The organism is Thermostichus sp. MS-CIW-34 (genome assembly GCF_054060435.1).
The window spans coordinates 1-54594 of the sequence record NZ_JBSSDE010000009.1; the positions used below are offsets into that span (position 1 = coordinate 1).

Below are 54594 nucleotides of genomic sequence, written 5' to 3' on the forward strand. Positions count from 1 at the left end.
AAACAGAAAGATCAACTGGTAGTAATCCGTACTGAACATATTATACATTATTTTCAGTATAGTTGAGCTTATTATTGACTAGAGTCATGCTCCCCCAGCTACGCCCTGGATGATGGGGTGGTGGACTACTATTACCAGGCAGCTCACCAAGCGGGGGCTCAATTTGCCCCCCGTTCTTTTCTCACCGGCAAGCTCAACTTGCCCATCGAAGACGACTTTCGCGTGGTGACCAAGCCCATGGTTCTGGTCTGGGGAGAACAGAACCGCCTCACCGGCCCAGAACAGGCAGAGCGGTATCGCGCTTTGCGCCCGGAGGTGCCGATATACCGGTTGCCAGGGGCTGCTTTTCCGCACATTGAAGCGCCGCAGACCTTTTTGTCGGTGGCTTTGCGCTTCTTGGCCGAAGCCGATCCTGCTCTACCGGGATGACGGACAGGGGATCCCTTTGCCCCTTGGCAGAAAAAAGTGGAAGATTGGCGCAAGAAGCAGCCCTAGCGCCAGGGGTAAGGGCCGTGCTCTCGGTTGACGTGACCATCCCGAGCGCAGAGGGGAGTTGATACAAGCCCGGCAACTCAAGTGGGCTCCCCGGCCTTATCTTCCCAGGGATCACCATCCACAGGAGTGGAGCTGGAAGGAGGAGGGGCAGGCTCAGAAGGAGGGGCCTCTTCTTTGGCATACTCCTGTTCCCAAGCCGGTTGTTCGGGGGCGGGTGCGGGCTCAGGCGGGCGTGGACGCACAGGCTGCGGCTCAGGTTCAGGCTCTTCTTCTGCGTAAACGTCTTCTTCTTCGGCCTCGTATTCCTCGTCGTATTCTTCTTCGTAATCCTCCTCAACGGCGGGACTCTCGACAGCACTGGGCAGGGCAGGAGCCGGGCTAACTCCGGCTTCCCAAGGGGGCTTACCGATTCCCAGGGTTTCCAAAATCCCCTTGGCCAGTTGGGTTAGGCGGGTCTCAGCGCCATCGGCAACAATAAGGCGATCCCCGCCCACAGAGACAATCTCATCGGTGGAGAGCAGATAGGTGCTGAGGATAAAGCCGGGTAAAAAGGTGAGGCCAAGGTTGGAGAGCACCAAGCCCGTGATGATGCCGGAGACGGAGTTGAACTCAAAATCTTTAACTTTGCCAAGGCGGATCCCTTCTTCGGTTACCACCTCGCTGCCAACCACGCGACTCAGGCCCTCCAAATCCAAGTTATCGTCCAAGTTATCGAAAACTTCTTCGCTGGGGACAAGAACTGCATCCTGACCCAACGCTGTTACTTGCCGCAGCTCCATCAAACGGGGGGATCCGGCAAGGGCTTTTTCCAGCACCCCCAGCACCAGAACCTGCTTGGCTTCCAGATCCGCCCAAACTTCGCTGACTACCCCAAGCCGGGCTGCGTTGCCCTGGCTGATCACCTGCGTTCCCAGAACCTGTGACCGCCGACGAACCTCTGATCGCACCAGCGCAACAGATCCTTTCCCAGTCGTCATGATGGTTTCCCCGTCGTAAGTCAAAACGTTCCCGTTGTTGGGCTGCGTGTCTGACACAGTTCGCCAGAATTAAGTAAGTTAATAGTACCACTGCCTGTCTCCTCCCTCGCGGGCTGCCCAGGTGGGATCCCGGCCAATCTGCCTGCTCCAGGCCAGAAACTGCTCTGCCATCGCGCCCAGGGAATAGTGCTCTTCTGCCCGTTGCCGACAGCGGCTCCTGTCGATGTGATCTAGGCGCTCTACAGCCTCTGCCAAAGCTGCCACGTTGTCCGGCTCGACGATCCAGCCGGTTTCTCCATCGCTGACAATTTCCGCGGGCCCACCCCGGCGGTAGGTAATCACCGGCACGCCACAGGCCAAAGCTTCCACCGCCACCAAGCCAAAGGCCTCCACCCACTTGGGGGTCATGATCAAGGCTGAGCATTGCCCCAAGATCCGCTGCATTTGCGGGGTGGGCAAAAACCCTCGGTAATCCAATTGGGCATGCGGGTACTGCTCTTGGATCTGCTGCCAGTAGCCTGGCTCTTGCAGGTGGCCTAGGATCACCACCGGCCTTCCCGTCTTCTCGGCTAGGGCAGCACAGTCTTCCAGGCCCTTTTCGGAGGCAATGCGCCCAATCCAACACAGGGATCCATTCCCTTGGGGCACAAAGTCGTAGAGGCGCAGATCCACCCCGCAGGGCAGATAGACAAAGGGATCCCGACCTGCCGCCATCTCGGCTCGGGCAAAGGCAAAGGTCTGGGCTTGCGCCCGCGAATGCACCGCCAGCCGACCAGGGTAGCGATGGGCAATGTGCTCTAGAGCCTGATCGACGGCATCGCTGAGGGATCCCATGCTGACGATGTGGGCCACCGGGGTGCGGAAAAAATCCGTCAAATAAAACGAGAGCCAATCGTAGCTCCAGTTCACGATTAGATCGAACTGATCTTGCAGGTGGGCAGCCCGCTGCCACAGGTTGGCCAGCAGAGAGGGGGTGTGGATCAGAACCGGCTGATCGCGGCGCTGGGTTTGCGCATAGGCCGGGGGAAGGCCCGCCACCGGCTCGATCACCTCCTCCGGCAACTCCGCCATTCGGGATCCCACAGGGGCCAACACCCGCACTTGGGATCCCATCTGGAGTAAGACACGCGTCAGGTTGGCAAGATTGAGCTCCACACCACCACCGGCCCCGGATCCCAGAGGTCCAACAGGGGTGGAGAGGAACAGATAGCGGTAGGGACGAGCCATAGGGAGAGCCTCGGTAGCTCAGCCCATTGTCTTCTCAATCCGGATACCCGACTCCTTTTGCCTGGCCTCAAAGCCCACAGCCTGCCCAGAACTTTATGAGGCTTTGGCTACAAAAATTTCTCCCTTCTCCACCTTGACCTTGTAGATGGCCAGGTCTGCCTTGGCCGGGCCACGGGTACGGCTGCCATCGGCAGCAAAAGCCGAGCCATGACAGGGGCAGACAAAGTTCTCCCCCCGCCAGTTCACATCACACCCCGCATGGGGACAGGCGGCATCCAAAGCCAGCAGAGAATCTTCTTTTTGCGGATCCCCGACCAGCCAGAGGGTGGCGGTGTTTTTCCCAAAGGCGTTTTCCACCTTGAAGGGGCCATCTTTGAGATCGGCCAGAGTGGCAACTTTCACAAACTCCGGCTCAGAAGCCTTAGAGCCAGAAGCAGTTCCCTGGGCCAGGGCAAAACGGCGCCGGGTAAACCCAGGTAACCAACCCACCAACGAGCCAAAACCGAGAGCCAGCCAGCGAAGAAAACCACGACGATTGTTGTACATGGCTATGTGTCCTTGGAGGTGTGCGAAATGTAGGTCATGAGCCAGCAAAAGACCGGCCCCTTCAGAAGGGATCCCCGTACAAATGCTGCCCTTAACATTTTGTTACACCGGAACAGTTTCGGCCAGGGCCAAGCCGCACTTTTTCCGGCTAGAGTACGCAGTAGCCCTCTTCGTTGCTTGAGTACCGGGGATGGGCTCTTGCACTGCTGGAGCTTAGGATCGAGAGGTAAACAGCTCAGCAACCGCGCAGGCAAAGCCGGGCAACAGGGGAGAAGACAACGCATCCTGAGCCAACAGCGTTTCTACCAAGACCAACTGGGCCTGTTGTCTGCGATACACCCCTACTCTCTGAGCCAGCCGATCGACGATCCAGTACTCTTGCACCCCATGCACAGAGTAGAGTTTCCGTTTTGCCAAGCGGTCTCGATCCTTATGAACTTTTCCAGGTGATAGGACTTCAACCACCAGCTCAGGGGCACCCCGAAAATGTCCTGCTTCATCTTGAATCTGTGATAGCCGCTCATAACTAACCCAAACAACATCGGGAGACACATTATCAAATTCGGAAAAGAGGATCCCTGGCATGATTGAGGGTTCTCCCAATCCTGTTTCTAGCGACCACCGATGCAGTGCGGAGAACAAACACCCGATAATGTGCTGATGTTTGTGATGAGGAGAGCGAGTCACCAGCAGTTCTCCGTCGATGATCTCGTAGCGGATCCATTCATTCTCTGGAAGAGCCTCGATATCCCGAGTGGTCCAGCGTACTTCTGTAGCAGTCATTAGCTATCCCTATAGCAATAAATGGTGCTATGCCCAGGGCACCCTGCTGCTGTACCTACGACACTGGGCCGACAACTGCAACGCTGTCGCAACAGCGGGAACCGCACTTGGCGTAGCCAAATCTTAGCCCAGGATCCCGTTCACAGAAGCGAGACGGAGTCCTTCCTCTCTAACCACGACGGCTCAATGGATAGAGGTTCTCTAGAGCTGGACTATTGGCTGCGCTATCGTGTGGGGCTAGTTGGGATAGATGCGCAAGCGGCGGTTGGGCTCTTCGCCAAAGCTTTGGGCCCGCAGGTGGTAATGTTCCACCAACTGGTGTTGGAGCTTGCGGATCAGAGGCGAACGGGGCAAAAGTTCCACCGGCTGAGACTTGGGAATGACAATTTGCTCCACCGCCAGGCGGGCTTCTTCCAGAGCTTCGGTTTCATCGCCTGAGCTGGCGCGAATGAACAGCTCCAGGTCGGAATCGGATCCATCTTCGCTTTCGATGTTGAGGATGTGGCGCAGGGCGCGGGCCAGGGCAATCAGAGTATTGGCCTTAACGGTGTGAATCGGGATCTGGCGGGAGTGGGCCATCTGCTGGATCTTGGAACGGCTGCGCACCTGGGATCGCAAGGCCAAGACAATGTCCGCCCCATCCAGGTCTTTGGTGACATCCGCCGGCAGTTTCAGGGTTTGGATCACCTGCTCCAGGTAGAAGCGGCTCACTCCGTAGGGGTAGATCATCAGCGGCCCATCCGGATTCTGCTGCCGTCCTGTCGGGGCTAGGGCGGATCCCTCCCAGTCCAAATCTTCTTCTTCGTCAGAGCCGGATTCCGCTTTGGATTCGGCCACCACCTGAGGGGCAGGACGGGATCCCGCTGGCGTTAGCGGGACGGAGTCCTCTCGCCTCTCCAGGAGCAAACCCGATTCTCCTTGCTGCTGCGAGCGACTTTCAAGCGGCTCTGAAGGCAGAGCTTCCATCCGTCCAGAGCGTTGCCATCCTCCCCGCTCCCGTGCTGCGGAGATTGTGCTGCCGGCGGGGGGCCATTGGGGGCCAGATAGGGCCGGGCGCTCATTCGTGACTATCACCACCTGGCCGCGTTCGTCTAAACTGCGGGTTTGGGTCAGCGGCTCGCGGTTGCGCAAGAGACGATCCACAGTGGCGGCCACATCTTCGTGGATGACCCAGCGGGATCGCTCCAGCATCTCTATGGCAATCTCAAACGTAGGGGGAGCTTTGCGCTCCAACACACTCTTTTGAGAGCCGCGCCGCCGCGCCTCTTCATCTCCCAGGGTGACGGATTGGATCCCGCCTACCAAGTCGGAGAGGGTGGGATTTTTGATCAGGTTGTCGATGCGGTTGCCATGGGCGGTGGCCACCAGTTGTACCCCCCGCTCGGCAATGGTACGAGAGGCCAAAGCTTCCAGTTCAGTGCCGATCTCGTCGATAACTACCACTTCGGGCATGTGGTTTTCCACTGCCTCAATCATCACCTTGTGCTGCAGCTCTGGGCTGGCCACCTGCATCCGTCTGGCCCGGCCAATGCCCGGGTGGGGCACATCGCCATCGCCGGCAATCTCGTTGGAAGTGTCGATAATAACCACTCGTTTGCCCAGCTCATCCGCCAGCACACGGGCAATCTCCCGCAAGGCCGTGGTTTTGCCCACCCCTGGTCGGCCCAGCAACAGCATGGAGCGCCCCTGTTCCACCAAGTCGCGGATCATGCTGATCACGCCGATAACGCAGCGACCCACCCGACAGGTAAGGCCAATGATTGTGCCTTGGCGGTTGCGAATGGCACTGATCCGGTGCAGGGTAGAGGCAATGCCTGCGCGGTTGTCACTGCTGAACTCTCCAACCCGGCTGATCACCTGATCCAAGTCGGCCCGGGTGATCACGTCCTCGGAGAGGTAATCGGCAAAGCCGGGGAAGCGGGCTTCGGGACGGCGGCCCAAATCCAGCACCACCTCCACCAATCGATCCAGGTGAGGATGCTGTTCTAGGCGCTCGCGAATTGGAGCCGGCAGGATATCCAAAAGCTTGCTCAGGTCGTCGCTGTATTGAACCTGGCCGGGAAAGCCGGTACGTTCACGTAAGCGGTGCGGAGCACTTTCCGGATCCATCGACGGACTTGGGGTTGAGGGCTGTACGGGGAAACTCATGGCTGAGCAACGTCGTTAAACGCAGGAAAAACAGGTTTGCCTAAAAGCAACGGATCGCCGCTTTACTTGCTGCACCAACTGCTTTGCCAACGGGATCCCTGCCACCAATCCAGGATTCCATCCTGACTCCGATGAGCTGTGAGCTGGCTCTTCCAGATAGGCTGACACCAACTGTCGCGCATAGCTGCCGAAGGCCACCCCCGCCACCGGCCACCGGGGATCCAACAGCGGCACCGTTTGGGCGTTGGTTCCTCCTGCCAATTGCACATAGCCGGGCAGGCCCATGTTCAGCACCTTCTCGGCCAACTTTAGGGCAGCTTTGCCGGTGCCAGCTCCAATATCGCCACTCATAGGCCGGCCATCCACCTGCCAGATCAACACTTCCGGCAAGGGATCCATAAGAGCCAGCAAATCCCTCAAGTAAGCCTCTAGGCCCGGGCCATCGTTAAAGCTAATTGAGATTGCCTGGAGCTGAGGTAGCCAGGGCTTCAGGGATCCCCACAATTGCTCGAATGACCTCTGGCGACCAATGCAGGTGTGAATCTCCACCGCTTGAATGCCCAGCTCGACCAAAGGCGGCAAAACTTCTGACAAAGCGACCTGGTAGCCGAAGGTGGCAATGCGCCGGTGGGGGCAAACCGGCTCACAGCGCCCACAGCCGTAGCACAGCTCTGTCTGGATGTGGACTTGAGCAGGAAGGGCTGCCTGTGTCAAGGCATGGGGAGGACAGACTGCCAAACAAGGCTGAGGACAGTCGGCAGGACAGACGGGAGCCGTCAGCACCGCCTTGCGGAAATGGACGTCTTCGCCGTCATTGACGCTGACCATCAACCAAGGGAACCCCGCCTGGGGATCTTCGGCTTGTGCCCGTTGGATCCCTTCTTGAGCGGCCCGCACTATGGCCGGATCGGCAGCAACATCAATGCAATCTGCCCCGGCCAGCGTGTAAAGGAAAGCCAGCTCCCGAACCGAGGGCAAGTGGTGGAAACTTGCGCCGCAGATCAGCTTAAACCAGGTACCCTGTTGCAGCGAGGCGGTTGGCAAGGTCACAGGCACAAGAAGCCGCTAGCAGGATGGGAATCTGAGCCGCAGGCCATCTATTTGAGATGGTAGCAAAGAAATTTCCAGGATCCTGAAGAGAGCATGACTCTAGTCAATAATAAGCTCAACTATACTGAAAATAATGTATAATATGTTCAGTACGGATTACTACCAGTTGATCTTTCTGTTTACTTTCGAGTCTGCCAACATGGTAGCCAAAGCAAAGCAGAAAATTGGTAGTAAGACGACACGGAAACTGCGCTTTGGGTATTCTACTCAAAGCTTTGCGGGATACCGCCATTCTGTTTGGACTTCGTCCCGCTAACGCGAATGGAAACAAACAGAATGCTATCGCTGCATAGTTGAACAGTGATGTTCAGCAGTGTTCAGCGTAAATGTATCAGGTTCAGGCGCTCTGCAGAGGTTGCCAACGAATTGACCGTTCTCGGCCCAGTTCCACCACAAACTTCACTCCCTTGTCTTCCCGACTCAGCTTCACCAGGTAGGAGAGTTCCTGTTGGCTGAACACATGCCCCTCGTAAAACCAAAACACCAACCCCTTTGCTTTCGGGGGCAAGGTGGCCCGATACTGCTCGATCAACGCGGGAAAGAAATAGGTGCGCCGCTCCGATTTGCCCAGCGTGGCAGGCCGTACCCCATGAATGCGCGTCAAATAGCTGGCCAGATCCCCGATTCCCTTACTGGAGAGGGTGACCACCTCATACCCAGCTCCGCGCAGCCGCCGCAGGTAGTGCCCTTCGGATCCCCCCTCTGGGGTTACAAAGATGGCCAAAGCCCCAGATTGCTCCAGTTGCTGTACAAACTTTGCACCTGAGCCGACCAGCAGCATAGGAAGAACTCCATGACTCGTCTAGGGTTGGACAAGCAGCCCACCTGCGCTCATTGTAACGGGATGGCGCCTGAAGCTGGGGATAGAAGCTGCCAATGGAACCCATAGAATACTGGCTATCTCCCTGTTTTGCAGAAGGGAGCGTAAAGAAGGGTTAAGATACGGGTAACCTGCTTGCAGGTCTCAACCCACAGGTGGCGGACAAAGGCGGATGGATCCCCCTAGTAGGGATGGCCTCCCCGCCACTTACACAGCGACAACAGATGAACCTCATCATGCGACGACGCGAGCTGTTGACCTTGGCGGTGGCCGGGTTGATTACAGCACCACTCAGCTTAGCAGGAGAGCAAAGAGCAATGGCCCAACAGACTTATCCCTTCACCAAAACCGACGCCGAGTGGCGGCAACTGCTCACCGAAGAGCAATACTATGTGCTGCGCCAAGAGGGCACTGAGCCCCCCTTCCGCAACGCTTACTACGACAACAAGGCCCCAGGTATCTATGTCTGTGCCGGCTGTGGGCAGGAGCTGTTTTCCTCAGCGGCCAAGTACGACAGTGGCACCGGTTGGCCCAGCTTTTGGGAGCCGATTGCTCCACATGTGATCGGCACCAAGACGGACTGGAAATTGTTTGTGCCCCGCACGGAAGTCCACTGCTCTAACTGCGGTGGGCATCTGGGGCATGTGTTTCGGGATGGCCCCCCACCCACGGGTTTGCGCTACTGCATCAATTCTGCTGCCCTCAAGTTCATCCCAGCCACCACTTAGAAATCCTCTTGGCTCCAGCTAAAACTGAGCCGCCTGTCTGGGTGAGCCTATGTCGGACTACACGTTCCTGGATGCTGCTTCGATTCTGCTGCGGGAGGGCCTGGAAGCTCTCTTGGTGCTGGTGGCACTGCTGGCCCTTATGAGCAAGAGCGGGCAATCGGCTCAGAAGCGCTGGGTGTGGATAGGGGGATCCGCGGGCTTGCTGGCAGCGGTGATGCTCGGCCTGCTGGTGAAGCTGTTTTTCCAGCAGATGCTCACCCACACGCGACAAGAGGTGCTGGAAGGGATCACCGGGCTGGTGGCAGCAGGTTTGTTGTTCTCGGTCAGCCTTTGGTTGCACCGCCGGGCTGCAGTGGCTTGTTGGCAAACCTTTGTGCGGGAACAGGCGCAGGCGGCACTGGCCACGGGTCAGGTTTTTTCCTTGGCTTTTCTGGCCTTTGTGGCGGTGTTTCGCGAGGGGGCGGAAACGGTGCTGTTTTATGTGGGGTTGGCCCCTTCCCTCTCGGCAAAAGATTTTTGGCTGGGGATCGGCCTGGGATCCCTGGTGTTGGTGGCGGTGGCGATCTTGCTGCTGCAGGTGGGGCTGAAATTGCCGCTGGGAGTTTTTTTCCGGGGCCTGAGTCTGCTGGTTTTCTATTTGGGCTTTAAGTTTTTGGGCAGTGGCTTGCACGCTCTACAGGTGGCGGACTGGCTGCCCATCACTCCTCTTGTTGGGATCCCAAAGCTGCGCTGGCTGGGCATATATCCCACTTGGCAGACGCTGCTCCCCCAACTGGTGCTGCTGGGAATAGCTTTCGCCTTGTGGGTGGGGCAATGGCTGCGAGCTGATCCGGCTCGAAAGCTTTCTTCGTGAAAAACGTTCTCCACGAGCCCTGTGGATTCCACCAGCCTTGAGCTTGATGAGTCCTGGTTTTGGTTTCGATGGATGGCAACCAAAAGGCTGCACCCAGTCAAGCCTTCCAGTCCAAGAAAGCAAAGCCTACCGGCAGGGATCCGGCAGGCCGCTGGATTTTGTCGGAGATCCCCAGTAGGAAACCCTGTCGATCGCTACGGAATCGACAGAGAGCATCCACTCTGTGGGGTTCCCGAGAATCAGGTATCGTAGACCCGGCATTCAACAGCATCTGGGTTTTCAGCGCAGTGCTTCTCTAGGCTGCTGGGAGTCCTCGGCTGGTGGCTGCGAGCTGCCAGCACTTCTTCAACCGCATCCCAGGCCGCACGGCAGTGGGGATCCCCTTCGCCGTACTCAGAGCAGACGTTGCGAGCATTTTCCAGCTCTTTGGCGATCACTTCAGACAGTCCCATGTTCTCAAGCTCCTTTAGACTAGATGGGGCCGGTGGCCCGCTGATGTAACCGGCTGACGCAGAACCTGTAGGGATTCGGTGTAACCGAGGATCAACAGGTAAAAACCAGCCGATCCAGACGGGGAATAAGTTCAGGATAATGACCTTGTGCCAACCGAATTGATCAACCGGATATATTACCCATTCTAAACAGTGACGACAGGGGGGTGCAGCTGCACTTTCGCGATCTCTTTGGGATCAGGATGCGCAGGGATCCCTCAGGCCCCAAACAGTTGTTCAATCCGTTGCCGCACCTGCTCTGGGGATCCCTGTTGACGCACTTGACCTTCCGAGAGCAAAATCGCCCCGTCTGCCCATTCCAGTTCCGCCAGCCGATGGGTTACCCAAAGGGCGGTGATGCCTTCTTGATCCACCAATTGACGGATGCACCGCAGCAAATCCGCCTGGCTGTCGGGATCCAACAGAGCTGTCGGCTCGTCCAAAAGCAGCACCTCGCTGCGCCGGGCCAAAGCCCCTGCCACTGCCACCCGTTGCTTCTGTCCGCCGCTGAGGCCGTGGATGGGCCGACGGATCAGGTGCTTTAATCCGACTTGCTCCAAGGCTGTTTCCACCCGCCGGTGAATTTCCGCCAAGGTCAGAGCCTCTGCTCCCAAGCCAAAGGCCACATCGGCTCCCACCGTGGGCATGAACAGTTGGTGATCCGGGTTTTGAAACACATAGCCCAGCCGACCGCGAATCTCCAGGTGGCCCGAAAGGGGCTGGGGATGGGTCAGGGATCCGGACAACAGTTGCAACAGGGTGGACTTGCCGCTGCCATTGGGCCCCAAGAGCATCCACAACTGGCCCTTGGGAATGACAAAACTGCACGCCTGCAAAACCGGCGGACGTTCCGGCCAAGCAAAGGTCAGGCTCTCCACCCGAATGGCCACCTCAGACATGGGGATCCCTTAGCGGCAGAGAGAAAAGGGCTGTCCTCAGCTTTGCAACTGGGCCAAAAAACCGGGACGGGCTCCCATGGGGCTGGCGCCGCCCGACTTGGAAGTCATTTGCACGCCACATAGCTCACCGGTGAGCAGGAACACCTTTTTGCCGGTGCGGTCGCAGGTCAGCTCCAAACTCTGAGGGGATCCACTCTGCAGAGCATTGACGATGCTTTGGTAGGCCCGGTTGGCCGCTTCTTCCTCTTTTTGGTGGACAACGATGGGGGCAGGGTTCCCTTTCAGGAGCAGTTCCAGAGTGTACATGGCTGACCGTTGCGTAGTGGGCCGTGGGACAAAAGAGAGGCACCCAGAGGACGCCGTTGGCGACAGCAGGACGAAGTCCTTTTCCAGTATCGCAGGTTGGGCCAGGGTACCGGCAGGCTCAACAAATGACGGGGGAGTTTCTCTCGCCAGATTAGGCCAGGCCGGTGCCGAGAAAAGGCAGCAGGCTAATCAGCAACAGGCCCAACGTGGCCAGGGATCCCGCCAAGAAGGAGAGGGAGCGCCCAATGGGAATATCGGCAATGTAGAAAAAGTTGTAGAGCAGCCGCGCCAGCAGAAACACCCCACACAGCACAGCTACCCCTTCATCTCCGCTGAGGCCAAAATACCAGGGATCCGAGTGAGGGCCGGTGATGTAGGCAATCAACGCTGCTGCCGCAAACATCCCAAAGGTCTCAAACCCGTTGGCGTGGGCCCAGGTGGCCCGTTGCCCGTAGGGAGGTAGCCTATCAAACATAGCCCGAGGGGCATGCAGGTCGTAGCCGACGCGGGCACGGGCATAGCCCACCACCCCCATGGGCAGATAGACCAAGAGCATGGCTGCCGCGATGGAGAACAGGGGGATGGCTACGAGAGGAGGATTTGGCAACATAAGATAGGCAAAAGGGCGGTGCACAATGACAGAGGAGAGAAAAGAGCCCAGCTTGGGTGGGAGCTATTGCCGGGAAAATCAACACCAGAACCATTATCCATCTATCGGGCTGTCTATCCAGGCAGATGCTTGCGTCAGGAAATCTTGCGGATTTGCCGGCGGCGCTCCTCATATTCAGCGCGGGTGATCAAGCCCTGTTTCAACTGGCTTTCCAACTGCTGTTCGGGATCCCGGGCTTCTCGCCCTTCCACACTGGTCCACTCCAGCTCGATCAACTCTCGGTTGAATCGAAAATCGAAATCGGCATTGCTCATGGTCAGGATCCACAGCCCTTCCAGCAAACAAAGGGCGCGTACCCCGTAGCTGAGGATCTGCAGCGGGATGGAAGGAACGAACACCATCAGCCCCGCCACCAAGTAGCCCCAGCCCCAGCGTTGGTGCCCCATATAGAAGCGCTGCAACCCTGGAATGAACACCCCCAGCATCGCCAGCCAGCCGGCCACCTCGCGGACCAACCGCCGACGTTCCTGTGGGGGCATATCAGGGCCCCTGCTCTCGGCCATAGACTGCACCAGCTAGATGTGCCATTAAGCTAGCTCAGTTTTGGCCGCACAGGGCTCAGGAACTTGGATCCAACCTCAGAAGATTTTTGAGCAGCATCCCGCCGCCTATACTTGATGGGGGCAGTTCGGGGAAGGAACATGGCAGAGCGGGAGCTATCGGTAGCGATCTTGGCAGCGGGCAAGGGCACCCGGATGCGATCACGGCTGCCCAAGGTGCTGCACAAACTGGGATCCCTGTCTTTGATCGAGCGGCTGCTGCGCACGGTGCTAACCTTGAAACCCCACCGCTGTCTGGTGATTGTGGGTTATGAACAGGAGCAGGTGCGCCAAGCCCTGCGGGAGTACCCGGTTGAATTTGTGGAGCAGGCCCAGCAATTGGGCACCGGACACGCCGTTCAACAGCTGTTGCCCGTCCTGGGCGGTTTTCAGGGGGATCTGCTGGTGATCAACGGGGATGTGCCCCTGCTGCGGGCAGAAACCCTGCAAGCTCTGGTGGAGCGCCACCGCCAGATGAACCCAGAGGTAACCTTGCTCTCGGCTCAGGTGGCGGATCCCTATGGCTATGGGCGGGTATTTTGCGATGCCCAACAGCGGGTGCTGGAACTGGTGGAAGAGCGAGACTGCACCCCGGCCCAACGGCAAAATCGCCGCATCAACAGTGGGGTGTATTGTTTCCACTGGCCGGCTCTGGCTCAGGTTTTGCCCCATCTCAACAGCAACAACGCGCAGCAGGAGTACTACCTAACGGATGCCGTCAAGCGGGTGGGCAAAGCCATCGCTCTGGATGTTGCCGATCCGCAAGAAATTGTGGGCATCAACGACCGCCGCCAACTGGCCCAGGCGTACCAGATTTTGCAGGATCGCCTCAAGGAAGCCTGGATGGAAGCCGGGGTCACCTTTGTGGATCCCGACAGCAGCAGCCTCGAGGAAACGGTGGAATTGGCCCCCGATGTGGTGATCGAGCCCCAAACCCATCTGCGAGGGGTGTGCCGCATTGGCTCGGGAACCCGCCTGGGGCCGGGCAGTTGGATCGAGTCCAGCGAGATTGGATCTGGGTGTCACATTCTCTACTCGGTGGTCAGCCACAGCCGCATCGGCAACCAGGTTTGGATAGGCCCCTACGCCCACGTGCGCCCCCACAGCCAGATCGGGGATCACTGCCGCATCGGCAACTTTGTGGAAACCAAAAATGCCCAGATCGGATCCCACAGCAACGCCGCCCACTTGGCCTACCTGGGCGATGCCAAGCTGGGATCCCAGGTCAACATCGGGGCGGGCACCATCATCGCCAACTACGACGGCCAGCAAAAGCACTTTACCGAAATTGGGGATCGCAGCAAAACAGGCGCCAACTCGGTTCTGGTGGCTCCTTTGCAGGTGGGATCCGATGTCACCATTGCTGCCGGCTCCACCATCCCTGCCCGCTACCCCCTGCCGGATGACTGCTTGGTGATCGCTCGCTCCCGCCCGGTGGTCAAGCCCGGTTGGCGACTTGGGATCCGCTCTTCCCGCCCCCAGGAGCCCCAGCCCATGCCGCCGGGATCCCTCAAGATTTATCCCTTGCGCCTTTTCCCCGGCCAAGATCTCAAGCAGGAACTAGAGCGATTGGCCCGGCAGCAGCCCTTGCAAGCGGGGTTTGTCCTCAGCGCTGTCGGCAGCCTCAGCCAAGCCACCCTGCGCCTGGCCGACCAAACGGGGGATCACCTGTTGTCGGAACGCCTGGAGATCCTGGCCCTGAGTGGATCCCTGTGCCCTGACGGAGTCCATCTCCATCTCACCGTTGCCGATGCCCGAGGCCAAACCTGGGGGGGACACCTGCGCCCCGGCTGCCTCATCTACACCACCGCCGAAATTGTCCTCGCCGACAGCCCGGAGTATCGCTTCTCCCGTCAACCGGATCCGGCCACCGGCTACCTGGAGTTGCACATCCAACCCGTGGCAGGGGATCCCTGCTGGCCGTCCCCACCCCCCCAACCCCAGCAAAACCAGCAGACAAAACCAGAGGCTGACAACAGCAGGCCGAAAAGCCTACAGTAGTCAACACGAGTTACCTAAAGCTAAAGGGGGCTTGTGAGCGCCAAGCCGAAAGCTTCACGGAACTCATGGACGCTTTGCGGTGTGGCGGGCATGTTACTGGGTTTTCGGACGCAACTCATTCTTAACCGCAAGCAAACAACTCTAGCCGCCCAACACGCTGGGGTAGCCCGCCACGCCTATAACTGGGGCTTAGAAGTCTGTCGGCAAGCCCTGGAGAACCAGCAAAAACTTCCCACCGCCATTGACCTGCACAAGCGCCTAGTGGCCGAGGTGAAGAAAGAACATCGCTGGTACTACCAGGTCTCCAAATGCGCCCCTCAGCAGGCATTACGCAACTTGGAGCAAGCCCTTAAGCGCTGGCGGGGTGGGTTGGGGAAGTTTCCCCGCTTCAAACGCAAGGGAGTGCGAGACAGCTTTTACCTGGAAGGGAGTATTCGCACTTCTGGCAACCGCATCAAGGTACCTATCTTCGGTTGGCTGCGCTGTGCAGAGCTGCTCCCGGTGACCACACCCAAGAACGTGGTTGTTAGCTTGAGAGCATGACTCTAGTCAATAATAAGCTCAACTATACTGAAAATAATGTATAATATGTTCAGTACGGATTACTACCAGTTGATCTTTCTGTTTACTTTCGAGTCTGCCAACATGGTAGCCAAAGCAAAGCAGAAAATTGGTAGTAAGACGACACGGAAACTGCGCTTTGGGTATTCTACTCAAAGCTTTGCGGGATACCGCCATTCTGTTTGGACTCCGTCCCGCTAACGCGAATGGAAACAAACAGAATGCTATCGCTGCATAGTTGAACAGTGATGTTCAGCAGTGTTCAGCGTAAATGTATCAGACGCGACAGGCACTGAACACTCTGGAAGTGTTTGTTAGCGTTTCGTAGGTCTTTCGGAGCGGTCATCAGTACCCCGTTGAGCAGCCAGAAATTGTTAAGCTTAACGCACGGATGGCAGTATCCGGCCATGCCCCGAGTGACAACTGCTGACGATCTGCTGACAGAATATGCCTCTGGCGAGCGCAACTTTCAAGAATCCAACCTGGTGGGGGTGGACTTGGTGCGCTCCAACCTGCAAGGGGTGAATCTGAGAGGGGCCAACCTCTCCTTTGGCAAGCTGAGTGGCATTAACCTGCAGGAAGCCGATTTGCGCGGCGCCGATCTCAGCTCGGCCAACTTGATGGGGGCCAACCTCCGCGGGGCCAATCTTTGGGAAGCCAACTTGATCGGCGCGGATCTCAGCTTTGCCGACTTGCGGGAAGCCAACTTGCACGGTGCCTACCTTTGGGAAGCCAAGCTAACCCGTGCACAACTGCAGGGAGCCGATCTGAGCGGGGCAAAAATCGGCGGAGCAGTGCTGACCGGCGCTGACCTCAGGGGGGCCATCCTACCTGACGGGAGTGTGCTGGCTTGAGCCACCCCCCAGCAGACAAGGCAGAATGGAACTGTTGCGACGGGATCCCTGATGTTACTGCTGTTCAACTTGGTCTTGACACTGCTGCTGGCTTTGGGAGTGGCAGTCCTGGCCGGGCAAAACCCCACCACCCTGACCGTACATTTCTTAATGTGGCGCTCGGTGGAGCTGCCTTTGGGATTTCTCATCGCCGCGGCTGTCGGCTTGGGCCTGTTGACGGTGGGGCTGGGCTCTCTCCTCTGGCCTGGGCGCAGCTTTTCTGCCACCGCCCGCCAATTACAAGAGCGGGTGCGCCAACTGGAAATGCAGGATCAACCGCCCCAATAACGGCCAATTCCCAAAGGGATCCCTCTGCTTTCTGGCTTTGGCTCAACGGCTTCGATCCCCTGCAATTCTACCTGCAATTCTATAGTTGACTTGACAATCTTGTCGCTGGCCCTAGGGAAAGCATGCTGGAATGGCCCACCGATGCGAGACTGGGCGTAAGCTGAGATCAGGATCCCTTCGCCGTCTGCTTGAGCAGTGCGTATCTCCAACCGTAACCATGGCTTATTTTCAACCTACTTCCCCGGATAGCTCTCCCCAAGACCCACGGGCCCTGCGCAAAGCCCTGCGCGGATCCAGCACCTACTTCGCCAAGGGGTTTGAAGAACACAAGGATCAGGCTCAACTGGAGCTGCAAACCACCTACAAAAGCCCCCTTGTGGAGCAAATCCGTGCCCAGTCCTACCGCTATCAGCGGGGCGACATTACCATTCACCTGGCCAGGGCCTTTGGCTTTTGCTGGGGCGTGGAACGGGCGGTGGAATATGCCTATGAAGCGCGGCGACGCTTTCCGGATCGGCAACTGTGGATCACCAACGAGATCATCCACAACCCTCTGGTAAACCAGCACCTGAAGGAGATGGGGATCCGCTTTGTGGAGAAAGGCCCGGACGGCAAGAAGGACTTTTCTCAGATCCGGCCCCAAGATGTGGTGATTTGGCCTGCTTTTGGGGCGAGTGCATCGGAAATGGCGTTTTTTCGGTCGCAGGGCAATGAGATTGTCGATACCACCTGCCCCTGGGTTTCCCGCGTGTGGAACCAAGTGGACAAGCACCGCGCGGCCCAATTTACCTCTGTCATCCACGGCAAGTACAACCACGAAGAAACCGTAGCCACCAGCTCCTTTGCCGAAAAGTACCTGGTGGTGCTGAACCTGGAAGAAGCGGAATGGGTCGCCCGCTACATTTTGCAGGGCGGAGATGCGGCAGAATTTCGGCGGCGCTTCGGCAAGGCCACTTCCCCCGGTTTTGATCCGGATCGCGATCTGGAGCGGATCGGCATCGCCAACCAAACCACGATGCTGGAAGGGGAGACCCGCGCCATTGCCAAGCTGTTTGAGACCACCATGCTGCGCAAATATGGCCCCCAGGAGTTAGACAACCACTTCATGAGCTTTAACACCATCTGCAATGCCACCCAAGAGCGGCAGGACGCCATGTTCGAGCTGCTGGAGCAGCCTTTGGATGTGGTGGTGGTGATCGGGGGGTTTAATTCCTCGAATACCACCCACTTGCAGGAAATTGCCCTGGCCAAAGGCCTGCCCTCCTTCCATATCGATGGCCCCGACTGCATCCAACCCAACAACCGCATCCGTCACAAGCCACTTCACCAAGACCCGACGGTTACCGAAGGGTGGCTACCCGATGGGCCGGTGCAAATCGGCATTACCTCCGGTGCCTCTACCCCAGACCGCGTTGTTGAAGAGGTGATTCAACGCATCTTCGCTCTACGTGAAGAACCCCGGCGGATCCCTGCCTAGGGATCCCTTCCCTCTCCCTCTTGAGCGTGCTCAACACCCTTTTTCAGGTTTATCCTCCCTTGCTGGGCTGGACGCTGCTGGGTTTTTTTCTCCAGAAGGGGCTGCCCGGCGACTGGAAGCGTTGGCTGGATCCTCATGCTTTGGGGCGGTTCATGTTCTGGGTGGGGGTGCCCCTCAGCATTGTCGGGTTTATGCAGGGGGTGGATCTGTCGGGCCAAATCTGGGTCGCCCCTCTGATCTGTTGGCTGTCGGTGGGGCTGGGGTTTGCCTTGACCAGCGCTTGGCTGTGGTGGCAGCGCCACAACTGTTGGAGCAGTGCCCAGCAGGGCAGCTTTCACCTAACCGCCACCCTGGGGAACACCGGGTATTTGGGCTATCCCATCTGTCTGGCTGTGGCCGGAAGGGCTTACTTTGGCTGGGCCCTGTTCTACGATCTGCTGGGCACTCTGTTCATGGCCTACGGGTTTGGCGTGTGGGTGGCCAGCCGCCACGGCAGTTCCCATGCTCAGCCTTGGCAGGTGGGCCTCCACATTCTGCGCACCCCTGCCCTCTGGTCGTTTGCGATGGGCCTACTGCTGACCCGCGAACCCCTGCCGGGTTGGCTCTCTCAAGGGTTGGCGGCTTTTGCCTGGAGCATGATCCCGCTCAGTTTGATGATTTTGGGGATGCGGCTGGCCCAGGTGAAGCGCTGGGGATCCTTTCTTGCCGCCGGAGTGGCCCTCTTGATCAAAATTGTGATTGTGCCGCTCTTGGTGGGAATCGGCCTTGCCTTCACCCCCTACCCGCCTCTGGCCAAGCTGGTGCTGGTCCTGCAGAGCGGTATGCCCCCCGCCATCGCCACCCTGGTGCTCACGGAAGAATACGACTTGGATCGGGAAATTACCGTCACCGCCTTGGCCGTGGGGTACTTGGCCGCCTTGCTGACCTTGCCCCTCTGGCTGGGGCTGTGGGGATCCTAATAGGCCAGGTGAGACAACGTCTGCTCTAGGTAGCGATGCACCAGTTGATCCAGCTCTGCTTCCTGAGTGGGCAACTCCCGGCCCTGGAGCCATCCCCGAAAACCCGAGCTTTCCACAATGGCCTGCCGCAATGGCTTCCAAACTGCTTGCGTGCGCAGTGCTGTATCGGAGCTGAGAGCAGGACTGATCATGAGAAGAAGGTGAGTAGGAGTGGTTCACCCTCAGAATAGCTTGGATCCCAGTTGACTTTGGCTCTCTAGGATACAAATCTCCCCTCTATGCTGAGCAAGCCTTCTCTCAGTCGCTCAAGCCAAAAAATCCTCAATATAGTCATTCCAAACTAGATTGAGACACTCCCCAGGCGTTCCGCGCTGCTTCCGCGGCCACCCCCAGACCTTCTCCCAGAGGGAGAGAGGAGCTGGACAGAAATGTTTCATTCCTGTTTAAAATGACCATACATCCCATCAACTCGAGCAAGAGGCCCAGGGATCCCTAAACGAACAATTGGCTGCGCTGCTCGACCCGTAAAGTTGGCCCCAAGGCATTGAGAAGAGAGACGCCGTAGCTGCGGACGATAATGCGGCTATCCAAAATAGCCACCCATCGAGTGGGGGAGCTGGGGTCTTCTCCCGAATCAGAGCCTTGCCGCAGAGGCGCGACGGCCCGTTGCAACTGGGCAGCAGCCACCGGCAAAAGGTACTGACGAAACCAGTCCTGCTGGGTGCGTTGCAGATATTGCACCCGTCCGGCCACCCTTGGGTCTTCCACAGAAGGGAAGGGCAAAGTGGTGATCACCATCAGTTCCGGGCGAGGCAAGCCGGCCTTGTGGTGTAGCCAGTAGGGCCAGTCGCAGACCAAAATGCCCTTTTCGCCCGGAAAAGGGCTGTTTACCCGCACCCGCGAGCCGAATTCGGCAGCCAAAGCCGCCCCCACCTGTGCCTGCAGAGGTTGATCCGACACCAACACCACCACGAAGCCCTGCGCCTGAGGGATCAAGTTTTTCAGCTCTTGCAGCAGGTGATCCCGAAATAGAGGGCTGTTGGGCAGGGGGAGGCGCGGCAAGTAAAGGGAAAGCTCCGCCCCGCCAGAACGTGGCCAACCCTCGCCTGAGGCAAACCGCAGCGGCGTCAGATCCGGCAAGCCCAACCGTCGCCGATAGGTTTCCGCCTGGCGATCCAGATCCAGCGCTTCCCCAATAATCACCACCGGCTGTGTGGCCCAAATGGGGGCCAACCAATCCTGCAGAGCCGCCGGGCTGTGGTGAAGGGTGAGGCGACCGGTTTCTCGGTCGGTTTCGGCCCACCAAATCCATTTGGAGACGGGATCCCCCTCAGAGCTGAGCCGCCGGCGGATTTGATCCCAGGGATCCGGCAGCCAGCCGGGGTAGCCTGTCACCAAAGACAGCACAGCATCCAGGTGAACCTGTTCATCCGCATGAAGCAGACAGCGGGAAAGAGGCCGCCGCAAAAGCTGAAGGGACAAATTGACCTGAACCTGGGAGAGCTGCTCCGCCTCGGCAGGGAAGATTTGCCGGAGCTGTTGCCAATGGCTGGCTTCCAGGGTCACCGTTAGCGCCTGGTAGGCCCAATCTTCTAGGTCTTCGGCTCCATCCAGGATCAGAGGGATCCCTGTCGGCACTTCCGAGGATCCCTTTCTCAGGCGAGCTTGCAGCCAATCCAGGGGATCCACCAACAGCAACCCCTGGAAATCGGGATCCGGCCAACGGTCTTTTTGCAGGACGGGCTTATGCAACTGCAGGGTGTGCTGTAGCCAGGGGATCTCTTCCCCCAAAATTTGCGCCTGCACAGGAGCTGTGGCACAGAGCAAGGTGGGGTTGGGCCACATCAGGGCCGGCAGCAGATAACTGAGGCGGTGCTGACCCCCAGCAGGCACCTGGATCAAGGTGCTGCGACCCAACCGCAACCCTCGCGCCACCATGCGAGCCATCGTCAACTGGTGGGGCCACAGGGCTTCGGGAGACTGCCGCAAAAGCTGCCGCAACTGTTGGTGGACTTCAACCTCAATCACAGTTCAGTACGCCGGGGATCTGCCACAGACGGTAGGGTGAACTAGCCTATTCTAGGGTAGAGAAGAAAACCAAATCCCATCTCTGGGGTGAGCGATGTCTCTTCTTTCTGCTGTTCCCACAGAGGGCCAACCCGTTGCACAGACGGGATCCCTGCTTCTAGACCGCTCCGGGTGGGGCCGTTTGCGCATGAAGGGATCCCCAGGCTTGGACTATCTGCACAACCAAAGCACCCAAAATCTGAAGGCCCTCCAGCCAGGGCAGGGGGCCGACACGGTTTTCGTGACCCCCACCGCCGGCATCCTGGATTTGGCAACGGTGTACGTGGGAGAAGAAGACTGCTGGATCTGGACTTCACCCCAGCGGCGCAGCCTGCTGATGCAGAGTTTGGGGCGCATGCTGCCTTTGGTGCGGGGAGCACAGTTGAAAGATGAGACAGATCAGACCTTTGGTTTTGGATTGCTCGGATCCCAGAGTCAGGCTCTCCTGGAGAAAGTGGTGAGCTCAGAAGAGATCCCGACCGGGCCTCATGAGCACCGCCCCGTGGAGATCCAGGGGATCCCTGTCCATCTGGCTTGTGGCACGGGTCTTGCCCAGCCGGGGTTTACCCTCTGGGGCGCCATTGACCAGAAAGCAGCTCTTGAAGAATGCTTGCTCCAAGCCGGAGCCAAGCTGGCCCCACCTGAGCTGTGGGAAGTCCTCCGCCTAGAAGCGGGTCGCCCCGCCGCCGACCGAGAGCTGACCTCAGACTACAACCCCCTAGAAGCCGGCCTGTGGCAGGCTATTTCCCTTGACAAAGGTTGCTACGTTGGCCAGGAAGTCTTGGCCAAGCAGGTAACCTACCGGCGCATTCGGCAAACCCTGTGGGGGATCCGCCTTCAAGGAGAGGCTCAGCCCGGCACAGAGATTTTGCGGCAGGGGGAAAAGATTGGTTTACTGACCAGCGCGGGCTTGACTTCGCAAGGGTACCTGGGATTGGGATACGTGCGCACCAAGTTTGAGCCCGCCGAAGGTCTACAAGTAGAAGTCGGCTCGGTGCCGGGAGTCCTGACTCGAATGCCGTTTTTGAGCTTTCCGCCTATTGTCTGAGGTTGTTTTTGCAGACCTCTCTCCTCTCTTTTCTAGAGGGAGAAGCTTAGGCGAAACACCGCAACTCACCAGTCAAAGTGGCGGCGAAAGCGGGGATCCCGTCGATCCTTTTTGCGTCGGTTACAGGTTTTGCACAACGTTTGCAGATTGCTGATATCGTTACTGCCCCCTTGGGCAATGGGGATGATGTGATCGATCTGAAGCTGAACCTCTGGGGGCGACTTTCCGCAACCGCGACAACGGAAGCCGTCTCTTTGGAAAACATACTCCCGCACGGCTGCTGGAATTAGAATCCTTTCGCCGGATTTTCTTTCTTTCATCGTTATTCATCCATACTGCGAAGATCGTCCAGTGGAGACTTTTCATCTAGAGGTTCTAATATCTCTTGGTCGGGTTCTTTTATCAGAAATTCAGGATTGTCAGGATAAAAGTCAATCGTAACTTCTACTCTTACTTTTACTCTACCGGTCTGCCAACCGTTAGTTTTAGGAGAAAGAATCGAGCATGGAACTCCTTTATGGAAAAAATGAACCTGATCTTCATAGGGAATACCTGTTTGTATCTGTATCTCAAACGAACTCAAGTAACTGTCTAGTCCTCTTCCCATTTGGTCAAACCTCAGGAAATAAGAATTGATAGAATCGCAAAGCTTGGAAATCATGTAGACTTCCTGCTTATTGTTCTCGTTGATAAAAGTGATAACTCCGTCTCGCAGTTGGCTAAGATTAATGGATGTTTTTGTCATCTTATCGACCTCAAGACATAGAGACAACTTGAACAGCCCGTAAATCATCCAGTATAGAATCCTCTAGTTTTCTGGGAGCGCTATCTCCAGAATCTCTATATGGGTCATCAGGAACAAACTCGAGATAAACTTTGACTGATATCTTGCCAGAGATCCACGACTTTCTGGGCTGTAAGACTCTAGATTCTATTCCATCCACGAGCATTTTAATGTCCGCATAAACCTTTCTTGATTTAAGGTAACCGTTTGTCCGTAAAGTATCTGAAAGAAGGTAATTAATAATTGCACTATGCAATCTACTTGGAAGGTAGACTTGATCACCAATTCCAACGACAGTTTCCCTATCATCTGACCTAAAAACTATCGGATCGACCACGGCATTGTCTCCTATTGCTAACAGACTTTACTGACTGACATCTCCCCGAATGTCATCCAAAGGCGATCTACTGCTCCCTGATCCCGTTTCTTCTGGCTCAAACTCAACCACTAGTCTCATCCTAACTCTACCAGCAATCCACGGTGAGCCAGGACGTAAGAGTTTAGCAGGAATTCCTTTCACGTTAGTTATTCCGTTCAAGTTGCTCCATAGAATCGAGACTCCCTTTTCGCTAAGTTTGCTGGATAAGTAGGATCTGATACTCTCATAAACAATCTCTGAGTACACCTGAGCAAACTCTTGCGAGTAGATTAGGCGTCCTCCTATATCAATGACAGTATTTTGGAAAATATCTAGCTCAACAAAGCACTCCTGAGATTGATCATTACTTGACACTTGCCCAACCCCCTCTATGTCTCTCTGGCTTAGGCTAGCTCTCACTTTCGCGAAGGTCATCCAGAGGGGATCCACTGCTGCTCTCTGAGCCTGTATCCTCTGGCTCAAACTCTACAATGATCCGCAATCTGACTCTGCCTTTTTCCCAATCCTTCTTGCCTGGCACCAAGAGCTGACAAGCAAGTCCCTGCCCAAACCACTTCGCTTCTTGCAACAATTTTTCTTCTGGCTTGGGAGCAAGAAGGCTACTGGCAATGTTGAGCAAGTCTTCCGGCGGCAGGATCCCTGAGGATCTCAAGGCCGCAATGAACAAGCGATGCAGCTCTTCTTTCTTGGTCAAGTCCTCTTGGGCTGCTTTGACCAAGTTGGCAACCTTGAAAGTTTTCTCCCTTACAGAGAGGATCCCTTCTGGGTGCTGCTGTAGAGGTATCGATTTGGATCCCATGACTTTATCTGGATCAAGTGAAAGGCCAAAAACAAAGACAAGCCGCTCTATCTCAAATCATCGAGAATGCTATCCAACTCTGGAAAACTCTCGTCTATGGGTGTAGAACGACCAAGAGCGACTGCTTCGCTTGCATTGCTGTCACCTACTTGCTGTTCAGGAAGACTTGCCAAAATCTGAACTGACTCACCAACAGAGGAAGGCTCAGGACGAGTAATCAAGGGCAGCATCTCGCGATTGAGGCCCAAAGCCTGCAGGCAGAGGTTGATCCCAGAAACAGCTTGGTTGTACTTGTCTATGCTTGCCTCCAGTTCTTTCAACCGCTGTTGGTTAAGCGCAATTTTCTCTTCAGCCTCTTTTCTGAGAGTTGCTTCCATGAACTGCTTTGCTTCTGGGTACTTTTGCAAAATCTCATCGGCTACTTGCTTGGCAACCGGCAATAGCTGAGTTTTCAGAGTATTGTTGGTCTCTTGTCGGAAGCTAGAACGCACTGTCTGGTTAATTTTCGGCTCGAAGTCAAGCTTGAGTAATTGTCGGATTCCAGGCTCTGCGTCTTGAATGGCAGAGATGTCGTATGATTGGCTGGTTTGTTTTAGGACTTCTCGAAACTGGTAGATCGAGAATGTTCCTTCCTCATAGAAGCGGGGACTTTCTCTGAGGTAGCGGTCGCACTCTTTTCGGGCACCATTGACAAGAGAACTCAAAGTTACCTCCTTAACCAAAAGAAGCTTTTTCTCCAAGTCCCCATCGGATCCCAGTAGGCGAAACAACTGCCTGTAGTAGCTCGAGCTGCGAACTTCATCAACAAGGCGACGAAAGAAGTTCTCTACAAGCGTGCTGGCTGATTCTACCAGGATGTCCTCTAGATGGTTGGACAAATAATAAAAGGCTTCGACCAATACAGCTAAGAATGGAGCTGTGGAGTTGCGGGGACGAATGCGAACGGCTTGACTGTAAACATTGTCCAACGAAAAAGTATCCAAAAGCTCATCTAGCCTCCGTACCATCCTAGCCTGCAATTTACGGAAATCGTTCTCAAATTCTTTGTTTTCTCCGTTAATAACTTTATTGACTACTGTCTGGATATGCTCGTCAAACTCTCGGCCAATACTGGCTAGCTGCTGATTGATCAGCGTCAGCTCATAGGAAATCATGCTGTCAATCTCTTTGGGCTGGCTATCAATGTCTCGGTAGAGATCTAGATAGGACTTCCTCATCTCGATGCAGAGAGGTTGCAAATCATCGGCCAGCGCGGAAAATAGCTGTGGCCGCTTTTCTTCCGTTAAATAACGAGTGATCCCAGCCCGAAAGTCTTCAATACCGCTATCTTTAATCATATACTCAATCAAAGGTTTTCCCCACTCCCTCAGAATCCGAACGTAGTTATTTATGGGTGTGTCGTACCCATGTACAGAAGGGCGGAACGGGGATCCAACCAACCTACCTGACGTGCAGTACTTGTTAAACTCGCTGACAAACTGGGGCGTTTCTTCCTCACCACCCAATTCTTTGATGCTTTCTGAAAAGATTGTATCCAGTCCAAATCGATCCTCAGGGGTAGTTGTCTTGATCTGGGAACCATAGAAGCCGAGAAGGCCGCTTGTCTTAAATACGCGGAGTTGACGAAACTGCTGGTCGATAATGTTTTCTAGTCTATGCTTTAGTTGTGCGTTGTACCAAGTCTCATCAATCCGGTTAAACACATAGAAGACCCGATCCCTGATGCTGTCATTACCTTGAATGTGTTCAATAAGTTCTGTCTCTTCCTTGGTTAGTTCGCCTGTTGCAGCACACTTGAGAACGCAAACAACTGCGGACGTATCCGGATCGGCAATTTTTCGATAGGTGCGCTCTGCATCTGCTTTGACTGGAGCATCGATCCCAGGAGTATCGACAATAACGTTTCCATCTTCCAGCAAGGGGTGGTGGCAATAGTATTCCACCTTTCGCAAAACTGCGCTATTGGCGCCGCGCCGGGCAAAACCCGCAGCTTCTCTTAGGTTGCCGAAGTTGAGCTGCTCCATTGAGAAAACTTTGTTCTCGGTAGGGTGAATTTTGTCCCGGTTCTGCTGGAAACCTGTAATCAACAAGCGAAGTGCATCCGCCTGCTTCGCCCGCTCTGACTTGCTTTTGCCTCCCTCCTGCTGAATAATAGCCTCAGCACGCTCCTTCAGGGGATTCAGTGCAGTGTCTTCCAGCCTGCTGAGTGACGGAGCCAAGTTTAGGAAAGCGCAGAAGGCGGTCATCTGTTCTTGCACTTCCTGCTCGCTAAGAAAAGTGAGCACTACCCTCTCCGCATTTGGCTCTGCGTAGGCGATGTAGCACTCTGTCCCTGTGGCGTGCCCTTCGGCGCTGTAGAGAAGCTCTCTTTCTAAGAGGGCATTGATTAGCATAGACTTGCCGGCACTGAAAGCACCGGCAAAGACAATCTCGAAGGTTGGAGAAATAGCTTTGCTGAGGGAAGCTTGAATCCGAGTGGTATCTTGCTTGCCTGAAAAAGTGGAATCCTGATGCCAGAGTTGCAGGATAGCTTCAACCTGCTCTTTCAAGTTCTCACACTGAGGCAGGAGCTTTACAGACATAAGAGAGCGATCTCCACAGAGGCTGCCGGGATTATAACTTGCCTATGCTTGAGGTGAGGATTCCTACAACAATTTTCTTCAGTCCCGGAGCTGTGTGGCTATATGTGCATACACGTGAAGAGAGAAGAGCAGAACTCCCCAGACCGACATAGCAAAAAGGCTTAGGTCGTTGACCCAAGCCCGCCTCAGCATACTCATACCAGATGCCAGGAACCAGACTTGAACTGGTGACACGAGGATTTTCAGTCCTCTGCTCTACCAACTGAGCTATCCCGGCTTTGGGCTTACTATCTTACGATGTCGAGGGGGGTTTTGACAACTGGTGGCGCCCCCAATTTAGCCAATCAATTTCTCCAAAGCCTCCATCTGGGGGATGCAGAGAACATCTCGGTTGCGATCCCGGCGGATCAGCTCCTCTTGCTCCAGCTTGGACAGGACGCGAGTGACCGTTTCCCGGGCTAGGCCACTTAGGCTGCTCAGCTCCCGATGGGGCAAGTTGGGGATCTCTACGCCACTTCGGCTAACCCGGCCACGGGATTCGGCCAAAAACAGCAGGATATCGGCAACACGGGCCGTACTACTGGCCTCGCGCAACTGCAGACGACGGTTGATCTGCCGTAAGCGGCGCGACATGAGCTGAGCAAGGCGGATGCCGGCCTGAGGATCAGAAGCCAAAAAAGCCAGAAAGTGTTGGGCCGACAGACAACCGACTTTGGTGGCGGTTAGAGCTACAACGTCGGTAGAGCGAGGTGCTTCATCCAAAGCAGCCATCTCCCCGAAGATTTCTCCTGGACCAAGAATGGTGAGGGTGATCTCCCGGCCTTCGAGATCATGGGTGCGAATCTTGACCCACCCTTCCAGGATGAAATAAACGGCGTTACCCCAGTCATTTTGTAACAAGATGGCCTGGTTGACCGGGTGGGAGCGCAACGACATTTGCCCGGCCAGAGGCTCTAGCCTCTCAGGAGGAAAGCCCTCGAACAGGAGCATCAGGCGTAGGTCATCTGGAGTTACATCGCTCACTGTTGGATCCTCCTGCACGGGGTTGGTTCTGGTTGAGTGGGATGGGAAAAGGGTGGGCCTGCACAGACACGTCAACATGCCCCTCAGCCTACCGTCTCTCTCAGGTCTATGGCCCGCCGAGGCGAACTGCGTACCAATAGGACAGAGCTTTAGACCCAATTTTGACCTCTACTTTGGAAAGGGATCCCTGCACAACAAAAGCTGCTGCCATCCTCTAGCCCAGAAACGGCAAAATCCATCTTGCTGATAGCAATTTTCTCGAGTTTGTGCAGTTTGAGTCGAGATCTAGACCTGCTGAAGTTGAGATGGCCAATCTTGGCTGGTATCCAAAACCTTTAAAAAAGGCCGTTCCGACTCGGAAAAATCCTGCCAGTGGGCCTGCTGTTGGGAGAGCATCTCGGCGGTGGCATCGGCAATGTCGGCAGAGTGCTGCTGATCTCCATCGCTGGAACCAGCTGGGGCCAAGAGGGGTTGAGGAGCTGGGCTGCGGCGTTGCAGGCGCTCCCGCAAAACAGGTTCAGGGGCGTAGCAGTGGAGGATGCGCAGTGGGATCCCTTGGCGTTGGGCCTGATCAATGGCCATCCCCCGCAGGGCTTGCCGGTCAAACTTGGCGTCCAGAATCACGGTGTAGCCTTCCTGGGCCAGCTCTACTCCCAACTGCACCAAGCGGCGGTAGGTTTTATCGGTCATCTCCGGGGTATAAACCTCCGGCCCCCCCCGTTGCCGCAGAGGGATCCCGGCCAAATGCTTGCGCACCGCATCGGAGCGAATGTGAATGGCTCCCCGCTGACGGGCCAAGTGGCGGGCTACCGTGCTTTTGCCGGATCCCGACAATCCCGACATCAGGAACAACTGCCCCCGCTTGGGGAGGGTGTATTCCCAGGCAAGACGGTAATAGCGGGCGGCGGTGCTAAAGGCTGTGGCCTTGGCTTCCTCTGTTGCCGTGGGATCCTCCAGCAAAAAAGAGGTGACCTTGGCCCGCACGTAGGCCTGCCGATTGAGGTAAATAGGCAAGATCTTCAACCCTTCCCAATCTCCGGTTTCTTCCAGGTAGGTGTTCAAATAGGCGTTTCCCAGATCGGGGCGATGGCGGGCATCCAAATCCATCACCCCATAGGATATGTCGTACATGACATCCACAAAGCGGAAGGCTTCATTAAACTCGATGCAATCAAAAAGCAGGATCTTCCCTTCCCAAAAACAGATGTTGCCTAGGTGCAGGTCTCCGTGGCATTCACGAATGCGGTTTTGTTCTATTCTTTGTTGAAACAGCTCCTGCCGCTCAGCAAAAAAGCGATCGGTGTAGGCTTGGGTTTCTCGATATTGCTGAGCTGTTTGTGGGCCGCCGACGTAGCGCTGGGTTTGGGCGTAATTCTCGTCAAAGGCTTCTCGCACCCGTTCTGGCCGGCCAAAGCTGCGGATGTAGTCGTTGGTCTCGGTTTGGGCATGAAACGTCGCCACCACCCGCCCCAGCTCCTCCATCAAGGACGGCGTTAGCTCTCCCCGCTCAAACAGGTTGCTGAACAGTTGCTCTTGGGGAAATTGCCGCATTTGCAGAGCGTATTCTATGGGCTCGCCGCTGCTGTTGAACTGAAATCGGCCATCGGTCTGGACAATGGGCAACACTTGCAGATAAAGGCCGGGAGCACCGCGCTGGTTCATGCGCAGCTCTTCTTGGCAAAAGTGGCGCCGCCTCTCCAGGGTGGTGAAGTTCAAAAAGCCAAAGTCCAAAGGCTTTTTCACTTTATAGGCATAGTCGCCTGTCAGCAGAATATAGGAAATGTGGGTTTGAATAAGCCGAATGGGATCCTGTACCGGATGAGGGTAGAAGGCGGGATCCAGCATCGCTTGGATCAAGGGGGGCAGGTGGGTATCGACCATGAAAAACGATAGAGATGGAAAAAGGGCTTGGACGGGGATCCCTATCTTCCGCCGACAGAGCAGATTGTCCTCCACCTATTCCTTAAAGGGCAAGGCGGCTTCTTGGGGGGAAAGACGGATGAGGCTGATCCCCTGCTGAATTAGCGTATCTTGAGCAGCACCGGAAAGAGCGTAGGGCCAGACCAGATATTTGGTGTTGATGTAGTCTTGTCCGCGCTTGGCCAGGTTTACCTGTTCCGAGAGCATGCGCACGTCTGGCCCGCGGCTGATAGTGGCTTCGGCCCGGCGAATGCGCTGCATCAGTTGGCTGAACAGCTCTTGGGGCTGCTGCACAAACACCACAATGGCCAAGTCACAGGGGTTGTAATAGTTGCCGATGCCGCAGAGGAGCAGGGCTTCACTGGAGAGAACAAGGGTTTCTTGATCCCCCAGAGCCACCACCGGATACAGAAAGGTGCGCACATCCTCCAGTTGCCAGTGGTTAAAAGAGTGGCTATCTACCTCCCCCCGTACCCAAGAGGAGATGGCAGGAAAAACTGCTTCGCTCAACAGTCGATAGGCCGTCTGGGGTCGCCCTAGCCAGCAGAGGGCATTTTCGTAGAAGCTCTCGTTCTCCAGCAGGTGGGGGGTGAGAGGAGCAACCATGGGCAGATCCTCAACGGGCTTTCTCCAGCATGCCTACTCGGGGATGGTTAAGGCAATTTTGCCCAGAACGGATCCCTGCTCCAGCAACCGGTGGGCGGCAGCCGCTTCGGCCAGAGGAAAGGTGTGGCTGAGCTGGATCCGCAGTTGGCCTTGGTCGATGAGGCGGGCACATTGCCTGAGGATTTCCGCCTGATTTTGTTGGGCGTTGGTCAGGCTTTTCAGCATCGGGGTGAGCATCAGCTCAAATCCCACCCGCAAGTTGCGGTCGCGAGCCACCCGCCAGTCGATCTCTGGGGCCGGGGCCAGCAGGGTGACGATATCTCCGTACACGCGCACTGCGGGGAAGGTCTGCTCCAATAGCTTGCCGCCCAAGGTATCTAGGGCAAGATCCACCCCCTCTCCCCCTGTCCAGTCCAAAACGGCGCGCACAAAGTCTGTCTGCCGGTAGAAGATGGGCAAGCCGGCGCCTAGGGAACGGACAAACTCCGCCTTTTCCGGGGTGCTCACGGTGGTGGCCACTTTGGATCCCCGTAGACGGGCCAGTTGAATGGCCACATGGCCAACTCCACCCGCTCCCCCGTGGATGAGCACACTTTGGCTGGCCTGGAGACGCCCCCGGTCGTAAAGCGCTTCCCAGGCGGTGATCAGCACTAGCGGGGCAGCAGCAGCCTCCGCAAAGCTCAGAGTTCTGGGCTTGGGAGCCACAAAACGCTCGTCCACCACGATCAGCTCGGCGTAATTCCCCGCCTGCCTGCCCAGACCCCCGTGGCAGAAGTACACCTCGTCTCCCACTGTAAAGTGCCTAACTCCGGATCCCACGGCTTCCACAACGCCGGCACCGTCACACCCCAAAATGGCGGGCATCTCCTCTGGATAGAAGGTGCCCCGTTGCCGCAGTTTGGTGTCGATGGGGTTGACGCCGGCTGCCCTCAGACGGATGCGCAGCTCCCGCTCGCCGCGAATTTGGGGCTCAGGTACTTCTCGGAGCTGCAGAACCTCTGGCCCGCCGGGCACACTCATGACTACGGCTTTCATGCGCTCAAGTTGTCAGCTTCAGTTGGGTTGGCCCGCTCAAAGGATGCAGGGTAGAGTTTGTTCTGGTGATGAGAAGATGGGCATCTCCCCATTGGGGTGTTGCTTTGCAACCCTGCGGAGTCTTGCAGCTGCTCTCTAGCCTATTTTAGCTAAACCGCCGGGAAGCCCCGCGCTGTATGCGCAGGGTCAACATACCCACGCAAAACCGAAGCCGTCACCCCACTCCATGAAGCAATAAAAAGGCTAGTAAACTACCCGACACCCGCGCTATGCGCAGGGTGCGGGCTTTATCCCAATCCCTAGCGGCCCCAGAGGACAGCTAAGTTTCGGAATTTCAGGCGAGTTTACAGTCGCCCCAAGGAGAGAGATTACTTGAGCAGCGTTATGGTCAGCATCCCCTTCCAACCCACAATGTCCACACTTGAACGACTTGCCATTGCGGTAGGACTTACCCCGCTCAGGGTGGATGTGCAGGCATTTGTGGCAGATCTGGCTGGTGTAGGCAGGCGGCACCAGCACCACAGGCACTCCAGCAATGGCAGCCTTGTAGGCTACAAACATCCTGAGCTGGTAGAACGCCCAGTTGTTAGTCCTGCGCCGCTCAGTCTTGCTCCGAGGCTTCTGATTCAGTCGATCTCGAATGCCTGTCAAGTCTTCAAAAGCCAGTGCCGCACCAATAGCCTGGGCATCCCTGACCAAGGTTTTGCTGATGTTGTGGTTCAGCCATGTCTGGTAGCGTCGTTCTCTCCCAGAGAGCCTTCTCAGCAGCCTCCTAGAACTGCGAGTGCGTTTGGATTGAACCTTGGCGCGTACACGGCTGAACCGGTCACGGACGGCCTGGATGTGTTCTCCACTCCAAGAGCGTCCGTTGCTAGCGGTGGCGATATCTCGCCTGCCCAAGTCAACTCCGATCACCCTTGGAGTCTTGCCAGTCGGGGGAGTATCCAGCTCAACAGCAATGTTGATGTAGTAGTCCCCTTGCTTGGTCTTAGACAGGGTTGCGCTTGTTGGCTTCTGGCCTCGCAGAAGCGCTATCTGGTAGCCACCGATCTTGAGCTTGAGCCAGACTCGCCCGCTTATCAGGGTCACACCAACAGTCTGTTCAGACTCTCGGTACCTAAAAGTACGCGCATCCAAGGTCAGGCTGGTGGGGCGAAACTTGTGGACTTGCTTCACCGCTTTGGCGTTGCTAATCACACGGCGGAGCGCTTGACAGACGTGATTAGCCTTCAGCCCCGTAGCCGCTCTTACCGGTCGATAGACCAAGTGGTGCAGTTTGGCGGTATTCCAGCACTTCTCGCGCTTGGCGGTATCCAAGATCTGGTTACAAGCGTCAGCAAATCTCTGCAAGGTGCGGTCAATCTCTTGACGCAACTCTACAGGGACTATCAGCTTGCAACGTACCGATATAGTCTGGCTCATGGGCCTATCGTAGCTCATCCAGACTTTGACCAGCAAACCTATATAGAGGAGGACTTTCCTCCCGACACCAAGCCTGCGGCTATGGTGCGGGCCTCCAGCCCGAAAATTTGGTGACTAGTGACTAGTCACTACGCACTACTCTACAGGGCGGTGGGGCATCCCGTCCTTTTCGCGTCAGCGGGACGTAGTCCTGAAGCTCAGGAAATGCCTGAAGCGATAGCAGGGGTCACTGAGAAGCCCGCGCTGTGTGCGTAGCAACCCTGCGGGAAGCTAGCTACAGCGTCGGGAGTATGTCACGCAGCCTGCGACTTCATGGGCTCCGAGTAGGCCAAAATGAACTGAATGAACTGGTCGATCTCCAGCAGAATGTGTTCCGCCTCGGCCAGAGAGGCCGGTACGCTTGCCAGCACCTGGGCATCTACTTCTGCAGCCTGCTCCGCTTCTTGCAAGAGGTTCATCGAGTTATGGCTGAGCAGGAGCTCCAGCTCGTTCAGGGTTACCATGGCCAGCTGCTCCTCGGCTTGATGGAGCTTATTTTGCAAAGTCTGAACTTGTTCGGTTTGCACCTTCAGCCTAGCTTCCGCCTGCTCAGCGCGAGACATAGCCAGTTGTGCAGCTTGCTGGGCCTCATCCCGCTGAGCTTTCAGGAAGGTCATCTCTTGCTCCAATTGTGCCAATCGCTCTTGCAGGCTGTAAATGTGCTGATCCCGGTCTCCCAAAGCTCGCTCCAGCTCGCGATTTCGAGCCTCCATCTGCTGACGAGCTTCGTTCGCTTGGGCCAGCTGTTCCGCCAAGTTTGCCATTTCCTCTTCCATGTTGGTGAGCCGACTCAAGCGTTCCAAAACCTGAGCATTTTCGGCTTCCAGTTTCTCAATCAGCGCTTGAGCGCCCAACAGTTCTGCTTTGGTAGAGTCCAGCTCGCCGCAGACTTGGTTGTAGTTGGCGATTAGCTCGCCAAGCCGGGCTTCTTTGGCTTGCAGTTCTTCTCGCAAGGAGTTCATCCAGCGGTCGCTCTGCTCAATCCGCTGTTGCAAGAGCGGCAGTTGAACCAGAGCTTGTTGGGCAGCACTGAAATAGCCAAGGAGTCGTTTGAAGTGGCGCTGTAGGTGGCTGTGGGACTGATCCAATCTGTCGAAGGCTTCGTTGAGAGAGAGATAGGCCTCGCACAGTTTCATGTAGCGCCGAGCCACAGAATCAGGATGATCCATAGGGTTATAGAGTCCAGGTGGGGGTGCCGTGTCTATTTTATGCTGTTCATTCTATTGGCCAAGCCTGGAGAAGGAGGCATTTGATACAACAACTGGGGGCTTAATTTTACTTTAATATCCGGTGCCCCAATCTCTCTTGCGAGCCAAGGCCAAAGAGTCTGCCCCAATACAGCTTCAGACGTTACCCACAGGCTACACAGAGACTAAAGCGGCTCCTCAAAAGCAATTGAAATCTTGTCTTGACCACACAACCGGTTCATCTACATATTTAGTGTTCATGAGAAGATGCCCACGAGCTCTAGCGCTAGATGTGCTGCAAAAGTAGGGCTCTTCATGGCTCAGACCGGCTGGGCATTGGGGATCCCTAGCTTCTCCAAATAGGCGGCTGCCCGCAGCAGTTTGGCTTCTTGATAGGGGGCGGCCACCAGTTGTACGCCAAAGGGCAGGGATCCGCTCTCGCGCAACGGCACTGAAAGCACCGGCAGGCCGATAAACGAGAGGGGCTGAGTGTAGAGGCCGAGGTTGGGCCGAGTGAGAACCTCTACCCCATCGATCACCATCTTCTCTTGGCCGAGCAAGGGGGCAAAGCAGGGGGTGGTGGGGGCGATGAACAGATCGATCTCCTGAAAAATGGCCTGCACCTGCTGGCGATACCAGCGGCGAAAGCGCTGCGCCTGCAAGATCCAACTGGCAGGCAACAGGGCTCCGGCCAAAAAGCGATCCCGGGTGGCCGGGTCAAAGTCGTGGGGGCGAGTTCGCAGGTTGGGCAAGTGCAGGTTGGCTCCCTCAGCAGCCGTGATCAGGAAGGCGGCGGCACGGGCGCGCTGGGCTTCCGGGATCCGCACAGTCTGGCCGACCCCCAAGGCTTGGGCCACCTTTTCTACCCCGGCCAAGATGGGGGGCTCTGCCCCTCGGGCAAAGTAATCATCCGCCACCGCGATGCGCAAGCCCTCGATCCCCTGCCCCAATTGCCCAAAGGTGGGATCTACAGGACGCCGGGTACAGACGGGATCTTGGGGATCCGGCCCTTGCATGACATCGAAGCTGAGGGCAATATCGGCCACTGAACGGGCCAAGGGGCCCACGTGGTCAAAGCTGGCGGCAAACAGAGCCGCTCCTGCCCGCGATAGACGGCCATAGGTGGGCTTGAGGCCGTAGACGCCACACAAAGAGGCCGGTACCCGAATCGAGCCGTTGGTGTCGCTGCCCAGGGCGAGAGGCACCAAACCTCCTGCTACTGCAGCTGCCGAGCCGCCGGAGGATCCCCCCGCACTGCGGCTGAGATCGTGGGGGTTGTGGGTGGGGCCGTAGTGGCTGTTTTCGGTGACGAAGCCGTAGGCGTACTCGTCCATGTTGAGGGTGCCCACCAAGATTGCCCCTGCCTGCTTGAGACGAGCCACCACCGTTGCATCTTGGATGGCCGGGGGATTCTCGCGGTTGATCGCCGAGCCAGCCAGGGTGGTGAGGCCGGCCACGTCAAATAAGTTCTTGACGGCAAAGGGCACCCCTGCCAACGGGCCTACAGGGATCCCTTGAGCCACCTGTCGATCCACCTGCTCCGCCGCTTGTAAGGCCGATTCCTCCAAGACAGCTGTAAAGGCATTGAGCTGGGGATCCCGCCGGCGAATCCGCTCCAGACAGGCGGCCACCACCGCTTGGGCGCTCACGGATCCCTGGCGGACAGCCCTGGCAATAGAGACCGCGTCGGCGCTGCCGAGAAGATGGGGATCCCCGGTCATGGCTGAGGGTCAAAGGTGGGATCTGGCTCAACTATCGGCGGCAACGGGAACTCCAGCACCTGTTGAGCAATGGGCAGAAAGCGGGCAAAATTTTCGATCACCCCTGCTCGGTGTTCAGGATGCAGGGGCAGTTGCAGCAGTTGGGCCATTTGATCGACGTAGGTTTCGGGATCCCAGGGTTGCATGGTTCTAGGGTCAGCAGGCCGGTTGCGGCAAAGATACCACAAGCTCGCCTGCGAACACCACCAGGCAGCCTCCAACAACAAGACCGTCGTTGGCTAGGGAGCGGCCATCTGCACAGCGTTGCCCTGCAGCGACCAGAAGCGCTCGTTGGGCAAGACAGGGCGGGTTATCGCCTGCCGTTCCAGCTCATTCAAAGCAACGCGACGGCTATGTGCAGAGCGATTGGAAGCAGCGCTGGCTTGCAGGCGTTTGCGGAACAGACGCAACTGCTGCTGCTCTGCTTCGGGAGAAACATGCTGGGCAAAGAGGGGATGCAAGATTTTCTCCTCCTGATCAAACTGAGCCCGCAATTGCCGATAGAAGTGAAGGGCAGCAGAGGGATCCACCTGCTGGGGAGTGCGCTCTGATTGGTGCAAAAAGCGCGTCAGCTCCGGAATCTGATCCCCCAGATGTTGCTCCAGCCGCTCAATTTGGTCGCTAAGGTGGGGATCCGCCTGGAGAGCCGACCTGAGCAGGGGGTAGAGAACATGCCGCTCCAGTTGAATGTGGCGGGAGAGGCGCTGTCGCAACCTTTGTACACAGAGGCGTCGCTGCTCCAGATCCAACTCCGGCGCTCGAGACAGGCGAGTCAAAAACTGCAGGATGACGCGGTGCTGTTCAGCACAAAGGGCAACCAGCGTACCGGCAGAGGTTGCTCGCGTCAGCGGGAGGGACTCCTCAGAGGACATGGCATTCACAGCAGAAAAGTTTCATCCTAGCTTAACTTTGTCAAGAAATGATGGCTTGCGTAAGGGTACGGGAATAGCGCAGGTGTCTTGGATACACTCGGGCAGCAATCCTGGGAAAAGTTGTCCAGATCTGAACTCCGGCAACGCCACTCTCTAGGCTTGCACAGGCCAGCGGCGTTTCCAAGCAGAAGTGGGCTCCAAAGGGGATCCCTGCTGTTCCCGTTGGCGTTGCAGACGGATTTGCGCTCTATCTCCTTTCAAGGTGGGATCCCGATAGGGCACGGCAGCGCGGGTTTTCAGGTGTTCCCACTCCATGGGGGAAAGAGGCGGCAGGTGATCGGGTTGGGGCGAGGCCACTGTCCCCGGCCAAGGACGACCTACCGGGGGGGTAGAGCCGATGAAAAGCCCTGCTTCCAACAGAGCCGCTCGCACCGCCGCTGCACAGGAATAGGTGGCCAAAATCCCGCTGGGGCGCATCCGTTCGGCCACGGCCCGCAGGAAATCCACCGTCCACAGCTCTGGGCAAACAGAAGGCGAGAAGGGATCCAAAAACACCGCATCTGCCCACCCCAGCGGCACCTGCAACACCGTTTGCCGGGCATCGCCCCACAGCAGCGTTCCGCGCCAGCGCTCCGATTGCCAGGATCCCTGTTCAATCCAGTGTTGCCATTCTTGCCCAAAGCTCCAGTCGGATCCCACCCCTGCCTGCCAAGCTTGCCGGGGTACTTCCGGGGATCGCTCCAGGCCGATTACCTCCACAAGACAATCGGGCCGGATTTGCCAAATGGTTTCTAGGGCAAGGCCGGAGTTGTAGCCCAAGCCAAAGCAAATATCCAAAAGGCGAATGGGCTGGGCGGGATCCCGCTCCAAAGGCAGCCGATCCAGCCGGCAAGGGCGGACAAACTTCTCCAGAGCCTCCTGAGCGGCACCACTGACGTTGTGAAAAGCCTGTCCAAACTCTTCCGAGAAAAAGGTCAGGGATCCATCCCCTGTGGTCAGCACCTGCCACCGAGTCTCCATCGCTTGCTGTTGTCTCTATTTTCAGTCGGGCGATTCTTTGATAGCTTGAGAACGTTGAGATGTGTTTCGCAGCTCACCGGCAGGGCTCTCAACATCCCTGGCCAGAAAAGGTGTTTCAACGGCTATGTCTTTACTGGATTGGTTTGCGGAACGGCGCAGACAAACCTCTCTAAACCTGACAGGTAGCAGCCCCTTCGACAAAGAGCGTCAGGTAAGAGAGATTGCCGACGGCCTCTGGCAAAAGTGTCCTGCCTGTGACACTCTGACCTACACCAAGGATCTGCAGCAAAACTGGCAAGTCTGCCCTAGCTGTGGGCATCACCATCGCATTACAGCTCCAGAGCGGCTGGAACAGCTTTTGGATCCCGGATCCTGGCAACCCCTCGACGAGCACCTGGCTCCCACGGATCCCCTACACTTTTTCGACCAAAAGCCCTACTCCGAGCGCTTGGCCACCTACCAGGAGCGCACCCAGCTCAAGGATGCCGTCCTGACAGGGTTGGGAAGCCTGGAAGGGATCCCGGTGGCGATTGGAGTGATGGACTTTCGCTTCATGGGCGGCAGCATGGGCTCGGTGGTGGGAGAGAAGATCGCCCGCCTCACGGAACGGGCCACCTGCGATCACCTGCCTTTGATCCTGTTTTCGGCTTCGGGGGGAGCCCGCATGCAGGAAGGGATCCTCAGCCTCATGCAGATGGCCAAGACCTCAGCCGCCCTACAAAGGCACCGCGACGCCAGACAATTGTTCATCTCCGTGCTCACCCATCCCACCTATGGCGGGGTAACTGCCAGCTTTGCCATGCTGGGAGATTTGATCCTGGCCGAGCCGGGCGCGCAGGTGGGGTTTGCCGGGCCCAACGTAATCGAGCAAACCATTGGCAAGGGCAAGCTGCCAGAAGGCTTCCAAACCGCCGAGTACCTGCTGGCCCAAGGGCTCATCGACGCGATTGTGCCCCGTACTGAGCTGCGCAAGCGCCTGGCCCAGTTGCTCTCCATGCACCGTCCCCGTTTGCACATGTCCCTTCCCTCCATAGACTCGGAGGCTTTAACCCTGCAGCCCATGCTGTAGGTAGATCTGGCTGGAACCTGAGATGGGTGGCCGAGGCGGGATCCCTTCCCTGCGGGGGATGGAGTTCCTGCTAAGCTCTGGGGCGGCTCTTACTTCATGGGTTTACACGGCTTCCCTCTGGCTTGTTGGGAGAGGAGCTGGGGGCGAGAGGGCAGATGTTTTTGGAGGGAGCCGCGCTGTCCCTGGGGATCTTCACAAGATTTCCTGGTGGGCGGTAGCGGATGGTGTTAAGGTGGGGCATGAGGTCTTCACCGGAAACGATGGATTTCAAGCTGCGCATCCGTACTGCTGAGACTCCACAAGGGCAAAAACTGGCAATTGTGCCCCTGGAAGGTCGTTTTGATGCCAAGGCCGCCTCAGAAGTTCGGCAATTGCTCCAGCAGGTTTTAGATTTCGGTTACACCAATATGTTGATCGATATGTCGTCGGTCACTTTTATGGACAGCTCTGGGCTGGGGGTGTTGATCTCGGCTTTGCGCAAGTGCCGTGCTGCCGGGGGCAACCTCAGCCTCTGTTGCGTGCCGGAAAATGTGGCCCTCGTCCTCAACCTCACCTCTATGGAAAAGGTATTGACCTGCTTTAGCGACCTGGAGACCGGCATCGCCAACTTTTCCAGCGCTCCCACGGCTCGTTAGGCCGACATTAGGCCTTACTTTTGGGGATCCCCCGATGCTCTTTTCAGCCCATCAGCGAATTCTGGTGATCCCTCTAGCAATTTTCTCAACAATCTTCAGCCATGCCCCAGACCGGCCTCGATACCTTTCAGCTTCTCTACCAGCACCACCGTGGCCCCAGCTTCTGCGAGCGCATGCTGGCAACAGCGCCGGGGCGTTTTAATGAGGCTTTTTGGCAGTTCTGGCAGATGCACATCGAGCCCTGTCTGCCTCCTGCACCGCGCTTGTTGGATCTGGGAACCGGGCCGGGGTTTGCTCTGGGTCAGTGGGCGCAACGCTATCCCGGAGGGCACTTCATCGGGGTGGATGTGATGCCCTACATGTTGGAGCGAGCGGCGGCAGATTTGAAAGGGATCCCTGGAATCCAGCTGCTGCAGGCCGACCTGCACGACCCTCACTTGCCGCTTGCGGCCAACAGCATCGATGCAGCTCAGGCAGTGGTGGTGTTGCACGAGATGGTGCAGCCCTTGCGCTTGTTGCAGGAGGTGTTGCGTCTACTCAAGCCGGGGGGGCGATTTTTGCTGGTGGATTGGGTGCGCGCCCCGCTCAGCCTCTACTTCGATGCCGATACAGAGGCCCAACTCTTCCAGTCGGACACGCCTTTGGAAACGCTGCTGGATCAGTTTACCCACTTCTACGAGCACAATCGCTTCAGCGCCGAAGACCTGGTGTGGTTGTTGGAGAAGGTGGGTTTCGCGGTGGTGGCTCAGCAGCTCTACAACCAAAATCGCTTTGTGCGACTTGCAGCCGAAAAGCCTATCTCGTAAACTACCCGGCTCCGACCGCTAAGCGGTACGGAGCGGGCTTTCAGTAGCCCTGAGCCTGCTCTGCCCTACCAGAGAACAAAACAGGCCCGAACCTCTAGGCTGGTTTACGACAGCCCCCAAGAGCGCAATCACATTCGCACCATTCAAATCCGCATCCCCTTCCCATCCACAGTGCCCACACTTAAACTTCTTTCCACTGCGGTAGGATTGCGCAGGGTCGGGATGGACGTGCAGGCATTTGTGGCAGGTCTGTGACGTGTAAGCAGGCGGCACAAGAACCAGAGAAACCCCTGCAACTCTCGCCTTGTATTCCAGAAACTGGCGTAGCTGGTAGAACGCCCAACTGTTGGCCCTGCGCCGCTCGGCTTTGCTGCGTGGCTGTTGATTGACCCTTTCTCGGATCCCTGTCAGGTCTTCCAGAGCGATAGCGCTGTTGGTAGCTTTTGCCCTAGAGACAATAGCTTTGGAGATGCGATGATTGACCCACGTTTTTGCTACGCAACGCTGACGCGACTGAAAGCGTCTTTCCTTGCCAGACAGCCGTTGCAACAGTTCTCTGCATCTGCGCCGCGAACTGCGTGTGCCCTTACTGGCTTTGCGTTGGAGTACCGCCCTCAACCGGGAGTAGTGGTCGCGGACTCTGTTCAACTGCTGTCCATTCCAATTGTCCCCGTCTGACGTATGGGCAATATCCGTCCTCCCCAAGTCCACCCCCAGCACTCTACCCGTGCGTTGCGGTGGGGATGGCTCCGCTTCCACACAGATCTGAATAGAGTAGGAGCCGTCTTTACGCTTGACCAGAGTGGCAGATTTGGGATTGGAGCCCGCCAGCCGTTCTCTCTGGTAGCGGCCAATCGCCAGCTCAAAGCGCTCCCGACCCTCCACCGTGGTCAGCGACACCGTCCAGTCTTTCTCGCGGAACGAAAAGATACGAGCGTCGTAGGTAGCGAAGCCCCCTTTGAACGCTTTGACGGGGCGGTTTTTCTGTTGGGCAACTTTACGGGCGCCGGCCAGCCGTCTGCAGACCTGCTGGTCGCGTAAGCGGGACGTAGTCCTTGCCAAGTTACTGGACAAGCCAAACCGAGCGCGAATCTGGTAATAGCAAAGGGACTGGAGTTTGACTGCGTTGACTACTTTTTCTGGTGTGTTTTGGTTGACCCAGTTCAACGCCTGCACAAAGGCATCCATTGTCGCATCCAACTTTGCGGCTTGCGACTGGGCTACCTTGAGCTTGCAGGAGACGGTCAGGACTTGGGTCATGGTTCTATCATAACTTCCGCATTCCTCCCGACACTGACCCTACGGGTACAGTGCGGGGCTCCTGCGATTTCTAGCTGAATGTCCAACTGCCCATAACGAGATGTTTTGGACTACGGAGTGCAGAATAGACCAATAAACAGAACAGTGTCCAAATCAATTCAGATTACTCTCGCTGTTTTCGTTCATGGCTGCAGGGATCCAATGGGCAGGCTGCGCCTGGGCAAACACCTGCACTTCAGTGCTCATCTTGCGCAGTTGGCGGGCTAACTTGATTGCCTTGTCGCGGGGAAGGGGTGGGCTCACCACCGCCGGCAGACAGCCCAATAGGGGTTTCAGGGCCGTTTTGGGCAGGCGTGCGTAGAACGATAAAGCCGAGAGGATCTCCTCTTCAAAATAGGGGTTGCGATACTCTAGGAGGCGCACCTGATACAGCTCTGGGGGAAGAGGCCGTCCTTGGGTTAAGCGAATCAGGGATTCCACCGTTCCCATCACATAGAGTTGATCGCCTTCTTTCAACAGGGTCTTGCCCTCTTTTTGCCAGATCTTGGGAAAAACACAGGGTTTCCCCGGTCGGGAGCGATGCAGCAAGATCACCAGGTCATAGTCCTGGGCCAGTTGGCGCAAGGATAGCCCCAGGTAGTGGCAATCGGCCGAGACCTCCAGCAGCGTCACCAGCAGAGTTTCCCCTTGCCAAGCCAGAGTGCCGTAGACGGATCCCACCAGTGCTGCTGTGGCAAAAGCCCGTGCCCCCAACCCGGTAGCGCTGTAGCTGATCCCCAGGGTCTGCATGTGGCGCTGCATGCGAGCCGCCAATTCGGGATCGGTAACCCGCAAAATGGTGCGGATCCCCGGCTGCAGGCTGTGGGCCGTCAGGGCCGTCTCCAGGTTGGTGAGATCGTCAGGGGTGGTGCAGATCAGGCAGCGGCTGCCTTGAATGCGAGCCTGCTGCAGCGTGCTTGCCAGGGCATAATCCCCACGAACCACCACCGCTCCCTCCCGTTCCGCTGCCTCCAAGAGAGGGTTCTCGCTATTGGGATCCACCACCACCACCTCGTAGCCCATCTGCCGCAACAACTGCAGCACCAAATAGCTCAGCCGCCCCAACCCTGCGATCACCACATGATCCTCTTTGGGCATACGGGCAGCCCGACCCAAGCCAAAGCGACTGCTCACCAATTTGTCGGTCACCAAGCCGTAAATCAACCCCACCAGGGCAGCCCCCACCAAGGTCATCATCACCGCCAGCACCTTCACCCCCAGCGGTGTTTCCGGCTGTTGAAAAGCCTCAATATCCCCGTAGCCCCCTGTCAGCACCACGATCGTCAGCAACAGCCCATCGATGAGGGGTTTGCCGATCATCCTGAAGTTGATCACCCCCAGCACCAGCATGGCCCCCAAGGTGAAGGTGAGGGTGCGCACGATGGGCTTGACCTGTAGGAGTCCCTGCACTCCTCTGCGCAGCCAAGACCCAAGGGATCCCCGCCCCAACGACCTGCCTTGCCGTTGTTGTCGCTTGTCCTGCATCTGGCCGCTGGCCCAGCGCTGTGCCCGTGAGGAGCCCCGTCGCCCGTTGCGTTCCAACAGTTGCAGGTAGGCTCTGGGATCGCAAATGACCAAAACGCGATCCCCCTCCAGCAGCTCTGCCTCGTGGTCAAAGTCGTCGAAAACTCGCTGTTTGGAAAAGTTAGAAAGCCCATCCACCGGGTAATGAAACAGCACCCGCGCCCCAAAAGTTTCCTCCAGCTCCGAGAGGGGCATATGCAGCAGGCGGGAGTTGTATCCGATGGTCAGCTCTACCACGTTCCAGAGGGTGGTCTCTCGGTCTGAGACAAAGTAAGCCGGATCTGCCAGCTCTGGCGGAAGCGTGGCCGGCTGGGCTTCCAGCTGGGGCAGCTCAAAGTAGCCAACAAATTCGTCGGAAACAGCCTTAAGGGCAAAAGCCGGGGCAGCCAAAGCCGCCACCGATAGGGAAAAATGCTGCGGCAAAGCCGAGTCGAGATAGCGGGCAAGGCTGTGGTTGAACAGACGCGAGACGACGCGCACCTGTGGGTTGAGATCTCGAATCAGCAAAGCCAGCTCAAAGTTGGCTTGGTCATCGTCCTCCAGCAGCAGCGCCACCTTGACCCGCTCGATCCCAGCTTGCCGTAACACCTCCGGCTGTCGCGGATCCCCCTGCAGGTATTCCCAGTCCTCTTTCGGATAGGGCCGTGGGCCGGGAGCCACCACCACAGCCCGCTGTCCAAAAGCCTCTAGGGCCTGGAGAGTGAGCTCCACCAAATCGTTGTAGCCGCAGACCAGGATAGAGACGCCCGGATCCCTGCCGTTCTCTTGCACCTGCGCCTGAGGTAGTCCAGAAAGGGAGCCCACCATACTCCGCCATCTACCCTGCTCCCGTTATACCCGAAGCCCTTCCAGCTTTTGCGGGTGTTGTCAATACTGCTCCGCGGGGCTCCGGCCACAGACCGATTGCTCAACAAGATCGGCAAGATCGGCTGGGTCGCCGGCCATCTCGAGTGCTGTCGAGAACAGGGGGAAGTTGGCCAGTTCCATCCCAAAGGGTGAGAAGTGAGAACAACTCCCAAGAGCTTGACCTGGTACTTGAGATCTCCTATCATTTCCTCAAGGCAAAGTTCTTGAATAAAAGTCTCAATAAGGTTGGCCCAAGATAAGAGCCAACAGAGTGAGGCTTGCGGGGACTGTCTTTGTCCTTTGGGCTTGGCTTTCCGGTGCTTTCTCAGAGAGAGCCTGGCCGGTGGAGCTGTGTCTCTTGAGATGTTTTTGAACTTAGGAGTTGGGTATGCGCTTATCGCGACGGCAATTTGTCAGTGGAGCCACGCTAGGTTCTGCGGCTCTGGCAGCAGGGTCTCTTCTGCGTCCGGCCCATGGCGCCAATCGGGAAGTGAACCTCTACACCTCGCGACACTACAGCACAGACGAGAAATTGTACGAACTTTTCCAGCAGAAAACGGGCATTACCGTGAATTGGGTGCAGGGCAAAGCCGATGAGATCATCGAGCGCATCCGCAGCGAGGGATCCAACAGCCCCGCCGACATCTTCATGACGGTGGATGTTGCCCGGTTGTGGCGGGCTCAGAACGAGGGCTGGTTTCAACCCATCCAGTCGGAGACGCTCTCCAAAAATATTCCCGAGTCTCTGCGGGATCCAGAGGGGTACTGGTTTGGCCTCACCAAGCGGGCGCGGGTGATCATGTACAACAAAGACAAGGTGGATCCCAAGGAGTTGTCCACCTATGAGGACTTGGCAAACCCCAAATGGCGGGGCAAGGTGCTCACCCGCTCCTCCAGCAACGTTTACAGCCAATCCTTGACGGCCTCGATCATCTTGGCCCACGGGATCCCGGAAACGGAGCAATGGGCCCGGGGCTTGGTGGCCAACTTTGCCCGTCCGCCGGAAGGGGGAGACACGGATCAGATCAAGGCCGTGGCCGCCGGGGTGGGAGACGTGGCTTTGGCCAACACCTACTATTTGCCGCGTTTGATCAAATCCGACAATCCAGAAGAGCGCGCCGTAGCCGAGAAAATCGGCGTCTTCTTCCCCAACCAGCAGGATCGTGGCACCCACGTCAACATCAGCGGGGCCGGCATTCTGAAAACAGCTCCCAACAAAGACGCGGCCATCCAATTTTTGGAGTTTCTCTCCGGGCCAGAGGCGCAGGCCATTTTTGCCCAGAGCAACAATGAGTACCCGGTACTGCCCGGGGCTGAGATCGACTCGGTGGTGGCCAGCTTTGGCACCTTTAAGGAAGATACGATCAACGCCGCCAGCATTGGCCGCGTCACCCCTGATGCCCTGAAGGTAATGGATCGGGCCGGTTGGAAGTAGATCAGGCCTCCAGGACAGGCCCTGAGTGCAGCCTTTCATTGCTTGACGCCGTGAACGTTAAGCAGCTTGACGGTTCTTGGCCAAGCGTCGATACTCTAGGACGGCGTTGCTTCCGTTCGAGGCCGCTCAGGCGTCCTGTCTTTCTTTTTCAAAAGCTTCTGGAGGTTTGCCAAATGAAACAACTGCGAACAGCAGGCTTGTTCTTGCTCCTGCTTTCTTTAACTTCTTTCTACACCAATAGCCCGGCAAAGGCAATTGAAAACCTTCCCGAAAAGGCTCCTGTTCCAAAGCGGGATCTGCTTTTGACCACAGAAAACGGCGTCAAAATCTACAATGGTGGGTTTGGCTCTGGCCTTGCCTTTGATGGCCAATATTTTTATGTGCTCACCGATCGCGGTCCCAATATTGATGGAGCTGAGTCAAACGACAAGATTTTCCCTAAGCCAGACTTTACCCCTCAAGTTGCCAGATTGTCTTTGGACGGCAAGGGCTTCAAGTTGGACAGGGTCATCCTGCTGCAAGACGAGACAGGCAAAAATCTCACCGGGATCCCCAATCCATCTGACTCGGGGGGAACGGGAGAGAATGCCTACGATCTCAGCGGCAAGCAGCTTGCGCCGGATCCCAAAGGTATCGATCCAGAGGGGATCGCGGTGGCCAAAGATGGAAGCTTTTGGGTTGCCGACGAATACGGACCTCACTTGATCCATTTTGATTCCAATGGCAAGGCCATCGAGTGGCTAAATCCTTTTGGAAGTGGAGTTGGCGGCAAAAAGCTTCCAGAAGTTTACAAAAATCGGCGCCCCAATCGCGGCATGGAGGGGCTAACTCTGACGCCCGATCAGAAATACTTGGTCGGCATCATGCAGTCTCCGCTTTTGAACCCCAACAAAGATGTTCAAAAGACCGCAACTGTTTGCAGGATACTCTTCTATGAACTGGCCACGGGCAAGTTCAAAGAATACCTCTATCCTTTAGAGGGAACTGGCACCGCTGTTAGCGAAATTGTCGCCATTACCGACACAACCTTCCTGGTTCTCGAACGGGATGGCAAAACGCCGGGAGAGGACAAAGAGGCTACGAAGAAGATCTACAAAATCGATACTGCCGCTGCCACGGATGTCTTTGATCCTGGTCCAAATGGCCTGCTGGTTAACGGCAAGACTCTGGAGCAGTTAACCCAAGAGGAAATCATTGCAGCGGGGATCAAGCCCGTTTCCAAAGAAGAAGTATTTGACATTATGTCGATCCCCAATTATCCCCACGACAAGCCCGAGGGGTTGGCCATTCTCAACTCAACTACCCTAGCGATAGTTAACGACGACGACTTTGGCATCGTCTCGGAAAAGGGCGCGGTTCAAGAAAAAACTATGCCTTACCTTGGTAACAAGCAAGACGAGAACATCGTTTATTTCGTTAAGCTGCCCAAGAGCTTGTTTTGAGAGAAAACTTGGTTGGGGATCCCTGGAGGATCCCCTTTTCTTCCCCAGGAGTTGCTCAAGAGGTAGCTCCCGCCTGTTGAGATGGACAAAGAGATGAGGTTGAAGTTGTTGAGCAAATCTCTGCCGGGAAGTGGCTTCTTTCCTCTGAACGGCTGGGCGCTTCTGACTCTGACCCTCAGCGGTCTCATTCTCGTTCCTGTCCTTACGGTGTTGCTCAGCCTTTTTGCGGACGAGCGGCAGGTTTGGGAGCACCTGGCCGATACGGTCTTGGGGCTTTATGTGCGCAATAGCCTGGTGATGATGGCAGGGGTGGCGGCGGGGGTCATCCTGGTGGGCAGTGGCACTGCCTGGCTGGTGACCATGTGTCAGTTTTGGGGGCGGGCCTGGCTGGAGTGGATGTTGGTGCTGCCCCTGGCGGCCCCCACCTATGTGTTGGCCTACGCCTACACCGATTTTTTGCAGGTAACCGGCGGTTTCCAGATCTGGCTGCGGCGGGTAACAGGTTGGGGGATCGGCGACTACTGGTTCCCTAACATTCGCTCGTTGTGGGGGGCGATCCTGCTGCTGATCCTCACCCTCTATCCCTATGTTTACCTCTCGGCCCGGCTGGCCTTTCAGGAGCAATCGGTGGCCTGCTTAGAGGTAAGCCGCTCCTTGGGCTACGGGCCTTGGGCCAGCTTTTTCAAGGTGGCTTTGCCGCTGGCCCGACCGGGGATCGTGGCCGGCTGTCTGCTGGCCTTGATGGAAACCCTCAACGATTTCGGCACCGTCAGCTATTTCGGGGTAGATACCTTTACAACCGGCATCTACCGCACCTGGACGGCCCTGGGCAATCCGGTGGCGGCGGCTCAGCTTTCGTCGCTGCTGTTGCTGCTGGTGTTGCTGCTGATAACGATGGAGCAGGTCTCCCGCCGGCGGGCGCGCTACTATCGCCAAGGGTTCAAACCCACCCCAACCCGTTACCGCCTACAAGGGATCCGGGCGGTGGGGGCTTGGCTAGCCTGTGGGATCCCAATTGGGCTGGGCTTCGTCGTGCCGGCCTTGATCCTGCTCCACATGACCCTGCGGCAGGGGGAGTTGGGTCGCCGCTTTTGGAGCTACGCCCAGAACAGCTTTTGGCTATCCACCATCACGGCTATCATTGCTGTTTCCGTGTCGGTGGTGGTGCTTTACGGGCTGCGCATGCAGGGGCTAGGACGGGCGGGATCCCCGTGGGGCCTGCGGCTAGCAGTGCAGTTGTCTTCTCTGGGCTATGCGCTGCCTGGGGTGGTGATTGCAGTGGGGGTTCTGATTCCCCTAGGGTGGTTGGATCAACTGCTGAGCTACCTGCGGCAGGTGGTGCTGCAACAGCCACCTGGCCTGGTGATCGGCGGTACCCTCACGGCTTTGGTGTTCGGCTATCTGGTGCGGTTTTTGGCCGTTTCTTTGGCCACCGTTGAGGCCACGCTGCTGCGCATTCCCCCCAGTTTGGATGAAGCGGCCCGCAGCCTGGGGCAGGGATCCCTGGGTACCCTCTGGCGGGTGCATTTGCCCTTGATGAGGGGTGGCCTCTTGGGGGCTATGCTGCTGGTATTTGTGGATGTGATGAAGGAGCTGCCGGCCACGATGGTGCTGCGGCCCTTCAACTTCGACACCTTGGCGGTGCAGACCTACCGTTTGGCAGCCGATGAGCGTCTGGCGGAAGCAGGGGCACCGGCCTTGGCCATTGTCTTGGTGGGGATCTTGCCGGTGATTCTGCTCAACTCCCAGATGGCGCGACAACGCAACCTCGGCTCCTCAGGGGATCTCCTTTGAGAACCCTACAAGGCCTCTGCTCCGGCCACCACCTCCAGGATCTCCTGGGTAATAGCCGCCTGGCGAGCTTTGTTGTAGGCAAGACCCAGCGTGCGAATGAGCTCGCTGGCATTGTCGCTGGCGTTGTTCATGGCCGTCATGCGAGCTGCCAATTCGCTGGCCGCCGCCTCCTGCAAGGCCCGTAGCAACTGGTTGTTCAGGTACAGCGGCAGCAGTGCATCCAAAATCTGCACGGGATCCTGCTCAAAGATCATGTCCTGAGGTGGGGCCGAGACCGCTGCGATGACTTTGCTGCGCTCGACAGTAAACTCCCCACCCCGCACCAAAAGACGAAAAATTTCGTCGTCCTGAGTGGCCAACCGCGACGGATCGAGGGGCAACAGGGATTGCACCACCGGACGGGAGCTGATCAAAGAGACAAAACGGGTGTAGAGCAGCTCTACCTTGTCCACCTTCTCCGACAAGAAGGCCGCCAGGAGCTGATCCCCAATCTGGGCAGCCTCAGCCGCCGTGGGGATCTGCGACAAATTCACGTAGGTCTTGGCGATGGGAGCGGAGCGCCGCTGGAAATACTGCACCGCCTTGCGGCCCACCAAGTAAAGCTGCACCTGCTGCCCTGTCTCCTGCAGCTCGCGAACCCGCTCCTCGGTGCGCTTAATCACGTTGGCGTTGTAGGCTCCGCACAAGCCCCGATCCCCGGCCACCACCAACAGCCCCACCGTCTGGATGGGCCGCTGCTTCAGCAGAGGCAAGTTGACATCCTCCAGCCGCAGCCGAGTTTGCAGCCGATAGAAAACCTGGGCCAGCCGGTCGGCGAAGGGACGGGTGGCCATCACTTGCTCTTGGGCGCGCCGCACCCGAGCTGCTGCCACCAGCCGCATGGCCTCGGTAATTTTGCGGGTGTTTTTCACCGCCTTGATGCGATCGCGGATGCGCTTGAGGTTTGCCATAACCTACTCCCTCTATTTTGGTGGTCGACAGGGATCCGGGCCAGGAGAGATCCGCGTCACCCTAGGCCGCCTTGGCCACGAAGCTCTGCTTGAACTCTGTGATGGCCGTTTTCAAGATTTCTTCTGCCTCGTCGGTGAGTTGCTTGGTGGAGAGGACAATCTCGCCATACTTGGGATGGGTGGTGCCCAGGTAAGCCAAAAGGCCCTGTTTGAAGCTGGAGACCTTCTCCACCGGAATGTCATCCAAATAGCCTCGCGTCCCCGCATAGATAATGGCCACCTGCTGATCCAGAGACAGGGGAGAGTACTGTGGCTGCTTCAGCAACTCCTGCAGCCGTTGGCCGCGGGCCAACTGCTTTTGGGTGGCCTCATCCAGGTCAGAGGCAAATTGGGCAAAGGCCTCCAGATCGCGGTATTGCGCCAGTTCCACCTTGATGGAGCCAGCCACCTTTTTCATCGCCTTGGTCTGAGCTGCCGAGCCGACGCGGCTGACGGAAATCCCGACGTTGATGGCCGGGCGGATGCCAGCGTTGAACAGATCCGATTCCAAGAAGATCTGCCCATCGGTGATGGAGATAACATTGGTGGGAATGTAGGCCGACACGTCATTGGCCTGGGTTTCCACGATCGGCAGTGCCGTCATGGATCCCTCTCCCAGTTGGCTGCTCAGCTTGGCGGCTCGCTCCAATAGCCGCGAGTGCAGGTAGAACACATCCCCAGGATAGGCTTCTCGACCGGGTGGACGGCGCAGCAGCAGTGACATTTGCCGATAGGCCACCGCCTGCTTGGAGAGATCGTCATAGACCACCAGGGTGTGTTTGCCCTGGTACATGAAGTATTCGGCAATGGTGGCGCCACAGTAGGGGGCCAGCCACTGCAACGGAGCTGGACTATCGGCGCCGGCAGCCACCACAATGCTGTAGTCCATGGCCCCTCGCTCGGTCAGGATGCCCACCACCTGGGCGATGGTGCTCTGCTTCTGACCAATGGCCACGTAAATGCAGATCACATCCTGCCCTTTTTGGTTCAGGATTGTGTCCACAGCAACGGTGGTCTTGCCGGTTTGGCGGTCGCCGATGATCAGTTCCCGCTGCCCCCGCCCGATGGGGATCAGGGCATCGATGGCGGTAATGCCGGTTTGCAGGGGCTCGTACACAGAGCGGCGATCGACAATGCCAGGTGCCGGAGATTCGATCAGGCGGGACTCCGTACACTGGATCGGGCCTTTGCCGTCGAGGGGGTTGCACAGGGGATCCACCACGCGGCCCAAGAGGGCTTCTCCCACCGGGATGCTGGCAATCTTGCCCGTGGATTTGACAGTGGATCCCTCTTGGATATTCCGCCCGGAGCCGATCAGCACGGCACCGATGTTGTCTTCTTCCAGGTTGAGGGCAATACCGGTGGTGCCATCCTCAAATTCCAGCAGCTCGCTGGCCATCACCTTATCCAAACCGTAGATGCGGGCAATGCCATCCCCCACCTGCAGAACTGTCCCCACGTTGGAGACCTGCATCTCCTGGTTGTACTGCTCAATCTGCTGTTTGATGATGGTGCTAATCTCGTCTGGGCGAATGGTAGGCATAGCAGTCCTCTCAAGTAATGGGAAGGGATCCTCAAAAACCAACTTAGGCCAACTGCAAGGCCAGCCGGCGCAACTGTCCACGCAAGCTGAGGTCGATCACCTGGGATCCAATCTTGATGACCACCCCTCCCAGCAGCTCTGGATCCTGAGCAGTTTGCAACTCCACGCCGCTGGCCCGCGTGAAGTCCATCACCCGCTCGCGAATCGATTGCTGCTGAGCTTCCGTCAAGGGTATCGCCGTCGTCACCTCGGCCAGGACGATGTTCTGGAGCTTCCGCTGCAGATCCAAAAAGCGCCGGCAAACAGTCCCGAGAAACATGATACGGCGGCGGTCGGTCAACAACTTCAGCGCATTCAGCAGCAGAGGGTGGATCTGATCGGCAAATACTTGCTGCAGCAGGTTCTTTTTGGCCTCGGCCTTGATCACCGGGTTGGCGAGAAACTGGCCCAGCTCCGGCGTAGCCCGCAAAACCTCGGCAATAAAGCGCATATCGGCGGCAAAAGTGTCCAGCAATCCCTGGCCTGACCCAAGAGCAATGAGAGCCTCGGCATAGGGATCCACCACCTTCTCAGCCATTGTGCTGCTGATCATACCTTTCTCCTCCTTGAGAGTTAGCGGGCAATCATTTGGATCGCTTTCTCGATCAGGCTGCGGTGGGTCTCTTCGTTGAGGTGCTGCGGCAGCTCCTGCTCCACCTTGCTCAGGGCTTGGCGAACGATCTGCCGACGCAACTCTTGAAGAATCCGCTCCTGCTCGCTGGACAACTCTTTCTCAGCATTGGCCCGCAGCCGCTCCACTTCCCGCTCCGCCTGCTCCAACAACTCTTGCCGACGGGCTTCGGCGTTGGCTTCCGCCTGCTTGCGGATACGTTCAGCCTCCTGCTGAGCCTGGGCCAGCTTTTGCTGCTCCTCCGCCAGCTTCTCGATGGCTTCCTGTTTGCGCTGCTCCGCCTGCCGCAGTTCTTCTAGGATCCCCTCCCGCCGCTTGGCCAGGGCTTCTCCCACCACTTTGCGACCCAAGATAAACAGCAAGGTGAGAATGATCGCGATGTTGATCAGGTTGCTCTCGAGAATCTTGGCCAAGAGATCCCCCTCTCCTGCCTTGGCTTCTGGGAGTAGCTCCGTGGTCTCGGCCACAGCCAAGATCCAACCGGCCACCCAACTCCACACAGGCATCGCAAGCTCCTCCAAAAGTACTTCCAACCAGCGATCTAACGAGCACTGCCCAACAGTTTCTGGGTAATCTGGGCGGCAATGGCATCCACCTGCTGCTGCAGCTGTTCGAGGGCTGCCTGCTTCTCTTGCTCGACCTGTAGCCGCGCCGCCTCCAGCTTCTGCTGGATCTCTGCCTGCACAGCAGCCAGTTTCTCGGAACGAATGCGAGCAGCTGCAGCCTCTGCCTCAGCGATCACCTGCTGGGCTTGCAAGCGGGCCTGGCTGATCTCAGACTCATACTGTCGGGTCAACGACACCGCCTTGTCCAACCGCTCTTGGGCTTCCGCTTGAGTGGTGCGGATGTAGTCGCTGCGGCTGTCGATAGCCCGCGTAACCGGCTCATAGAAGAGGGAGTTGAGCACTGCCACCAACAGCAAAAACTGAATGGCAATCAGGGGCAGGGTGGCATCCAGATCGAAAAGACCACCTTTTTCAGCCGCTTCAACAGCCAATAGAGTTTGGAAGAGCATGGGTGTTATGACCCCAACAGAAACTTAGGTCTACCGTCAGGCCGAGTTGGGGGGCGGATATGGCTCACCTCGGCCATCGCTGCGGCCCGCCCCCGTAGGACACTAGGCGAAGGGGTTGGCAAACAAGAGCACCAAAGCCACCACCAAGCCGTAGATGGTCAGAGCTTCCATGAAGGCCAGGCTAACCAGCAGGTTGCCGCGGATCTTGTCTTCCGCCTCCGGTTGGCGGGCCACCCCTTCCATCGCAGCAGCAGCGGCGTTCCCCTGTCCGATCCCAGGACCCAGGGATCCCAGACCAATGGCCAGAGCAGCAGCCAGAACAGAAGCAGCAGAGGTTAACGGATCCATAGTGAGATGCTCCTTGGTGATTGACACAACAACAACGTCTCTTGAGCTTCAGAGGTGATCGGGTCTGATACACTACAGCCTCAAATCACTCCCTTGTCGGCGGCTTTCAGAACCAATCTGTCAGCCCCAACAAACCTTACCAAAAGAAGGGATCCCTTGCGCTGACCCATTTGAGATGATCCTCCCGAAAAGGTTCAAGATGGATCGACCGACCAGCGGGATCAATCGTGGTGATCCCCTCCTCCATGACCTTCCAGCGCCTCTCCAATGTAAGCTGCCGAGAGGGTTGAGAAGATCAAAGCCTGAATCGCCCCCGTAAACAGAAACAAAATCATCACCGGCACGGGGATAAACAAGGGCACCAGCAACACCAACACCGCAATCACCAGCTCTTCGGCCAGGATGTTGCCGAATAGACGGAAACTCAGGGAAAGGGGCTTGGTGAAATCTTCCAAAACGTTGATGGGCAGCAGAATCGGGGTAGGCTCGATGTACTTTTTGAAGTAAGACAGCCCCCGCTTGCTGATGCCGGCCACGAAATACATGATGCTGGTGAGCAGCGCCAACCCGGCAGTGGTGTTGATGTCGTTGGTGGGGGAGGCCAACTCCCCTTCCGGCAGGGGAATTAACTTCCAGGGGAAGAGGTTGCCCATCCAGTTGGAGACGAAGATGAACAGGAACAAGGTGCCGACATAGGGTACCCAGGGCCGGAAGTTTTTCTCGCCAATCTGGGCACGGGCAATGCTCTGCACAAATTCCAGGGCATACTCGACAAAGTTTTGCAGACCAGCCGGCTCCCGCTGCAGTTGACGGGTGCCCAAGATAACCACCGTCAAGATCAGGGCAATGGCGATCCAGCTGGCGATCAAAACCTGCCCGTGAACCGTGAATTTGCCCAGGTGCCAGTAAAGGTGATGGCCGACCTCGAGTTCTGCCAAAAGAGGAGGAGAGGAGAAGGACAGGTTCATGAGCATCGCACAGAAGAAGATGAACGGGTCAAGGTCTGGACAAGATGAATGAGCAGGGTGACCTTGTAGGTCATGAACCCCAAAAAAATGGGCAAAATCTGCAAAGACTTCACCTGAGTGGCTAGAATGATCAGCCCGACAAACAGAGCCAAGCGCGTCACCCCCAAACGGTTGCGGCTTTTGCCCAGCTCCGCTACGCCGCGGCCCAGCATGCGCAGATAAACCACGCCAACAACCGCCCCCAGCAAGTAGTTGGCAGCTACCCCCAGAGAGTAAACCAGGGCCACTCCCACGGCAATGGCCAGACTTACCCCCAAGGTAACCAGCACCAGCCACAGCTGCAGCGCTTCATAGCTCCCGCTGCCAGCAACTGCTGCCCCCCTAGCTCCACCCTTCACCTTCCTCGCCAAATCGGGCTTCCCCAGGGCAAGGGGTGGCTCTGACGCAACTGGATCCCCTGTCTCTTCCTCCCGCTTCGGAGAAGGAGGTGCATTCTCCAAGGGAGGCAGTGGTCTGGGCTTCCACTGGGTCGCCTTCCAACGGGTAGAACTGTGAGAGAGGAGTCTGGAAGAACGGGCCATGGTTTCGAGGTCATGCCTCTCAAGGTTTGACCTTAACCCAAGATAACACGATTAAGTAACAATACTTAATGAGATTAAGTTGGGCCAAGGTCTGAAGGAGACTCCGCTGGTCGCTCAGACAGGCAGCTGGCCTTCCGAACGACAGGGATACTCCTCTGAGGAGCTAGCTAAGAATCTACCACTTTCGGGGATCGGTAGCGGCAAAATGGAAAACTTTCTGAAAGCTGTCTGGTGTAAAGTTTTGCTGGGGATGGTCAGCAGGCGTTAACATTCCGTAACTCTCTGTGTCCCGTCCTGGATCCCCCAGGTTTCATAT

General features: G+C 57.1%; 56 protein-coding genes, 1 tRNA gene and 1 pseudogene. 17 read left to right on the top strand and 41 right to left on the bottom strand.

Annotated elements, in window-relative coordinates:
• The first annotated feature begins 120 nt into the window (after nucleotides 1-120).
• Nucleotides 121-429, top strand: a complete 309-nt coding sequence (locus ACVWYY_RS04590; RefSeq protein WP_457403000.1) for an alpha/beta fold hydrolase — start codon at nucleotides 121-123, stop codon at nucleotides 427-429.
• Between the two features lie 143 nt (nucleotides 430-572).
• On the opposite strand, the gene ACVWYY_RS04595 is transcribed toward ACVWYY_RS04590, so the two are convergent.
• From ACVWYY_RS04595 to ndhN, 7 genes are all read right to left on the bottom strand, one after another.
• Nucleotides 573-1472: a PRC-barrel domain-containing protein gene (locus tag ACVWYY_RS04595; protein ID WP_457439703.1), complete on the bottom strand. Its 900-nt coding sequence runs from the start codon at nucleotides 1470-1472 to the stop codon at nucleotides 573-575.
• 78 nt (nucleotides 1473-1550) lie between these two features.
• Nucleotides 1551-2699 carry a glycosyltransferase gene (locus ACVWYY_RS04600; RefSeq protein WP_414384084.1) on the bottom strand — a complete coding sequence of 383 codons (1149 nt, stop codon included), beginning with the start codon at nucleotides 2697-2699 and terminating at the stop codon, nucleotides 1551-1553.
• Between the two features lie 93 nt (nucleotides 2700-2792).
• The gene (locus ACVWYY_RS04605; protein WP_414330183.1) at nucleotides 2793-3245 is read right to left on the bottom strand and encodes a QcrA and Rieske domain-containing protein; all 453 of its coding nucleotides are present in this window, start codon (nucleotides 3243-3245) and stop codon (nucleotides 2793-2795) included.
• Between the two features lie 213 nt (nucleotides 3246-3458).
• Nucleotides 3459-4028, bottom strand: a complete 570-nt coding sequence (locus tag ACVWYY_RS04610; RefSeq protein WP_457403002.1) for a Uma2 family endonuclease — start codon at nucleotides 4026-4028, stop codon at nucleotides 3459-3461.
• A 237-nt stretch (nucleotides 4029-4265) separates the two neighbouring features.
• On the bottom strand, nucleotides 4266-6137 hold the full coding sequence (locus tag ACVWYY_RS04615) for a R3H domain-containing nucleic acid-binding protein (RefSeq protein WP_457403056.1): 1872 nt from the start codon (nucleotides 6135-6137) through the stop codon (nucleotides 4266-4268).
• A 54-nt stretch (nucleotides 6138-6191) separates the two neighbouring features.
• Nucleotides 6192-7232 (bottom strand): Light dependent period protein LdpA domain-containing protein, encoded by a 1041-nt coding sequence (locus ACVWYY_RS04620; RefSeq protein WP_457403003.1) that lies wholly within the window; start codon nucleotides 7230-7232, stop codon nucleotides 6192-6194.
• Nucleotides 7233-7623: 391 nt separating this feature from the next.
• A complete protein-coding gene (gene ndhN, locus ACVWYY_RS04625) occupies nucleotides 7624-8067 on the bottom strand; it encodes an NAD(P)H-quinone oxidoreductase subunit N (RefSeq protein ID WP_414344253.1) in 444 nt (147 codons plus the stop codon).
• Nucleotides 8068-8342: 275 nt separating this feature from the next.
• Here ndhN and msrB point away from each other — a divergent pair, with 275 nt between their 5' ends.
• Both msrB and ACVWYY_RS04635 read left to right on the top strand, forming a co-directional pair.
• Nucleotides 8343-8834 carry a peptide-methionine (R)-S-oxide reductase MsrB gene (gene msrB / locus ACVWYY_RS04630; RefSeq protein WP_414384090.1) on the top strand — a complete coding sequence of 164 codons (492 nt, stop codon included), beginning with the start codon at nucleotides 8343-8345 and terminating at the stop codon, nucleotides 8832-8834.
• Between the two features lie 49 nt (nucleotides 8835-8883).
• A complete protein-coding gene (locus ACVWYY_RS04635) occupies nucleotides 8884-9687 on the top strand; it encodes an FTR1 family iron permease (RefSeq protein ID WP_457439705.1) in 804 nt (267 codons plus the stop codon).
• 239 nt (nucleotides 9688-9926) lie between these two features.
• Here ACVWYY_RS04635 and ACVWYY_RS04640 read toward each other — a convergent pair whose 3' ends face one another.
• The 5 genes from ACVWYY_RS04640 to ACVWYY_RS04660 form a co-directional block, all read right to left on the bottom strand.
• Entirely contained in the window at nucleotides 9927-10139 is a 213-nt protein-coding gene (locus tag ACVWYY_RS04640) for a CP12 domain-containing protein (RefSeq protein WP_457384595.1), read from the bottom strand.
• Nucleotides 10140-10396: 257 nt separating this feature from the next.
• Nucleotides 10397-11077, bottom strand: a complete 681-nt coding sequence (locus ACVWYY_RS04645; protein WP_457387582.1) for an energy-coupling factor ABC transporter ATP-binding protein — start codon at nucleotides 11075-11077, stop codon at nucleotides 10397-10399.
• Nucleotides 11078-11113: 36 nt separating this feature from the next.
• Nucleotides 11114-11383 carry a hypothetical protein gene (locus tag ACVWYY_RS04650; RefSeq protein WP_414332008.1) on the bottom strand — a complete coding sequence of 90 codons (270 nt, stop codon included), beginning with the start codon at nucleotides 11381-11383 and terminating at the stop codon, nucleotides 11114-11116.
• Between the two features lie 151 nt (nucleotides 11384-11534).
• Nucleotides 11535-11993 (bottom strand): MAPEG family protein, encoded by a 459-nt coding sequence (locus ACVWYY_RS04655; RefSeq protein WP_011434188.1) that lies wholly within the window; start codon nucleotides 11991-11993, stop codon nucleotides 11535-11537.
• Between the two features lie 134 nt (nucleotides 11994-12127).
• Nucleotides 12128-12556 carry an SHOCT domain-containing protein gene (locus ACVWYY_RS04660; RefSeq protein WP_414390833.1) on the bottom strand — a complete coding sequence of 143 codons (429 nt, stop codon included), beginning with the start codon at nucleotides 12554-12556 and terminating at the stop codon, nucleotides 12128-12130.
• Nucleotides 12557-12694: 138 nt separating this feature from the next.
• Between ACVWYY_RS04660 and glmU the strand changes: the two are divergent.
• The 7 genes and pseudogenes from glmU to ACVWYY_RS04695 form a co-directional block, all read left to right on the top strand.
• Nucleotides 12695-14047 (top strand): annotated as a pseudogene (gene glmU / locus ACVWYY_RS04665) (bifunctional UDP-N-acetylglucosamine diphosphorylase/glucosamine-1-phosphate N-acetyltransferase GlmU); the annotation flags it as partial.
• 39 nt (nucleotides 14048-14086) lie between these two features.
• Entirely contained in the window at nucleotides 14087-14593 is a 507-nt protein-coding gene (locus tag ACVWYY_RS04670) for a PPC domain-containing DNA-binding protein (protein WP_238376989.1), read from the top strand.
• Between the two features lie 90 nt (nucleotides 14594-14683).
• Nucleotides 14684-15136 (top strand): RNA-guided endonuclease InsQ/TnpB family protein, encoded by a 453-nt coding sequence (locus tag ACVWYY_RS04675; protein ID WP_414355920.1) that lies wholly within the window; start codon nucleotides 14684-14686, stop codon nucleotides 15134-15136.
• A gap of 425 nt (nucleotides 15137-15561) precedes the next feature.
• Nucleotides 15562-16008: a pentapeptide repeat-containing protein gene (locus tag ACVWYY_RS04680; protein WP_457439708.1), complete on the top strand. Its 447-nt coding sequence runs from the start codon at nucleotides 15562-15564 to the stop codon at nucleotides 16006-16008.
• A gap of 51 nt (nucleotides 16009-16059) precedes the next feature.
• Complete coding sequence (locus ACVWYY_RS04685; RefSeq protein WP_011434193.1) at nucleotides 16060-16335, top strand: lipopolysaccharide assembly protein LapA domain-containing protein; 276 nt, start codon at nucleotides 16060-16062, stop codon at nucleotides 16333-16335.
• A gap of 217 nt (nucleotides 16336-16552) precedes the next feature.
• Complete coding sequence (locus tag ACVWYY_RS04690) at nucleotides 16553-17812, top strand: 4-hydroxy-3-methylbut-2-enyl diphosphate reductase (RefSeq protein WP_414388748.1); 1260 nt, start codon at nucleotides 16553-16555, stop codon at nucleotides 17810-17812.
• A gap of 26 nt (nucleotides 17813-17838) precedes the next feature.
• Nucleotides 17839-18771, top strand: a complete 933-nt coding sequence (locus ACVWYY_RS04695) for an AEC family transporter (RefSeq protein WP_414357971.1) — start codon at nucleotides 17839-17841, stop codon at nucleotides 18769-18771.
• Here the strand turns inward: ACVWYY_RS04695 and ACVWYY_RS04700 are convergent.
• A complete protein-coding gene (locus ACVWYY_RS04700) occupies nucleotides 18768-18962 on the bottom strand; it encodes a hypothetical protein (RefSeq protein WP_414349826.1) in 195 nt (64 codons plus the stop codon). The two genes, ACVWYY_RS04695 and ACVWYY_RS04700, sit on opposite strands and share 4 nt — an antisense overlap.
• Before the next feature lie 301 nt (nucleotides 18963-19263).
• Nucleotides 19264-20799 (bottom strand): hypothetical protein, encoded by a 1536-nt coding sequence (locus ACVWYY_RS04705; protein ID WP_457439709.1) that lies wholly within the window; start codon nucleotides 20797-20799, stop codon nucleotides 19264-19266.
• Nucleotides 20800-20893: 94 nt separating this feature from the next.
• On the opposite strand from ACVWYY_RS04705, the gene ygfZ reads away from it, so the two are divergent.
• Nucleotides 20894-21886, top strand: coding sequence for a CAF17-like 4Fe-4S cluster assembly/insertion protein YgfZ (gene ygfZ / locus ACVWYY_RS04710; RefSeq protein ID WP_457439711.1), 993 nt, complete (start codon nucleotides 20894-20896; stop codon nucleotides 21884-21886).
• A 65-nt stretch (nucleotides 21887-21951) separates the two neighbouring features.
• Here ygfZ and ACVWYY_RS04715 read toward each other — a convergent pair whose 3' ends face one another.
• From ACVWYY_RS04715 to ACVWYY_RS04795, 17 genes are all read right to left on the bottom strand, one after another.
• Entirely contained in the window at nucleotides 21952-22206 is a 255-nt protein-coding gene (locus ACVWYY_RS04715; RefSeq protein ID WP_011430012.1) for an HNH endonuclease, read from the bottom strand.
• Nucleotides 22207-22208: 2 nt separating this feature from the next.
• The gene (locus tag ACVWYY_RS04720; protein ID WP_457439713.1) at nucleotides 22209-22631 is read right to left on the bottom strand and encodes a KGK domain-containing protein; all 423 of its coding nucleotides are present in this window, start codon (nucleotides 22629-22631) and stop codon (nucleotides 22209-22211) included.
• A gap of 10 nt (nucleotides 22632-22641) precedes the next feature.
• Nucleotides 22642-23007: a KGK domain-containing protein gene (locus ACVWYY_RS04725; protein WP_414388738.1), complete on the bottom strand. Its 366-nt coding sequence runs from the start codon at nucleotides 23005-23007 to the stop codon at nucleotides 22642-22644.
• Nucleotides 23008-23034: 27 nt separating this feature from the next.
• Entirely contained in the window at nucleotides 23035-23463 is a 429-nt protein-coding gene (locus ACVWYY_RS04730) for a KGK domain-containing protein (RefSeq protein ID WP_041436828.1), read from the bottom strand.
• A complete protein-coding gene (locus ACVWYY_RS04735; protein ID WP_011430011.1) occupies nucleotides 23438-23848 on the bottom strand; it encodes a KGK domain-containing protein in 411 nt (136 codons plus the stop codon). The genes ACVWYY_RS04730 and ACVWYY_RS04735 overlap by 26 nt, the downstream gene beginning before the upstream one ends.
• 47 nt (nucleotides 23849-23895) lie before the next feature.
• On the bottom strand, nucleotides 23896-26430 hold the full coding sequence (locus ACVWYY_RS04740) for a dynamin family protein (protein WP_457439716.1): 2535 nt from the start codon (nucleotides 26428-26430) through the stop codon (nucleotides 23896-23898).
• Between the two features lie 204 nt (nucleotides 26431-26634).
• A tRNA-Phe gene (locus ACVWYY_RS04745) sits at nucleotides 26635-26707 on the bottom strand.
• 59 nt (nucleotides 26708-26766) lie between these two features.
• Nucleotides 26767-27420 carry a Crp/Fnr family transcriptional regulator gene (locus ACVWYY_RS04750; RefSeq protein WP_414332238.1) on the bottom strand — a complete coding sequence of 218 codons (654 nt, stop codon included), beginning with the start codon at nucleotides 27418-27420 and terminating at the stop codon, nucleotides 26767-26769.
• A 318-nt stretch (nucleotides 27421-27738) separates the two neighbouring features.
• The gene (locus ACVWYY_RS04755) at nucleotides 27739-29334 is read right to left on the bottom strand and encodes a bifunctional aminoglycoside phosphotransferase/ATP-binding protein (protein WP_457439772.1); all 1596 of its coding nucleotides are present in this window, start codon (nucleotides 29332-29334) and stop codon (nucleotides 27739-27741) included.
• 75 nt (nucleotides 29335-29409) lie between these two features.
• The gene (locus tag ACVWYY_RS04760) at nucleotides 29410-29979 is read right to left on the bottom strand and encodes a hypothetical protein (RefSeq protein WP_414332236.1); all 570 of its coding nucleotides are present in this window, start codon (nucleotides 29977-29979) and stop codon (nucleotides 29410-29412) included.
• Nucleotides 29980-30012: 33 nt separating this feature from the next.
• Nucleotides 30013-31014 carry a zinc-dependent alcohol dehydrogenase family protein gene (locus ACVWYY_RS04765; protein WP_457439718.1) on the bottom strand — a complete coding sequence of 334 codons (1002 nt, stop codon included), beginning with the start codon at nucleotides 31012-31014 and terminating at the stop codon, nucleotides 30013-30015.
• Nucleotides 31015-31281: 267 nt separating this feature from the next.
• Nucleotides 31282-32436: an RNA-guided endonuclease InsQ/TnpB family protein gene (locus ACVWYY_RS04770; RefSeq protein WP_457439720.1), complete on the bottom strand. Its 1155-nt coding sequence runs from the start codon at nucleotides 32434-32436 to the stop codon at nucleotides 31282-31284.
• 293 nt (nucleotides 32437-32729) lie between these two features.
• A complete protein-coding gene (locus tag ACVWYY_RS04775; RefSeq protein ID WP_457439722.1) occupies nucleotides 32730-33644 on the bottom strand; it encodes a hypothetical protein in 915 nt (304 codons plus the stop codon).
• A gap of 338 nt (nucleotides 33645-33982) precedes the next feature.
• Entirely contained in the window at nucleotides 33983-35383 is a 1401-nt protein-coding gene (locus ACVWYY_RS04780; protein ID WP_414383519.1) for an AtzE family amidohydrolase, read from the bottom strand.
• The gene (locus ACVWYY_RS04785; RefSeq protein WP_011430915.1) at nucleotides 35380-35568 is read right to left on the bottom strand and encodes a DUF4089 domain-containing protein; all 189 of its coding nucleotides are present in this window, start codon (nucleotides 35566-35568) and stop codon (nucleotides 35380-35382) included. Before ACVWYY_RS04785 ends, ACVWYY_RS04780 begins: the two co-directional genes overlap by 4 nt.
• A 93-nt stretch (nucleotides 35569-35661) precedes the next feature.
• Nucleotides 35662-36294, bottom strand: a complete 633-nt coding sequence (locus ACVWYY_RS04790; RefSeq protein WP_457403022.1) for a hemerythrin domain-containing protein — start codon at nucleotides 36292-36294, stop codon at nucleotides 35662-35664.
• Nucleotides 36295-36447: 153 nt separating this feature from the next.
• Nucleotides 36448-37314, bottom strand: a complete 867-nt coding sequence (locus ACVWYY_RS04795; RefSeq protein WP_457439724.1) for a tRNA (5-methylaminomethyl-2-thiouridine)(34)-methyltransferase MnmD — start codon at nucleotides 37312-37314, stop codon at nucleotides 36448-36450.
• A gap of 124 nt (nucleotides 37315-37438) precedes the next feature.
• Between ACVWYY_RS04795 and accD the strand changes: the two genes are divergently transcribed.
• From accD to ACVWYY_RS04810, 3 genes are all read left to right on the top strand, one after another.
• Nucleotides 37439-38383 carry an acetyl-CoA carboxylase, carboxyltransferase subunit beta gene (accD, locus tag ACVWYY_RS04800; protein ID WP_414344447.1) on the top strand — a complete coding sequence of 315 codons (945 nt, stop codon included), beginning with the start codon at nucleotides 37439-37441 and terminating at the stop codon, nucleotides 38381-38383.
• Nucleotides 38384-38622: 239 nt separating this feature from the next.
• Complete coding sequence (locus ACVWYY_RS04805) at nucleotides 38623-39018, top strand: STAS domain-containing protein (protein WP_457439727.1); 396 nt, start codon at nucleotides 38623-38625, stop codon at nucleotides 39016-39018.
• Between the two features lie 101 nt (nucleotides 39019-39119).
• Nucleotides 39120-39824, top strand: a complete 705-nt coding sequence (locus ACVWYY_RS04810; protein ID WP_414407702.1) for a class I SAM-dependent methyltransferase — start codon at nucleotides 39120-39122, stop codon at nucleotides 39822-39824.
• An 18-nt stretch (nucleotides 39825-39842) separates the two neighbouring features.
• On the opposite strand, the gene ACVWYY_RS04815 is transcribed toward ACVWYY_RS04810, so the two are convergent.
• Nucleotides 39843-41084 carry an RNA-guided endonuclease InsQ/TnpB family protein gene (locus ACVWYY_RS04815; RefSeq protein WP_457403027.1) on the bottom strand — a complete coding sequence of 414 codons (1242 nt, stop codon included), beginning with the start codon at nucleotides 41082-41084 and terminating at the stop codon, nucleotides 39843-39845.
• A gap of 153 nt (nucleotides 41085-41237) precedes the next feature.
• The gene (locus ACVWYY_RS04820) at nucleotides 41238-43454 is read right to left on the bottom strand and encodes an NAD-binding protein (protein WP_457439730.1); all 2217 of its coding nucleotides are present in this window, start codon (nucleotides 43452-43454) and stop codon (nucleotides 41238-41240) included.
• Between the two features lie 427 nt (nucleotides 43455-43881).
• On the opposite strand from ACVWYY_RS04820, the gene ACVWYY_RS04825 reads away from it, so the two are divergent.
• The 3 genes from ACVWYY_RS04825 to ACVWYY_RS04835 all read left to right on the top strand — a co-directional run bounded on the left by ACVWYY_RS04825 (nucleotide 43882) and on the right by ACVWYY_RS04835 (nucleotide 48164).
• The gene (locus tag ACVWYY_RS04825) at nucleotides 43882-44928 is read left to right on the top strand and encodes a Fe(3+) ABC transporter substrate-binding protein (RefSeq protein ID WP_457439732.1); all 1047 of its coding nucleotides are present in this window, start codon (nucleotides 43882-43884) and stop codon (nucleotides 44926-44928) included.
• 173 nt (nucleotides 44929-45101) lie between these two features.
• Nucleotides 45102-46370 carry an esterase-like activity of phytase family protein gene (locus tag ACVWYY_RS04830; RefSeq protein WP_457439734.1) on the top strand — a complete coding sequence of 423 codons (1269 nt, stop codon included), beginning with the start codon at nucleotides 45102-45104 and terminating at the stop codon, nucleotides 46368-46370.
• 93 nt (nucleotides 46371-46463) lie between these two features.
• Complete coding sequence (locus ACVWYY_RS04835; RefSeq protein WP_457439737.1) at nucleotides 46464-48164, top strand: ABC transporter permease; 1701 nt, start codon at nucleotides 46464-46466, stop codon at nucleotides 48162-48164.
• A gap of 5 nt (nucleotides 48165-48169) precedes the next feature.
• On the opposite strand, the gene ACVWYY_RS04840 is transcribed toward ACVWYY_RS04835, so the two are convergent.
• The 8 genes from ACVWYY_RS04840 to ACVWYY_RS04875 form a co-directional block, all read right to left on the bottom strand.
• On the bottom strand, nucleotides 48170-49114 hold the full coding sequence (locus ACVWYY_RS04840) for a F0F1 ATP synthase subunit gamma (protein ID WP_011434217.1): 945 nt from the start codon (nucleotides 49112-49114) through the stop codon (nucleotides 48170-48172).
• 61 nt (nucleotides 49115-49175) lie between these two features.
• Nucleotides 49176-50696 (bottom strand): F0F1 ATP synthase subunit alpha, encoded by a 1521-nt coding sequence (gene atpA, locus ACVWYY_RS04845; protein WP_011434218.1) that lies wholly within the window; start codon nucleotides 50694-50696, stop codon nucleotides 49176-49178.
• 43 nt (nucleotides 50697-50739) lie between these two features.
• Complete coding sequence (atpH, locus tag ACVWYY_RS04850; protein WP_414417833.1) at nucleotides 50740-51288, bottom strand: ATP synthase F1 subunit delta; 549 nt, start codon at nucleotides 51286-51288, stop codon at nucleotides 50740-50742.
• A 20-nt stretch (nucleotides 51289-51308) separates the two neighbouring features.
• A complete protein-coding gene (locus ACVWYY_RS04855; RefSeq protein WP_457439742.1) occupies nucleotides 51309-51872 on the bottom strand; it encodes a F0F1 ATP synthase subunit B in 564 nt (187 codons plus the stop codon).
• A 35-nt stretch (nucleotides 51873-51907) separates the two neighbouring features.
• Nucleotides 51908-52381: a F0F1 ATP synthase subunit B' gene (locus ACVWYY_RS04860; RefSeq protein WP_414349846.1), complete on the bottom strand. Its 474-nt coding sequence runs from the start codon at nucleotides 52379-52381 to the stop codon at nucleotides 51908-51910.
• A gap of 102 nt (nucleotides 52382-52483) precedes the next feature.
• Nucleotides 52484-52729, bottom strand: a complete 246-nt coding sequence (gene atpE, locus ACVWYY_RS04865; protein WP_235280127.1) for an ATP synthase F0 subunit C — start codon at nucleotides 52727-52729, stop codon at nucleotides 52484-52486.
• 221 nt (nucleotides 52730-52950) lie between these two features.
• On the bottom strand, nucleotides 52951-53697 hold the full coding sequence (gene atpB / locus ACVWYY_RS04870) for a F0F1 ATP synthase subunit A (RefSeq protein ID WP_414330483.1): 747 nt from the start codon (nucleotides 53695-53697) through the stop codon (nucleotides 52951-52953).
• Nucleotides 53694-54197, bottom strand: coding sequence for a hypothetical protein (locus ACVWYY_RS04875; RefSeq protein ID WP_457439744.1), 504 nt, complete (start codon nucleotides 54195-54197; stop codon nucleotides 53694-53696). The genes atpB and ACVWYY_RS04875 overlap by 4 nt, the downstream gene beginning before the upstream one ends.
• Nucleotides 54198-54594: the final 397 nt, after the last annotated feature.

Excerpts from the sequence above, each read along its gene's own strand:
- ACVWYY_RS04740 (WP_457439716.1), bottom strand. The coding sequence starts at position 26,430 with ATGTCTGTAAAGCTCCTGCCTCAGTGTGAGAACTTGAAAGAGCAGGTT.
- ACVWYY_RS04680 (WP_457439708.1), top strand. The coding sequence starts at position 15,562 with ATGCCCCGAGTGACAACTGCTGACGATCTGCTGACAGAATATGCCTCT.
- accD (WP_414344447.1), top strand. The coding sequence starts at position 37,439 with ATGTCTTTACTGGATTGGTTTGCGGAACGGCGCAGACAAACCTCTCTA.
- ACVWYY_RS04750 (WP_414332238.1), bottom strand. The coding sequence starts at position 27,420 with ATGCTCCTGTTCGAGGGCTTTCCTCCTGAGAGGCTAGAGCCTCTGGCC.
- ACVWYY_RS04785 (WP_011430915.1), bottom strand. The coding sequence starts at position 35,568 with ATGCAACCCTGGGATCCCGAAACCTACGTCGATCAAATGGCCCAACTG.
- ACVWYY_RS04860 (WP_414349846.1), bottom strand. The coding sequence starts at position 52,381 with ATGCTCTTCCAAACTCTATTGGCTGTTGAAGCGGCTGAAAAAGGTGGT.
- ACVWYY_RS04730 (WP_041436828.1), bottom strand. The coding sequence starts at position 23,463 with ATGACCTTCGCGAAAGTGAGAGCTAGCCTAAGCCAGAGAGACATAGAG.
- ndhN (WP_414344253.1), bottom strand. The coding sequence starts at position 8,067 with ATGCTGCTGGTCGGCTCAGGTGCAAAGTTTGTACAGCAACTGGAGCAA.
- ACVWYY_RS04770 (WP_457439720.1), bottom strand. The coding sequence starts at position 32,436 with ATGAGCCAGACTATATCGGTACGTTGCAAGCTGATAGTCCCTGTAGAG.
- ACVWYY_RS04685 (WP_011434193.1), top strand. The coding sequence starts at position 16,060 with ATGTTACTGCTGTTCAACTTGGTCTTGACACTGCTGCTGGCTTTGGGA.
- ACVWYY_RS04670 (WP_238376989.1), top strand. The coding sequence starts at position 14,087 with ATGCCGCCGGGATCCCTCAAGATTTATCCCTTGCGCCTTTTCCCCGGC.
- ACVWYY_RS04700 (WP_414349826.1), bottom strand. The coding sequence starts at position 18,962 with ATGATCAGTCCTGCTCTCAGCTCCGATACAGCACTGCGCACGCAAGCA.
- ACVWYY_RS04795 (WP_457439724.1), bottom strand. The coding sequence starts at position 37,314 with ATGGAGACTCGGTGGCAGGTGCTGACCACAGGGGATGGATCCCTGACC.
- ACVWYY_RS04775 (WP_457439722.1), bottom strand. The coding sequence starts at position 33,644 with ATGGATCATCCTGATTCTGTGGCTCGGCGCTACATGAAACTGTGCGAG.
- ACVWYY_RS04650 (WP_414332008.1), bottom strand. The coding sequence starts at position 11,383 with ATGTACACTCTGGAACTGCTCCTGAAAGGGAACCCTGCCCCCATCGTT.
- atpH (WP_414417833.1), bottom strand. The coding sequence starts at position 51,288 with ATGATCAGCAGCACAATGGCTGAGAAGGTGGTGGATCCCTATGCCGAG.
- ACVWYY_RS04615 (WP_457403056.1), bottom strand. The coding sequence starts at position 6,137 with ATGGATCCGGAAAGTGCTCCGCACCGCTTACGTGAACGTACCGGCTTT.
- ACVWYY_RS04765 (WP_457439718.1), bottom strand. The coding sequence starts at position 31,014 with ATGAAAGCCGTAGTCATGAGTGTGCCCGGCGGGCCAGAGGTTCTGCAG.
- ACVWYY_RS04635 (WP_457439705.1), top strand. The coding sequence starts at position 8,884 with ATGTCGGACTACACGTTCCTGGATGCTGCTTCGATTCTGCTGCGGGAG.
- msrB (WP_414384090.1), top strand. The coding sequence starts at position 8,343 with ATGCGACGACGCGAGCTGTTGACCTTGGCGGTGGCCGGGTTGATTACA.
- ACVWYY_RS04595 (WP_457439703.1), bottom strand. The coding sequence starts at position 1,472 with ATGACGACTGGGAAAGGATCTGTTGCGCTGGTGCGATCAGAGGTTCGT.
- ACVWYY_RS04820 (WP_457439730.1), bottom strand. The coding sequence starts at position 43,454 with ATGGTGGGCTCCCTTTCTGGACTACCTCAGGCGCAGGTGCAAGAGAAC.
- ACVWYY_RS04830 (WP_457439734.1), top strand. The coding sequence starts at position 45,102 with ATGAAACAACTGCGAACAGCAGGCTTGTTCTTGCTCCTGCTTTCTTTA.
- ACVWYY_RS04605 (WP_414330183.1), bottom strand. The coding sequence starts at position 3,245 with ATGTACAACAATCGTCGTGGTTTTCTTCGCTGGCTGGCTCTCGGTTTT.
- atpB (WP_414330483.1), bottom strand. The coding sequence starts at position 53,697 with ATGAACCTGTCCTTCTCCTCTCCTCCTCTTTTGGCAGAACTCGAGGTC.
- ACVWYY_RS04640 (WP_457384595.1), bottom strand. The coding sequence starts at position 10,139 with ATGGGACTGTCTGAAGTGATCGCCAAAGAGCTGGAAAATGCTCGCAAC.
- ACVWYY_RS04810 (WP_414407702.1), top strand. The coding sequence starts at position 39,120 with ATGCCCCAGACCGGCCTCGATACCTTTCAGCTTCTCTACCAGCACCAC.
- ACVWYY_RS04610 (WP_457403002.1), bottom strand. The coding sequence starts at position 4,028 with ATGACTGCTACAGAAGTACGCTGGACCACTCGGGATATCGAGGCTCTT.
- ACVWYY_RS04720 (WP_457439713.1), bottom strand. The coding sequence starts at position 22,631 with ATGACAAAAACATCCATTAATCTTAGCCAACTGCGAGACGGAGTTATC.
- ACVWYY_RS04600 (WP_414384084.1), bottom strand. The coding sequence starts at position 2,699 with ATGGCTCGTCCCTACCGCTATCTGTTCCTCTCCACCCCTGTTGGACCT.
- ACVWYY_RS04855 (WP_457439742.1), bottom strand. The coding sequence starts at position 51,872 with ATGCCTGTGTGGAGTTGGGTGGCCGGTTGGATCTTGGCTGTGGCCGAG.
- ACVWYY_RS04675 (WP_414355920.1), top strand. The coding sequence starts at position 14,684 with ATGTTACTGGGTTTTCGGACGCAACTCATTCTTAACCGCAAGCAAACA.
- ACVWYY_RS04715 (WP_011430012.1), bottom strand. The coding sequence starts at position 22,206 with ATGAAAGAAAGAAAATCCGGCGAAAGGATTCTAATTCCAGCAGCCGTG.
- ACVWYY_RS04755 (WP_457439772.1), bottom strand. The coding sequence starts at position 29,334 with ATGGTCGATACCCACCTGCCCCCCTTGATCCAAGCGATGCTGGATCCC.
- ACVWYY_RS04815 (WP_457403027.1), bottom strand. The coding sequence starts at position 41,084 with ATGACCCAAGTCCTGACCGTCTCCTGCAAGCTCAAGGTAGCCCAGTCG.
- atpA (WP_011434218.1), bottom strand. The coding sequence starts at position 50,696 with ATGCCTACCATTCGCCCAGACGAGATTAGCACCATCATCAAACAGCAG.
- ACVWYY_RS04735 (WP_011430011.1), bottom strand. The coding sequence starts at position 23,848 with ATGGGATCCAAATCGATACCTCTACAGCAGCACCCAGAAGGGATCCTC.
- ACVWYY_RS04780 (WP_414383519.1), bottom strand. The coding sequence starts at position 35,383 with ATGACCGGGGATCCCCATCTTCTCGGCAGCGCCGACGCGGTCTCTATT.
- ACVWYY_RS04645 (WP_457387582.1), bottom strand. The coding sequence starts at position 11,077 with ATGTCTGAGGTGGCCATTCGGGTGGAGAGCCTGACCTTTGCTTGGCCG.
- atpE (WP_235280127.1), bottom strand. The coding sequence starts at position 52,729 with ATGGATCCGTTAACCTCTGCTGCTTCTGTTCTGGCTGCTGCTCTGGCC.
- ACVWYY_RS04825 (WP_457439732.1), top strand. The coding sequence starts at position 43,882 with ATGCGCTTATCGCGACGGCAATTTGTCAGTGGAGCCACGCTAGGTTCT.
- ACVWYY_RS04805 (WP_457439727.1), top strand. The coding sequence starts at position 38,623 with ATGAGGTCTTCACCGGAAACGATGGATTTCAAGCTGCGCATCCGTACT.
- ygfZ (WP_457439711.1), top strand. The coding sequence starts at position 20,894 with ATGTCTCTTCTTTCTGCTGTTCCCACAGAGGGCCAACCCGTTGCACAG.
- ACVWYY_RS04655 (WP_011434188.1), bottom strand. The coding sequence starts at position 11,993 with ATGTTGCCAAATCCTCCTCTCGTAGCCATCCCCCTGTTCTCCATCGCG.
- ACVWYY_RS04660 (WP_414390833.1), bottom strand. The coding sequence starts at position 12,556 with ATGGCCGAGAGCAGGGGCCCTGATATGCCCCCACAGGAACGTCGGCGG.
- ACVWYY_RS04790 (WP_457403022.1), bottom strand. The coding sequence starts at position 36,294 with ATGTCCTCTGAGGAGTCCCTCCCGCTGACGCGAGCAACCTCTGCCGGT.
- ACVWYY_RS04690 (WP_414388748.1), top strand. The coding sequence starts at position 16,553 with ATGGCTTATTTTCAACCTACTTCCCCGGATAGCTCTCCCCAAGACCCA.
- ACVWYY_RS04835 (WP_457439737.1), top strand. The coding sequence starts at position 46,464 with ATGAGGTTGAAGTTGTTGAGCAAATCTCTGCCGGGAAGTGGCTTCTTT.
- ACVWYY_RS04760 (WP_414332236.1), bottom strand. The coding sequence starts at position 29,979 with ATGGTTGCTCCTCTCACCCCCCACCTGCTGGAGAACGAGAGCTTCTAC.
- ACVWYY_RS04840 (WP_011434217.1), bottom strand. The coding sequence starts at position 49,114 with ATGGCAAACCTCAAGCGCATCCGCGATCGCATCAAGGCGGTGAAAAAC.